The sequence below is a fragment of the Streptodolium elevatio genome (assembly GCF_040649515.1).
Lineage (GTDB): Bacteria > Actinomycetota > Actinomycetes > Streptomycetales > Streptomycetaceae > Yinghuangia > Yinghuangia elevatio.
Genome location: NZ_JBEZFP010000081.1, coordinates 1 through 43,045 on the forward strand (window position 1 = coordinate 1; position 43,045 = coordinate 43,045).

Genomic DNA, 43,045 nt, shown 5'->3' on the forward strand with positions numbered 1-43,045 from the left:
CCATAACTCGATCCTTACACGTAATCGAGTCCCCACTTCACCCGGGGCGGTTCACGTGTATCGAGGATCGGTTGCGCGGCGCCGCCGAGGCAGCGCCGCGCCACAACACCACAACTAGAACCGTCCATAGCCGGCCAAGGCCCAGTGCCACGTCGCGATACAGGTACGAGGCCAACAGAGCGCATCGCGTGCAAAATCGCACCACGCGATCAGAACGGACGGTGGCGCTTAGGGCCGCGCCGCCAACGGCAGCGCGGCCCCGCAAGAGGAAGTCGGCCCAGGCACAACTCTCCTGGCAAGTACACAAGAACGGTCGCGCGCCCGCATGGCGCGGGCGCGCGCGATTCCCCGCCGGACAACGAGCCAAGGAGCACAACGCGGGGTGGAGGGCAGCCCCTCCTGGGCCGATGGTCTGCGGGCGACCCACTCAGAGTGCGCGAATGTCCCGACCTTGTACGCCGGAAAGTTGCGCGGCGCTACTCAGGCAGCCCCGCGCAACGGCTCGCATGAGCGACGGTTGTTCATGACGTCGATTCCAGGGACCGGCCCCAAACTCGCGCGCAAAATCGGACGCGGTTGGCACCGGAGATCATCAACTGGAACGCGACGGCAGTCGGGTTCACATACCGGGTTCTGAGGGCCGTGGTGCGTCGATCCGCGGACGAAATTCCGTACGAACATCGGTGCGCAGGTCATGGAAGGCGTCGAGGTTCGCTCCTGGTGCGAAGGAACGCGATGTGTGGATGCCGACGGTGCCATGGGGCGTCTCGGTCTTGAAGCTGGCCCATTGATCAGATCATGGGCGCAGAACCGTTCCAGCACCGTGAACATCCACCGCAGCTGATCATCGGACAGCGGCCCGGTCGTCCGATCAATCTCCTCCACACGCAGACCCTGTCGCGGGCCTGCCGAGCCCGGTTCGCAGGTCCCGTCCGTCGCCGCCGGCACGAACTGAGGCCACCGATCCCGGCTTCCCCACTGCTCATTCGGCGTTGGGTCGGCATTGCTCGACCAAGTTCCCGACCTTGGCGCGCCGAGTTGTTCACGACGGGTGCTCATGAAGGTCGGCAACGCGCTTCACCAACGCGGTGCAAGACGTCCACGATGCTCGGTTCAGAAAGGCGGTTGGTCGGTGCAGCCGCCATCAGCCCAGTCGATGGGCGGACTAGATTCTGGAAGGAGGCCGTGAGTGCCGTAACCCCAGTCCATGATCGTGTTGCAGGTCATGACGCGTCCGGTGCCATAGTCGGGATGGCCGATGTACGGGCGGACGCTCGTGTCGTGCCGTCACCGCGTGGCGAGTGATACCCGCTCTGGGGAGACATGCTCACGAAGCCGTCGGCCGATCAACGGCATCAGTCGAGGACGGCGCCCATTTCGCGCGCAGGATCGCATCGTGCGACCTGAACCCGTGACGCATGTACGTGTGCGGTACGGGATGTCCGCGGCGCTGTCGAGGCAGCGCCGTGGGACAAAGCCGAAGAACCTAGTCGTAGGTTCACAGACAGAGTGGGTCCGCTCCACACGGTGAGACCGCATCGATCGTGGCGAAACAGTGGCGAGCAGCCGCTTCAGACCATGCAAACGACCCCCACCCAAGGGGCGAGGGCCGTTCCGGTTTCGTGCCGCGCCTAGCCCTTGATCGACTCTGTCAACGCAGACCAGGCGGCAGGCGAGATCGCCAGGTACCCGCGAGCACGCTCCTTGCTGTCGCGCACCCCAACGGAATCGGAAAGCCCCGCAGTCTCCACGCAGTTGCCGCCCTCTGGGCCGGTGTACGTCGACTTGAACCAACGGGGTTCACTGCTACTCACATGCTTGTTCACGTGCTCTCCAGCTTCGAGCGGATCACCTGGATGGTTTCGGCGCCGGACAACGCCTCAGACCGCAACAGGTCAAGCCTGCGCGTGATGTACCGGACCGTGACCGGATCGTAGGACAGCAACCCCTGTCCGTTGGGCTCAACGTACACAACGTCGTCTGCCCCGTAATCGAACTTGAGAAGCGTCGCCGGCCCGCTCAGCATCGAATGCCAGCCCCGTTCCAAAGGGATGATTTGCAGCATCACGTTCGGCAGATCGGCCACGCGCAACAGGTGCTCCAGTTGCCCGGCGAGGACCTTCGGCTCGGTCGGGCTGCGCAACAGGACCGCCTCATCAAGGACGAACAGGAACTGCGGCGCCTCCGGCTTCGTCAACAGCCCCTGTCTACCCATACGAACTGCCAAGTCGTCCTCCACCGTGCGGGTGAGCTTCTGACGAGGTGCCGACTCCAACACCGCCCGCGCGTAGTCCCGGGTCTGCAACAGGCCAGGAACCAATTGCACTTCGTACTCCCAGATCTCCGTGGCCTGCCGCTCCATCTCCTTCAGCTTGTCGAACCACGTCTCATCCGGGGGTTCGACCATTTCGTCGCGAATGGCAACCAGCGCCCCACGCGCGTCAAGAGCATGGTCAGCACCTCGATCGTGTCCCGCGTCGGCATACGCTCCGCCAGCTCGAAGGCGCAGTAGTGTTTGGTGGACACGTGTGCCACTGCGGCCATCTCCGCCTGGGTCTTGCGAGCGAGGTTGCGATACCGGAGCAACTGCTTCCCAAGGAAGCGATGCAGCCAAGTCGTAGGCGTTGCTTGGGTGTTCTGACGACGAGCGACCATGTTCTGTTCCCCCGACGGGACAGGCTGAGGATTTTTGTCCGGCACTCTGTGGCCACATAGCTCCAGTTGCATCCGCCACAGTTCCAGCGTTCCCAAGGTAAGCCAGCGGGTGTTCGCTAGGTAGCAGATTGCACACCCTGAGTAAGGGGGAGTTCCGGCCATGCCGATCAGACGTCGTACCCGCGACATGACGATCCGCGTCTACACCGTCCATCCCGACGGCACCACCACCGAGCTCATTCCGCTCCACGTCGCAGCCCGGTCCGAACTCACCTACCTGAGAGGCGAACTCGCCGACGCCGTCCGCATCGACAACCCGGCCGGACGGACGCTCCGTGCGAACTGACGTCCTCGCCCCGCCCCGCAGCAACAACCCACACCACGCCAGAAGGGATTCCAAAATGGGCACTCGCGGTAAGCCGAACACCAACGAGGAACGCGGCAACGAGAGCGACGGCCAGTCACCAACCATCGGCGGTGGCAACACCGGCACCCGACGCAAGCCCAAGGAAGACGACAAGTGAAAGTCGACAACACGTCGCTGCGGCTGCTGGGGAGGGACCGCACACCGTTCCTCCCCGGCAAGCTGTGGGTGGCCGAACAGGAGATCCTCGTCGATCAGGCCGACGATCCCGACGGGTGGCTCGAAGCCGCCCACTCAGACACGTCCCTGGTCACGCAGTGGGACGACGGTGCCGGCAATCCAGGCGGGCTCCCCACGTGTTCGGCGTCCATGCCCAGCCTCGTCGAGAAGATGCTCGATGCCTGCGACTTGCACCCCGGGCAGCGGATCCTGGAAATCGGCGCAGGCACCGGATTCACCGCCGCCCTGCTCAAGGACCGTGTGGGGCCGTCGGGGCGCGTAGTGAGCATCGAGGTGGACCCAAGCCTTGCTGCCACAGCCAGGAAGCGCCTCAAGGATGCCGGTGTCGACGCCGAAGTCATCGCTGCGGACGGTCTGAAGCCATCCGTGCTCGACGGTCCCTTCGATCGGATCCATGTCACCTGCGCCATCCGCGGCCCGGTACCCGCCGCCTGGATCCGGCTGTGCCCCACCGGAAAGATCATGATGCCGTGGACTCCGACGTTCACCCACGCCGCCGATTACGTCACCACGCTCGACGTACACGACGGCATCGCCATGGGCAGGTTCCGCTATCCCGTGGCGTTCATGAAGGCCCGCTCACAGCGGCGTACGCCCTGGTCCGAGTGGCCGGAAGGGGGTGAAACGCGCGCGTACGAGTCTCGGCTCTCGCCGGGCGAACTCGGGGCCCCGCTCGGGAACGCGGGAGAGTTCGTCGTCGGACTGCTCCTGCCGGGCATGGAGCACTACACGACCGGCGTCCACCCGTCCGACGGGGAACGGGTGTTGTGGCTGCGCCACGGCGACCGGTTCGCGTCACTGGGGTTCGGCGCCGGGATCAGTGTCAACGTGGCAGGCGACGACGGGCTTGTCTCGGACTACATCGCCGCGGTCGAGTGGTGGATGAACCACGGGTGGCCCGACCCGGGGGGCTTCGGCCTGATGGTGCGTGCACGGGACGACTGCTCGCACGCCACCACGGCGGTGTGGCACGCGACACCCGGGGTCCTGGTGTCCGCCAGGTCGCACTGACCTTGGACTTTCGCCCGGCACCTGACTTGTGTTCGGGAACACAAGAATCGACCGATCCAGGCCGTGAAGTTCTGGGCCGATATCGAGGACCTGCCAGGGGACTTCGTCCCGTCGACCCGGTACGCGCTCGACCGCTACCTGGCGGGTGAGCCGACAGAAATGACCGTGGAGGGTTGGGACGGTCCCGCATGAGTGTTCCGGTGCCGTTGAGTGACGCTGAGATCGGGGAGCGGTTGGCGTCGTTGCGGGCCGAAGGGTACGTACCGCTGGGCCACACCCGCCCCTGGGACACCGCGCCCGTCTATCTGATGATGGTCCGCAACCAGCCGAAGCAGGCCTAGTCGCCGTCGCCCGCGGTCGGGATGCGGGCGGCGATGCCGTTGACCAGAACATCCAGGGTGAAGGCGAACTGGGCGTCCGAGGGCGTGGGTTCGAGTTCGCCGAGGCGGCCCAGGTATGGGAGTTCGAGGTCCGCTTCCGGCTGCAGCCAGGGCGGCGGGAACTGCCCCAAGACCGCCGGGTCGAGGTCGGGCGGCGGGCGGTCGTACGGCCCGTCCTGCAACTCCACGAACCCCACGACCGCCCGAATCGTCTCCATGCACGCGCGGTACGCGTCCCCGAGCGGCAGCCCGACCCCCGCAAAGAACCCGATCAGCGCGTCCACGTTCCGCAGCATCGTGGGGTGCCGGGCCATCGTGACGTTCTCGCGCAGCGCCAACGTGGTCATGCCCGGATGGCGCCGGTAGTGCGCGCGGAGGTCGTCGCAGTACGCGCGCAAGCTGCCTCGCCAGGCCTCCGGTGCGGCGTCCAGCTCCGGCGGACACCAGTCGGCCTCGAACAGCTCAACGGCCAGGGTGATCAGGTCGCGCCGATCCTCGACGTAGTTGTAGACCGCGCGGGGTGACACGCCCAGGTCGGCCGCGAGCGAGCGCATCGTCAGTTCGGCCGGCCCGCGGCGGCCCAGGAACTCCAGTGCGGCGCGCCCGACCGACTCGCGCGTGAGCGTGCTGCGGCCCTTGCGGTGGGTCGGCCGCCGCCGGGCCGGGGTGTCGCTGCTCATCGGGGCACGAGGCTAGCAGCGCTTGAACTTCACACATGTTGACTTTAGGCCGCGGCATCGCCACAGTTGCGCGGGTAAGGCTTGCCTCACCTCGTCAGGAGCCGCCCATGCCTCGGGGCCGTTTCGCCATGGACCTCTCCCCGCTGCGCGACAGCCGCGACTTCCGGCTGCTGTTCGCCGGGTTCCTCGGCGCGTTGATCGGCACGCTCATGACCAGCGTCGCCGTGGCATGGCAGGTGTACGACCTCACCGGATCCGCCGCACAGGTCGGCCTCGTCAGCCTCGCCCGCGCGCTCCCCCTGGTGGTCGGCGTCCTGGTCGGCGGCGTTCTCGCCGACCGCTTCGACCGGCGGCTGCTGATGCTCGCCACCCGCCTCCCGCTGACCCTCGTCGCGGTCGCGCTGATGGTCAACGCGCTGCTGCCCGAGCCGCACCTGTGGCCCATCTACGTGGCCACCGGCCTGACCGGCTTGTTCGCGGGTCTCGGCGGACCCGCCATGCTGGCGGCCATCCCCTCCCTCGCCGGCACCGAACGCCTCGCCGCCGCCGGCGCCCTGACCGCCTCCTCCGCCCAGTTCGCGGCCCTGCTCGGCCCGGCCCTCGGCGGCGTTCTGGTCGCGGGCCCGGGCCTGGCCGCCTGCTTCGCGATCGACGCGGCCGGCTTCCTGGTGTTCTCGCTGGCCCTGCTGTTCGTCCGCCCACTGCCGCCCACCGCCCCCGAGACCGCCAAAGGCGTCCGGCAGGCCTTCGCCGCCGTGGCGGTCGGCATGCGCTACGTACGGGGCCACCGCCTCATCGTCGGCCTGCTGCTCATCGACGCCGCCGCGATGGTCTTCACCATGCCGCAGGCGCTCTACCCGGTGCTCGCCGACCAGCAGTTCGACGGCGGCCCCGGCGTGGTCGGCCTGCTGTACGCCGCACCCGCGCTCGGCGCCCTCGTCGGCGCGGCAACCAGCGGCTGGACGGGCCGCGCCGGCGGCCACGCCCTCATCGGCGCGGTCCTCCTGTGGGGCCTGTCGCTGACCGGCTTCGGCCTGACCTCTCTGCTGCCACTCGCGCTGGTCCTGCTGGCCCTCGCCGGGCTGGGCGACCTGATCTCCGAAACCCTGCGCTCGGCACTCCTCCAGCACGGCACACCCGACGAACTCCGCGGACGCGTCAGCAGCCTGTGGATGGTCCAGGCGTCGGTCTCGCCCGCCCTGGGCAACGCCGGACTCGGCTTCCTCGCCGAACTGACCAGTGCGCGCACCGCGGTGGTCACCGGCGGGCTGGTCTGCGTGGTGTCCACGCTCGCGGTCGCCGCCGCGTTCCCGGCGCTGCGCCGCGCGAGCCTGGCGGCGCCGGACGACCGGCTGCCCGGGCCTCGCCGCACCGACGACCAGGGCGTACCGGCTCGGCAGGCAGAGCGGAGCGGTCCGCCGCCGCGCTGAGGAGATCCGTACGTCAGCACCGAAGTCCGGCCGAAACTGCGTGGACTGCGCCCCGAACGGTGCCGGACAATAGGAGGCATGCCGACAGATCTCGATATCCGCGGCTCGGTTGTGCCCGCGGCCGAGCTGTCCTGGCGTTTCTCCCGGTCGTCCGGGCCCGGCGGGCAATCGGTCAACACGACGGACAGCCGTGCCGAGGTGTCGTTCGACCTGGCCGCGACGTCCGCGCTGCCCGAGCCGTTGAAGGCGCGGGCCCTGCGGAACCTCGCCGACCGGCTGGTCGACGGCGTGCTCACGGTGGCCGCCTCGGAGCAGCGGTCGCAGTTGATGAACCGGCAGGCGGCGCGGCGCCGGCTCGCCGAGCTGCTGGTCGAGGCCACCGCCCCGCCCCCGCCGCCGCGTCGGCCGACACGCCCGAGTCGCGGCTCGAAGGAACGCCGTCTTGCGGGCAAGGCGCATCGCAGCGAGGTCAAACGGCTGCGCCGCACGCCGGGCGGCGACTAGGCCGTGTCCGAGGGACGACCCGGCAGGCTCGCGTACGCCGACCGCCCCTCTTCGTAACGTCGGCCGCACCCGTCCACCACGGTCCGCGGCTCCACCAAATGGGCGGCCTGGCTGCGGTCTGACTGCGTGTTAAATGTCGCATTAGTCCAATTTTCTGGCGACAATCAGGCATGGCCAGCACCTCGGGTTCCTCGGACACGCCTGACACGCCTGACACGCCTGACGCACCGAAAGCGCCCGACTCCCCCACCGCGCCGAGTGCATCGAACGCGCCGGAGGCACCGCGCTCCCCTGATGCGCCCGGCACCCCGGACCCGGCAGCCGGCGAGCGGGAAGCCGCGGCAGGCACACCCAAGGCGCCCTCGGCCGAGAAGCCACTCTCCGACGACGAGCGCGCCGAACTGGACCGACTGCGGAAGCGTACGTCCGGACGCGTGAAGCGCCGCGTCCGCACCGCCGGGTCGGTGGTCGTGCTCACGCTCGCGTGCCTGCTGGCACTGCTCTCCGTGGTCGCCGTCTGGGCCGACGACGTCATCGAGGACACCGACACCTACGTCGCGACGGTCGCCCCGCTCGCCCACGACCCGGCCGTCCAGAACGCCGTCACCAACCGCATCACCACCGCACTGAGCAGCCGCATCGACATGGACCAGGTCACCGACGCGCTCGCGGACACGCTGTCGGACAACGGCCTCCCCTCGGGCATCGCCGACCAGTTGCGCCGCCTGTCCGGGCCGCTGGAGAGCGGCGTGGAGAGTTTCGTACGCGACCAGGTCGAGGCCGTCGTGCAGAGCGACGCCTTCGCGGACCTGTGGACCACCGCGAACCGCGACGCGCACGCCGCGATGGTCAAGGCCCTCACCGGCCAGGGCAACGACGCGATCAACATCGACGGCGGCACCGTGACGCTGCAGCTCGGACCGATCATCGCGCAGGCCCAACAGCGCCTGGTGGACCGCGGGTTCAGCCTCGCCGAGGCCATCCCCGAGGTGGACAAGTCGATCGTGCTCGTGCAGTCCGACCAACTCGACGAGGTCCGGACGTACGTCCGCATCCTGCACGCAGTCGGCTGGTGGCTCCCCCTCATCGCCCTCGCCGTCGCAGCGCTCGGCCTGTGGATCGCCCCGAACAGCCGCCGCGCGTTCATCGGCCTCGGGTTCGGCGTGCTCGCCGCGATGCTGCTGCTCGTGCTGGCCCTGCTGATCGGCCGCCGCATCTACCTGGACCGGCTGCCCTCCAACGTCGAACAGGACGCCGCGAAGGCGGTGTTCGACGCGCTGGTCAAGTTCCTCCGCCACTCGGCCTGGACCTTGGCGGTCATCGGCGCCGTCACCGCCCTCACCGCGTTCCTGTTCGGTCCGTCCCGCCCCGCCCGGACGATCCGCCGCGGTCTCACCGCAGGCCTCGGCGCCGCCGGACGCACCGCCTCCGACGCGGGGGTACGCACCGGCGCGGCCGGGTCGTGGATCGCCGGCCACCGCCACCCGCTCTACCTCGGCGTCATCGCCCTCGGCGGCCTGTGGCTCTTCCTGTGGAACGACCCGACGGTGGGATCGGTCCTGCTGGTCGCGGTGCTGGTCGCGCTCGTGCTGGCCGTCCTGGAGACCGTCTCCGCCGCATCCGCCGCAGAGACCGCGGCGACGACAGCGACAGCAAAGGACGACGAGGACAAGGCTCCGCGCCCCGACGGCGGCGGCGCGACCACCTGGGAAGCCGAGGACACCAAGTCGCGTACGCCCGGCGGCCGCACACCCTGACGCCCTGACGCTCTGACGCCCTGACGCCGTGACGCCGTGACGCCGTGCAGGCTCCCGCCCAAGCTCCGCCCAAACTCCGCCCGAATCCCGCCCAAATCCCGTCTGCTTCTCGCCCGGATCCCCCCTGAAGCCCGCCCGGTCCCCGCCGAACTCCCGCGGGCGAGCCCGGCTGCACGCCCGTCCGCACTCCCGCACATCCGCCTGCCCACCCGTCACGATGTGTTCACACCTGGACACGGCACGGCGTCGGCCATCAATATGCAGATACGGGCAAACCTGACCGGCAAAACATCATGTCCGATGTCATTCCGGATCACAGGCGGAAAACCATGGATGCTTCATCACGGGGCGCTCCACACTGGCCATCCAAGCCACTCCGCACATTTGAGGATCCAGGGATGCGCCATCCCTCAGTGGACGCGTGCCGCCCCCCGGCGTTGACTTCCCGTCAGCCCGCCGCCCGGCCGCGCACCATCCCCCGCCCCCTTCCGTCCGCACCCCAGGGGAACCGCCACAGGCATCGCACCTCGTACGCCACACACACTCCCGGCAGCCTCGCCGCACCGCTCGCCCCCACCCCGCGGCGCCCTCGGCCACCCGGTCCGAACCACGTCAGAGAGCACGACCACTGCCGACCACGGGGCCGCACATGACTGTGCCAGGACGGCCCGGCTCGCGCCGGGCCGCACATCGTGAGAGCGCCGAGGCGCGCGTACGCCGGTCCCTGGAGACCGCCGTGGGCGGCGGCCCCGCGGATCTCGGCCCCACACCCGCGGACCCCGGCTCCGGGTACGGCTCCGGACACTCCCCCGGCCCCGTGCTGGTCCGCTGGACACTGCCGCCGGTGGTCGCCGCGGTACCCGAGGTACGGCACCGCCTGCGCGATGTCTTACGGGGTTGGCGTATTCACCACGACCTCGAGGACACCCTCTTACTCGTCGCGACCGAACTCGTGTCCAACGCCGTCCGACACGCTGCGGTTTTGACCGAGCGGGTACGTGTCACGCTGGCCCTCACCCAGGGCCGGATCAGACTCGACGTCACCGACGACCACCCGTTTCGGCCCCGCGCGCTCATGGACACCGACGAGGAGTCCGAGGACGGCCGCGGCCTGCTGATCGTGAAACTCACCGTCGCCGAGGCGCACGGCGTCATCGACGTCCTGCCGTCCGCCGGGGGCAAGACGATCCGGGTACGCGTCCCCCTGCTCAGAGCAACCCGCTGAACCCCGTGCCGCCGGTCAGGCGGCGGGCACCACGCGCAACGGTACGCTTTCCAGCGTCCGCGAGACATGGCCGAGCCGCCGCCGCGGTTCGCCCGCGAGTTCGATGCGCTCGACCTTCCCCACCAACGCCACCAGCAGCGCTTTCGCCTCCAACCGAGCGAGCGCCTGCCCCGCGCAGCTGTGCGTGCCCGAGCCGAATGCCAGGTGGTCCACGGGATTGCGCCCCACGTCGAAGCGGTCCGGGTCCGCCCACTTGCGCCCGTCGCGGTTCGCCGAGCCGAACAAGAGCATCGCCCGCGCGCCCTCCGGCACCTTGGCACCGTCGACCTCGGTGTCCCGGGTCACCGTGCGGAAGAACGCCTGAACCGGCGCGTCGTACCGGAGCACCTCCTCGAACGCCCCCGGGATCAGCGCCGGGTTCGCGCGCAACGCGGCCCACTGGTCCGGGTGTTCGGCGAGCAGGAGCAGCAGCTGCGCGAGCGCGTCCGAGGTCGTGCCCATCCCGGACACCAGGAACGTCATGACCACCGACAGCGCCTCGACGTCGTTGACCTCGCCGCGGTCCGCCGCCTCGTAGACCTTGGCGCCCATGCCGTCCGGGTCCAGGTTCTCGCGCGTCACCACCTCGCCGACGTAGCGCACGAGTTCGTCGAGCAGCGGCAGCGACGCGTCGGCGCGCTCGCCGGCCGGGCCGAAGTTGTCGAAGACCGCGGCCGACCACTGCGGCAGCCGCTCGCGGCCCTGCACCGGCAGCCCGACCAGGTCCCCGAGGATCTCCACCGGAAAGGTGCGCCCCCAGTCGGCGACCGCGTCGAAGGACCCGCGCTCCACCAGGTCCTTGACCAGGTCCTCGGCCCGTACCCGGATCATGTCGCCGAGGCGCGGCAGGTGGCGCGGGCCCAACTGGGCGCCCATCAGCCGCCGGTAGCGGTCGTGGTCGGGCGGGTCGACGCTGCTGGGCAGCCCGGCCTCGACCGGGTCGTCCTGCACGCGCAGGCCGATGCCGCCGCGCGACGAGAAGGTGGCGGAGTCGCGCAGCGCCTCGCGCACATCCGCGTACCGGCCGATCGCCCACACGTCGTGGAGCGGTACGTGCACCGCGGCCCCCGCGTCGCGTACGCGCGACCACGCCGGATAGGGGTCCGCCAGCACCTCGTCCGCGAACGGGTCGAACCCGGGGTCGAGCGCGGGACCCGGGGTCGCCGGGACGGGCTGCGCACTCACACGTACCTTCTTCCTCGGCCCTGCACCGGCCGTCGACGCGCCGGCCGGCCCGCGGGACGGCGGGGCCGGAAACGCTGGGAGCAAGGTAGTGCCATTCGCCGGGCACCAGAAGACCCATACCGGACGTAATGCCCGGTTGGGCCAAGGGAGTCCGCAGGCACGGGTGCGGGCGCGGGCGTGGTGGTCCGCGTGTCGGACCGCCGACCCCGCGAGGTCAGCGGAAGGCGTCCAATCCCGTCAGCGCCTTGCCGATCACGAGCGTGTGCATCTCGGACGTGCCCTCGTAGGTCAGCACCGACTCCAGGTTCGTGACATGCCGCATGACCGGGTACTCCAGCGAAATGCCGTTGGCCCCAAGGATCGTGCGCGCGGTCCGGCAGATCTCGATCGCCTCGCGCACATTGTTGAGCTTGCCGAAGCTGACCTGTTCGGGCCGCAGCGTGCCGGCGTCCTTGCGGCGGCCCAGGTGCAGCGCGAGCAGCAGTCCCTTGTGCAGTTCGAGGGCCATGTCGGCGAACTTGGCCTGGGTGAGCTGGAATCCGGCGATCGGCCTGCCGAACTGCTCGCGGCCGCCCGCGTACCCGAGGGCGGTCTCCAGGCAGGTCCGGGCCGCCCCGATCGAGCCCCACACGATCCCGTAGCGCGCCTCGCCCAGACAGGTCAGCGGCCCGCGCATGCCGACGACGCCCGGCAGCACCGCCGCTTCGGGCAACCGCACGTCGTCGAGCACCAGTTCGCTGGTGACCGAGGCGCGCAACGACATCTTGTGGCGGATCTCCGGCGCCGAGAACCCCGGGGTGTCGGTCGGCACGACGAACCCGCGTACGCCCTCGTCCGTCTGCGCCCACACCACGGCGACCGCGGCGACCGAGCCGTTGGTGATCCACATCTTCCGGCCGTTCAGGACCCAGTCGCCGCCGTCGCGCTTGGCCCGGGTGCGCATCGACGCCGGATCGGACCCGATGTCCGGCTCGGTGAGTCCGAAGCAGCCGATCGCCTCGCCCGCGGCCATGCGCGGCAGCCACTCGTCCTTCTGCTCCTCGGAGCCGAACCGGTGGATCGCGAACATCGCGAGGGAGCCCTGCACCGACACGAGCGACCGCAGTCCCGAGTCGCAGGCCTCGAACTCCAGGCAGGCCAGCCCATACTGGACGGCCGACGCACCCGCGCAGCCGTAGCCCTCCAGGTGCATGCCGAAGGCCCCGATGCGGCCCAGTTCGACGGCCAGCTCGCGGACGACCGGCAGCTCGCCGCTCTCGAACCACTCGGCGACATGCGGCGTCACGCGCTCGGCGCAGAACCGCCGCACGGTGTCGCGTACGGCCAACTCCTCGGCGTCGAACAAGTCGTCGATGCCCAGTGGGTCCCGCGGATCGAACGGCGCACGCGCCATGACTGCCTCCCGGTCGATGGACGAAGGCGCGACGCGGCCGCGCTTCCTGCGCCTCCCTTGCTACCACTCGGTAAGCGCGTGTGTCTGCCCGCCGGGCCGCCCACGAATCCCCTGGCCCCGAGGGGGTGCCCGCGCGGCGGCCTATCGGACCGCGCCCGCCTCCGGGACCGGGTCGTGGCCGCCCGGGTGGCTGCGGTTGCAGCGGGAGAGCCGGCGCAGCGTCATCCGGCCGCCGCGCCAGGCGCCGTGGCGCTGCAAGGAGGTCGCGGCGTACGTCGAGCAACTCGGCGTGTAGCGGCACACCGGCGCCGCCCGGCGCGGACTGACGTTGCGGCGGTACCAGCGCACCGCACGGAACATCGTGCGCGCGGCCCGGCCGTTCGGCAGCACGCTGTCGACCGTCGACAGCGGCTTCGCGGGCGTGTCCGGGCGTACCGGGCGCTTCCCGACCAGGGCGCGCAGGACCGACCACAGCGCGACGAACGGCAGCGTGAGCACCATCACGATCAGGCAGCCGTCGCATCCGCAGCCGTCGCCCCCGCCTCCGCTGCCACCACCGCGACCGCCTCCGCCACCACCGCGTCCGCCGCCGCCGCCCGGCATGCAGCCGCAACCGTCCTTGCCCCCGCCGCCACCGCCCTGGCCGCTGCCGCCGCTACCGGTGTTGGGCACCGGGTCACCCGAAGGCCCGTTGTCGTACGGCCGGTCGCCCCCGGCACCGTCGCGGCCCCCGCCACGACCGCCCCCGCTGCCGCCGCCACCGCCGGACATCTCACTGAACGCGTCGACGATCTCGCTGTCACCGTCGTCGTTGCACGGGTTCTGGCACGGATTCCGCAACGGCTCGCGGCAGTCCCGCCGGTGCTGCACCGGCTGCTGACCGCCCGGACCGAACGGGTTGCCCCCATGGGGTCCCCCGCCGTACGGGTTGTTCGGATTCGCGTGAGACACGCCTTGCCTCCCCGAGTGTGGTTCTCCGTGCAGATCGCGACCGGGCAGGTCCCATCCAACCCGGTAACCCACCAGAGTTCGCAAGTGGCCGTTCCGGTTCCCGCAGGCGGCCGGGCAGGCACGGCACCGCCGCGGACACGGCAGAGCGGCGGCGGACACGTCCGTCCGCCGCCGCTCACCCCCGTGTTCCGCTACGCCGGGCCGCCCGCCTCGCCGCCTACTTCTTCGGCGACGGGTTGCGGCGCATCTCCTTGTGGATCACCTTCCACTGCCGCGCCCGCTCCGCCCGCAGGCGGTAGTCGGTACGCGAGGCGATCCAGTCCGCCTCGCGCCGCAGCTTCTGGTAGCTCTCCAGGCGGCGGTGCGGCAGCGCCCCGGTCTCCACGGCCTCCAGAACCGCGCACCCGGGCTCGGCGACGTGGCCGCAGTCCGCGAAGCGGCACTCCTCGGCGAACGCCTCCACATCGGAGAACGCCATGTCGAGGCCGTCGTTGACGTCGAACAGGCCGATACCGCGCAGCCCGGGGGTGTCGACGAGAACGCCCCCGCCCGGCAACGGGATCAGCTCGCGCCACGTCGTGGTGTGCCGGCCCTTGCCGTCCTGGCGTACCTCGCCGGTCGCCAGTCCGGCGCCGGTGAGGGCGTTGGCGAGAGTGGACTTGCCCGCGCCCGAGGTGCCGATGAGCGCGAGCGTCTGCCCCGCCGCGATGGCACCGAGGACCTCGACGCCCTCGCCGGTGACGGCGCTGACCACGATCACGTCCGCGCCGGGCGCGGCCGCCTCGACGTCCGCCCGGACGTCGTCCGCGTCGTCGACCGTGTCGGCCTTGGTGAGGACCACGACCGGCCGGGCGCCGGAGTCCCACGCGACCGTCAGGAGGCGTTCGATGCGGCCCAGGTCGGGTTCGATGTCGAGCGGGACGACGATGAGCACGGCGTCGACGTTCACCGCCAGCACCTGGCCCTCGGAACGCCCCGACGCCGACGACCTGGTCAACGCGGTACGCCGGTCGAGCAGCGCCTCGATGACCGGCTCGTCGTTCGGGGTGCCGACGACGGCGACGGCCGCCCAGTCGCCTGTGCACGGCAGCGGCCCGGAACCGTGGGCGGCCCGCAGCGTGCCGTGGCCGGTGACGATGTCGCACGTCGAGCGGTCGACGCGCGAGACGCGCCCGGCCACCAGACCGCGGTCGGTGTACGGCGCGAACTCGGCCGCACGGTCGGCGTCCAGCCCGAGCGCGGCGAGGACGCCCGGCGTCTCCGGGGAGCCGGAGAACGGGTGGGAGGACTGGTCGGAGAATCGGTCGGAGAACTGGTCGAACTGCGAGAACTGGGAGAGCCCGGAAGGCTCGGAGAACTCGGAAGACAAGAGAGAAGGACCCTTCGATGCGGGTCCCTGATGAAGCCGACGCGGCTGGTTGGCAGCGCTAGGCGGCGGCCGGGACCCGGAGGAATGAGACGGATGCGGGAGGGCCGTCGACACCGACAGCCGTCATCCAGGTGACGTGTGCCATCACGGTCTCCACCTCCTCTTCGTCTCGTCCTCGACAGGTCCAGGGCCCGTGGGCCTCACCGAGTATACGACAGCCGCCCCCCACGAGGCAGTCCCGTTGCGCCGATGGCCGACCGGCCTCGCAGTTGTCCTCGGCTCGCAGTTGCCCTCTGCTCACCGGGGGTCGTTGCGGAAGTGCTCGTCCGGCGGACCCGATGTGGGCCGTACCGGCGGCCACAGCTGCTCGTCCAGCGAAAGCCCCGGCGGAGTCTGCCCGGTCGGCATCTGCACCGGGGGCGAACCGGCGTCCAGCCGGCGTGTCCCGTTGCGGCCCTCGGGCCGGTTGCCGCGCGGGGGCGCGTAGTTGGCCCAGCGCTCCGGGAACTCCGCGGGCGGCTCGCCGTCGTCCGCGCCCGGATCGGGGGCGATCAGGTCCACGGTGTCGTCGTTGGCGGACGGGTCCCAGTCCTCCGGCAGACCGCGGTGCCGACCGGCCCGGCGTACGGTCGCCATCGCGCTGGCGATCTCCGCCGCCGCGCGCTCCTTCTCCGCCTCGGCACGCGCCTGCGCGGTCTCGTGGCTCGGCCAGACCTGGTCGATCGCGGCGTTCATGGCGGCGCCGATGAGGATCGCCATCGCCGCGAAGTACATCCACACCAGGACCGCGACGGGTGCGGCGAGCGAGCCGTAGACGCTGGGTCCGTCGACCGTGGTCGCCAGGTACACGCGCAGCAGGAAGCTGCCGAGGATGCACAGCAGCAGGGCGACGAGCGCACCCGGGATGTCCTCGCGCCACGGGGTCCGGACCGGGACGGACACGTGGTAGAGCGTGGTGAGGAAGCAGACCGACAGGATGACGAGCACCGGCCAGTACAGGATGTGGACCGTGCCCGCGAAGTGCGGGAACGCCTTGACCACCAGCTCCGGCCCGGCCAGCAGCAGCGGGATCAGGAACATGCCGAGCACCAGGCCGACGACGTACAGGCTGAAGGACAGCAGGCGGGTCTTGACGATGCCGCGCTTGCCGGACAGGCCGTACATGATCGTGATCGTGTCGACGTACACGTTGAGCGCGCGCGAGCCGGACCACAGGGCGATGACGAAGCCGACCGAGATGATGTCCGCGCGGCCCGACGAGAAGACGTCGTTGACGAGCGGGACGACGACTTGGTCGACGCTCTTCTGCGACAGCACGCTGCCGCTGCCGTCGATGATGTCCTCTTTGAGGCCGTCGATGGTGTCCTGGCCGATGGCGCCCTGCAGGTAGCCGATGGTCCCGGCGAGGCCGAGCAGCAGCGGGGGCAGCGACAGCAGCATGAAGAAGCCGGCCTCCGCGGCCAGGCCGGTGACCCGGTTCTCGTAACACGAGATGAACGTCTCGCGGACTATCCGCCAGAGTGCGCTCCGCAACCGGATGCGGCCGGGACCGCGGACCGGCGACCGTTCTTTCTTGTCCGCTGCCACGGTTCTAAAGTATCGGGAATGGGCCGTCCTACCCACGTGGTCGCCAACCAGCCGCCCCCGCTGACCGGATATGACGTCTTCGGTTCGGATCGGGTACTGGTCGAGGCCGTACGCAGGCATGCACCGTCCGCCGATGTGGAACGCCTGCACGATTTGGGCGTTCTCGCAGGATCAGAGACCGCGCAGGAGTGGGGCCGGCAGGCCAACACGGTCACTCCCGTGCTGCACACCCACGACCGCTACGGGAACCGGGTCGACGAGGTGGAGTTCCACCCGGCCTGGCACTCGCTGATGCGCACCGCCGTCGGTTTCGGGCTGGCCGGCACCGCGTGGTCCGACCCCGGACCGGAGGCCCACGTGTGGCGGGCCGCCGGCTTCATGACGTGGAGCCAGGCGGAGGGCGGCCACGGCTGCCCGGTGTCGATGACGTACGCCGCCGTCCCGGCGCTGCGCACCGACCCCGCGCTGGCCGCCGAATGGGAGCCGCGCCTCACCTCGACCGTGTACGGGGACCAGCTCCTGCTGCCGCCCGGCACCAAGCCGGGCTGCCTGGCCGGCATGGGCATGACCGAGAAGCAGGGCGGGACCGACGTCCGGGCCAACACCACCGAGGCGGTGCCGCTGGCCGCCGAGGGCGAGTACGAGCTGACCGGGCACAAGTGGTTCTGCTCGGCGCCGATGTGCGACGTGTTCCTGGTGCTCGCGCAGGCTCCCGGCGGGCTGACGTGCTTCCTGGTGCCGCGCGTCCTGCCGGACGGCACCCGCAACGTGTTCCTGCTCCAGCGGCTCAAGGACAAGCTCGGCAACCGCTCGAACGCCTCGTCCGAGGTGGAGTTCGAGCGCACCTGGGCGCGGCGGCTGGGCGACGAGGGCCGCGGCGTGCGCACGATCATCGACATGGTCGCGGCGACGCGGCTGGACTGCACGATCGGCTCGGCGGCGCTGATGCGGCGCGCGGTCGCGGAGGCGACGCACCACGCCGCGTACCGGCACGTGGGCGGCCGGGCGCTGATCGACCAGCCGCTGATGACGAACGTGCTGGCCGACCTGGCGGTGGAGTCCGAGGCGACGACGCTGATGGCGATGCGGCTCGCGGCGGCGTACCGCGCGGAGGACGCGCAGCAGCAGGCGCTGTTCCGCATCGCGGTCGCGGTGTCCAAGTACTGGACGACCAAGCGCGGCATCGCGGTGGCGGCCGAGGCCATGGAGTGCCTGGGCGGCAACGGCTATGTCGAGGAAAGCGGCATGCCGCGCATATATAAGGAAGCGCCCGTCAACGCGATCTGGGAGGGCTCCGGGAACGTCCAGGCGCTGGACGTGCTGCGGGCACTGCGCCGGGCGCCCGAGTGCCTGGACGCCTTCCTGCGCGAGGTGGGCGAGGCGCGCGGCGCGGACCACCGGTTCGACGCGGCGGTCAAGGACTCCCTGGTCGAGCTGTCGGACCTGGACGACATGGAGGTGCGGGCGCGGCGGCTGATCGAGCGCATGGCGCTGTTGTTCTCGGGGTCGTTGGTGCTGCGCTGGTCGCCGCCCGAGGTGGCCGACGCGTTCTGTGCGGGGCGGTTGGGCGGTGAGGGCGGTCTGATGTTCGGGACGCTGCCGCGCGGTGTCGAGGTGCGCCAGATCGTGGACCGGGCCCGGCCGCACCCGGTCGGCGGCTGACCCGGAAGGCCGGCCGGTTCCCGCGCGGCGTCAGCGTGCCGGGACGATGACGCCGGTCAGACGGCTGATCACGCGGGCCGCGGTGAGCAGGTCCGCGGCGGGCAGGTCGGCGACGGTGGCTTCCCAGTGCTTGCGGAAGCCGGTGTCGAGTTCGTCGAGGGCGCGCAGTCCGGCGGGGGTGAGGCGGGCGACGGTCCCGCCCCGCCCGCGCCCGGGGCGCACGCCCTCGACCAGGCCCTCGCGCCCGAGGGCCTCCAGGAGTCCGCTGACGTGGGCGAGCGGCATGCCGACCACGCTCGCCAGGGTCGCGGGGTCCAGGTCCAGTTCGTCGGCCAGCGTGACGAGGATGCGGTGCCGCTGCACCTGCGGCGAGTCAGATCCGGCGGTACGCGCGAGGCGGTCGGCGCGGACCGCGGACAGGAAGCCGTTCAGGGCGTACCGCAGGGTCTCGACCGAGGTCTCGCGGTGGTCGCGCTCGTCGCCGCGCGCACTGTCATCGCGGTCGTCATGTCGACATTCAGGCCGGTCGAGCAGGTCTCCGGACACGTCAATCAGCTCCTTAGCGCCTCCGGTACCGTAACCAAACACTCCGCATTGGCAACTCCGGGCACCTGTCAATCGTGGCAAATCACCCATCGTCCCAAATAATGAGACTCACTGTCCATATTTTGGGATGAGCGCTCGAATCGCGGACGAAGATGGACGACATGACGACTCCATGCCAACCTTTCCGCATGTCTCGCGCCGGAATCGCCCTCGTTGGTCGACTGCATGTCGACCTCGGACGCATGTCCAGCGCGTTCTGTATGCCGGTCTGACGACCACCGCCCGCTCCACTCACTGCCGGGCGCGGTCGTACCGGCAGCCTGCGTCCATGCGCCGAAACGGTGCGGAGCGGGACCGCCGCGTGCGGCGCGCGTCCACCTGACACCCCGTCAAAGGACGCTGATGGCCACCTCCTCCTCGGCCGCCGGACCCCGCAAGACCTCCCGCCATCGCGGCGAGGGCCAGTGGGCGCTCGGCCACCGCGAGCCGCTCAACGCAAATGAGCAGTTCAAGAAGGACGACGACGGTCTGAACGTCCGCGCCCGGATCGAGAACGTCTACGCGCACCGCGGCTTCGACTCCATCGACGGCAGCGACCTGCGCGGCCGCATGCGCTGGTGGGGCCTGTACACGCAGCGCAAGCCCGGGATCGACGGCGGCAAGACCGGTGTGCTGGAGCCGCACGAGCTCGACGACGAGTACTTCATGCTGCGCGTGCGCATCGACGGCGGGCGCCTCAGCCTCGCCCAACTGCGCGCGGTCGCCGAGGTCTCCGAGCGCTACGCCCGGGGCACCGCCGACATCACCGACCGGCAGAACGTCCAGTACCACTGGATCCGCATCGAGGACGTCCCGGCGATCTGGAACATCCTCGAAGGCGTCGGCCTGTCGACCACCGAGGCGTGCGGCGACACCCCGCGCGTCGTCCTCGGCTCCCCGGTCGCCGGCATCTCCGAGGAGGAGATCATCGACGGCACGTGGGCCGTCGACGAGATCAACCGCCGCTACATCGGCAAGCCCGAGTACTCCAACCTGCCGCGCAAGTTCAAGTCGGCGATCTCCGGCTCGCCGCTGCTGGACGTGGCGCACGAGATCAACGACATCTCGTTCGTGGGCGTCGAACACCCCGAGCACGGCCCGGGCTTCGACCTGTGGGTCGGCGGCGGGCTCTCGACGAACCCCAAGCTCGCGGTACGCCTCGGCACCTGGGTGCCGCTGGAGGAGGTCCCGGACGTCTGGGAAGGCGTCATCGGCATCTTCCGCGACTACGGCTACCGCCGCCTGCGCAACCGCGCGCGTCTGAAGTTCCTGGTCGCCGACTGGGGGCCGGAGAAGTTCCGCCAGGTCCTCGAGGACGAGTACCTCGAGCGCAAGCTGGTCGACGGCCCCGCGCCCGCCCAGCCCAGCGGCGTGTGGCGCGACCACGTCGGTGTGCACCGCCAGACCGACGGCAACTTCTACGTCGGCTTCGCCCCGCGCGTCGGCCGCGTCGACGGCGCCACGCTCGGCAAGATCGCCGACCTGGCCGAGGCGCACGGCTCGGACCGGGTACGCACCACCGTCGAGCAGAAGATGCTCGTCCTCGACGTCGCCGAGGACAAGGTCGCCTCGCTCGTCGACGGCCTGGAGGCCCTCGGCCTGCGCGTCAAGCCCAGCCCGTTCCGGCGCGGCACGATGGCCTGCACCGGCATCGAGTTCTGCAAGCTCGCGATCGTCGAGACCAAGGGCCGCGGCCAGACCCTCATCGAGGAACTGGAGCAGCGCCTCCCGGAGTTCGACCAGCCGCTCACCATCAACATCAACGGTTGCCCCAACGCCTGCGCGCGCATCCAGGTCGCCGACATCGGCCTCAAGGGCCAGTTGGTCCTGGACGACGACGGCAACCAGGTCGAGGGCTACCAGGTCCACCTTGGCGGCAGCCTCGGATTCGACCCCGGCTTCGGGCGCAAGGTCCGCGGCCTCAAGGTGACCGCGGCCGGACTGCCCGACTACGTCGAGCGCGTCGTCCGCAGGTTCGAGGAACAGCGCACGGACGGCGAGCGTTTCGCCCAGTGGGCCGCGCGCGCCACGGAGGCGGATCTCTCGTGACGGAACGCGCGGCGCCCTTCTACTGCCCGTACTGCGGCGACGAGGATCTGCGGCCCCACGAAGAGGGCCACGGAGCCTGGCTCTGCGGGGCGTGCCGCCGCGCGTTCACCCTGAAGTACCTCGGCCTGGTCTTCCAGGAGGCCCCGGCCTCCGCGGCCGCACCCGCCGATGGCACCGCCGCCGGCCCGATACCGAATTCAGCGAAGGAGGGGCAGTGACCGCGACCCACACGGACGAGGCGTTGGAGCAGCTCGCCCTGACCGCCGCACGCGAACTCGAGGACGCCACCGCCGAGGAGATCCTCGCCTGGGCCTCGGAGACCTTCGGTCCCCGCTGGTGCGTCACCTCGTCCATGGAGGACGCGGTCCTCGCCCACCTCGCCTCGCGCGTGCAGCCGGGCATCGACGTCGTCTTCCTGGACACCGGCTACCACTTCGTCGAGACGATCGGCACACGCGACGCGGTCGCCGCCGTCTACCCCGTCAACGTCATCACCCTGACGCCGCGCCAGACCGTCGCGGAGCAGGACGCCGAGTACGGTCCCAAGCTGCACGACCGCGACCCCGACCGGTGCTGCGCACTGCGCAAGGTCGCACCGCTGCAGACCAGCCTGGACGGTTACGACGCGTGGGCGACCGGCCTGCGCCGCGACGACTCCCCGGAGCGCGCGGACACGCCGGTAGTCGGCTGGGACGCCAAGAAGCGCAAGGTCAAGATCTCCCCGATCGCGCGCTGGAACCAGGACCAGGTCGACGCGTACATCCTCGAACACGGCGTCCTCACCAACCCGTTGCTGATGGACGGGTACGCCTCGATCGGCTGCGAGCCCTGCACGCGCCGCGTGGCACCCGGCGAGGACCCACGGGCGGGCCGCTGGGCCGGCCGCGCCAAGACCGAGTGCGGGATCCACTGATGCGCGGCCCCCGCACCGACCACCCGACGACCTGCCCTAACCCCTGCTCCACCCCCTGGAGGCGGAAGTGACAACCGCGGTCGAACTCTCCGCGCCCGGCGCGCTCAGCCACCTCGACGCCCTCGAAGCCGAGGCCGTGCACATCTTCCGCGAGGTCGCGGGCGAGTTCGAGCGGCCGGTGATCCTCTTCTCCGGCGGCAAGGACTCGATCGTCATGCTGCACCTGGCCCGCAAGGCGTTCTGGCCGGCGCAGATCCCGTTCGCGCTGCTGCACGTCGACACGGGCCACAACTTCCCCGAGGTCATCGAGTACCGCGACCGCACGGTGGCCGAGCACGGGCTGCGCCTGTACGTGGGCCACGTCCAGGAGTTCATCGACAACGGCCGCCTCAGCGAGCGCCCCGACGGGACGCGCAACCCGCTGCAGACGGTGCCGCTGCTCGACGCGATCGAGAAGAACCGCTTCGACGCCGTCTTCGGCGGCGGACGCCGCGACGAGGAGAAGGCGCGCGCCAAGGAGCGGGTGTTCTCGCTGCGCGACGAGTTCGGCCAGTGGGACCCGCGCCGCCAGCGCCCCGAGCTGTGGAACCTCTACAACGGCCGGCACCGCGTCGGCGAGCACGTCCGCGTCTTCCCGCTGTCCAACTGGACCGAGCTGGACGTGTGGCAGTACATCGAGCGCGAGGAGATCCCGCTCCCGGAGATCTACTTCTCCCACGAGCGCGACGTGTTCCTGCGCAACGGCATGTGGCTCGCCCCGGGCGAGTGGGGCGGCCCGAAGGACGGCGAGACGGTCGAGCGCCGCGTCGTGCGCTACCGCACCGTCGGCGACATGAGCTGTACCGGAGCCGTGGACTCCCCGGCCGCCACGGTGGCCGAGGTGATCGCCGAGATCGCGGTGAGCCGACTGACCGAACGGGGTGCCACGCGCGCGGACGACAAGCTGTCCGAGGCCGCGATGGAAGACCGCAAGCGCGAGGGATATTTCTAAGATGACCAGCCAGAACTCCGGTACGGCCGCCGCGGAGGACACCGTGGACGCGCCCGTCGGCCTGCTGCGCCTGGCCACCGCCGGGTCGGTCGACGACGGCAAGTCCACGCTGGTCGGCCGCCTGCTGCACGATTCCAAGTCGGTGCTCTCCGACCAGTTGGAGGCCGTCGAGCGGGTCAGCCGGGACCGCGGCATGGAGGAGGCCGACCTCGCCCTCCTCACCGACGGGCTGCGCGCCGAGCGCGAGCAGGGCATCACGATCGACGTGGCGTACCGCTACTTCGCCACCGCCAAGCGCCGGTTCATCCTCGCCGACACCCCGGGGCACGTGCAGTACACGCGCAACATGGTGACCGGCGCGTCGACGGCGGAACTCGCCGTCGTGCTGGTGGACGCCCGCAATGGCGTGGTGGAGCAGACGCGCCGGCACGCCGCGGTGGCGGCGCTGCTGCGCGTACCGCACGTGGTCCTCGCCGTGAACAAGATGGACCTGGTCGACTACGACGAGGCGGTCTTCGCCTCGGTCGCCAACGAATTCACCGCGTTCGCCCGCGAGTTGGGCGTGCCGGACGTCGCCACGATCCCGGTCTCGGCGCTGCGCGGCGACAACGTGGTGGACCCGTCGGCGCACATGGACTGGTACGGCGGCCCGACCCTCCTGGAGTTCCTGGAGACCGTCGGGACCGGCGGCCAAGAGGAGCAGGGACCGGCCCGCTTCCCGGTGCAGTTCGTGCTGCGCCCGCAGAGCGACGACGAGTTCCGCGACTACCGCGGCTACGCGGGCCAGGTCGCGTCCGGCGTGTTCCGCACCGGCGACCCCGTCGTGGTGCTGCCGTCCGGCTCGCGCTCCACGATCGAGGGCATCGACCGGCTCGGCGCGACCGTCGACCGCGCGCAGGCGGGCGAGTCGGTCACCATCCGCCTGTCGACGGACGTCGACGTCTCGCGCGGCGACCTGATCGCCCCGGCCGAGGACGCGCCGGTCGCCACGCAGGACATCGAGGCCACGGTGTGCCACGTCGCGGACAAGCCGCTGCGGCCCGGCGACCGCGTACTGCTCAAGCACACGACCCGCACGGTCAAGGCGATCGTGAAGGAGATCCCCTACCGCGTCGACATCCAGACGCTCGAACAGCAGCCCTCCCCGGGCGAGTTGCACCCGAACGACATCGCCCACGTGGTGCTGCGCACGGCTCAGCCGCTCGCGCTCGACCCGTACGCGGGCGGCCGCCGCACGGGTTCCTTCCTGCTCATCGACGAGGCGGACGGCTCGACCCTGACGGCCGGCATGGCCGGTCCGGCGTTCGTGGACTCCGGTCGGCGCGGCGACGCGGACCCCGCTGCGGAGCGATGTCTCTAGCCGATCCCGCCCCGGGATCCGGCAGACGTCCGTAGCTCACGTCCCCTTCACGCCCACCGACTTCCGTGCCCCTGCACGGTCACCCAGGGAAGGTCCCTCATGCCTGCTGCCCGTCTCCAACGCCGCAGATCGGTACGAACCGCGATAGCCGTCGCAATCGTCCCCGTGTTCGCCCTGCTGTCCGCCTGCGGCTACGGCTCGGACGACGACAAGAAGACCGACCCCGCGGCCGCCCAGCAGTCCCCGGGCGCCTCCACCGCGGCCAAGTCCAACTCGGCCTCCGAGTTGCGCCTCGGCTTCTTCGCGAACGTCACGCACGCCACGCCGCTGGTCGGTCTCAAGGAGGGCTTCTACGCCAAGGAGCTCGGTAACACCAAGATCACCCCGACGGTCTTCAACGCCGGCCCCGCGGCCATCGAGGCGCTGAAGGGCGGCTCGCTGGACGCCACGTACATCGGCCCGAACCCGTCGATCTCCGGCTTCACCTCGACCAACGGCGAGCTGCTGCGCATCGTCGCGGGCACCACGTCCGGCGGCGCCTCGCTGGTCGTGAAGGCAGGCATCAACGGCCCGGCCGACCTCAAGGGCAAGAAGATCGCCTCGCCGCAGCTCGGCGGCACGCAGGACGTCGCGGTCCGCGCCTGGCTCGCGTCCAACGGCCTCAAGACCGACACGCGGGGCGGCGGCGACGTGAGCATCGTGCCGACCGACAACGCCCAGACCCTCGCGCTGTTCAAGAGCGGCGAGCTGGACGGCGGCTGGCTGCCCGAGCCGTGGGCGACCCGCCTCGTGCAGGAGGCCGGCGGCAAGGTGCTGGTCGACGAGCGCACGCTGTGGCCGGAAGGCAAGTTCGTCACCACGAACCTGATCGTCCGCAAGGACTTCCTGGACAAGCACCCCGACACCGTCGAGGCGCTGCTGCGCGGCCAGCTGGCCACCACCGAGTGGATCAATGCGAACGCGGACAAGGCGAAGGCGTCCGTCAACGCGCAGCTCCTGGAGTACACCAAGAAGGAACTGCCGCAGGCCGTCATCGACGCCGCCTGGCCGAACATCGAGGTCACCAACGACCCGCTTGCCGCGTCGCTGCTGAAGCTCAAGGACGACGGCGTCAAGGTCGGCGTGACCAAGGATGCCGACATCAACGGCATCTACGACCTGGCGATCCTCAACAAGCTCCTGACGGCGAGCGGCAAGCCCGCTGTCGCCGACGCGGGCCTCGGCACCAAGAAGTAGCGGGCCGCGGGGGCGGGCTCTGGCCGGCCCGTCCCCGCCCCGGGTTCCGAACAGCGGCGAAAACCACCGGGAAGGGTGGACGCGATGTCCCAGACAGTGCACGAGCAGCCGGTCACGGCCGACTCCCCCGCGCCCGGCGCGAGCGGCACCGGGGGCACCGACGCGTACGCCGTCCGCCTGTCCAAGGTGTCCAAGGTCTTCGGCCGCGCGGACGGTCCGCCGGTGCTCGACAACATCGATCTGACCGTGGCACCCGGGGAGTTCGTCTGCCTCCTCGGTGCCTCGGGCTGCGGCAAGTCGACGCTCCTCAACCTCGTCGCGGACCTGGACAAGCCCACGGCGGGCACCATCGACGTGCGCGGTGGCCGCCCGGCGCTGATGTTCCAGGAGCACGCGCTGTTCCCGTGGCTCAAGGCCGGCAAGAACGTCGAGCTCGCGCTGAAGCTGCGCGGCGTGCCGCGCGAGCAGCGGCGCGAGGAGGCGCAGAAGCTGCTCGCGCTGGTGCGCCTGGAGACGGCGTACGACAAGCGCGTGCACGAACTCTCCGGCGGCATGCGGCAGCGCGTCGCGCTGGCCCGCGCCCTTGCGCAGTCGGGCGACGTGCTGCTGATGGACGAGCCGTTCGCGGCGCTGGACGCCATCACGCGCGACGTGCTGCACGACGAGCTCACCCGCATCTGGGCCGCCGGGCAGTCGGGCGACTCCGTCGCGGGCGGCCGCTCCGTCATCTTCGTCACGCACAACGTGCGCGAGGCGGTACGCCTGGCGCAGCGCGTCGTCCTGATGTCCTCCCGCCCCGGGCGCATCGCCCGCGAGTGGACCATCGACATCCCGCAGCCCCGGCGCATCGAGTCGCCGGACGTCTCGGCGCTGTCGATCGAGATCACCGAAGAGCTCCGAGGGGAGATCCGCCGCCATGGCAAGCACTGACCTGACGAAGTCGGTCGGGGAGGAAGCGCGCCCCGGCCCCGCGACCTCGGACGACGTGGCCGGCCTGGAGGCGGGCCTCGACGCGCTGGAGACGTACGAGAAGGACCGCACCCCGCTGTGGCGCACCGCGCTCGGCAAGGTCGGCCCGCCGATCCTGGCCATCGCGTTCCTGCTGCTCGTGTGGCAGATCGCCTACTGGGCCGAGGTCAAGCCGCGCTACGCGCTGCCGAGTCCCAAGGACGTCTGGGACGCCTTCATGGTGCAGTGGAACGCCGGGGAGGTGCACTCGATCCTGTGGGTGAGCCTCAAGCGCGCGTTCCTCGGGTTCCTGATGGCCATCGCGATCGGCACGCCGCTCGGCCTGCTGGTGGCCCGGGTGCGCTGGATCCGGGCGGCGATCGGCCCGCTGCTGTCCGGCCTCCAGTCGCTGCCTTCGGTCGCCTGGGTCCCCCCGGCGGTCATCTGGTTCGGCCTCAACAACAGCGCGATCTACGCGGTCGTGCTGCTGGGCGCGGTGCCGTCGATCGCGCAGGGCATCATCTCGGGCGTCGACCAGGTGCCGCCGCTGTTCATCCGGGCGGGCCGGGTGCTCGGCGCGACCGGGCTGCTGGGCGTGTGGCACGTGCTGCTCCCCGCGTCGCTGCCCGGCTACCTCGCGGGGCTCAAGCAGGGCTGGGCGTTCAGCTGGCGCTCGCTGATGGCCGCCGAGCTGATCGCGGCGTCCCCGGACCTCGGGTACGGCCTCGGGCAGTTGATGAACCAGGGCCGGGATCTGGGCGACATGCCGATGATGCTCACGGCCGTGTTCCTGATCCTGCTGGTCGGCATCGGCATCGAGTTGCTGTTCTTCTCTCCGCTGGAGAAGCTCGTGCTGCGTCAGCGGGGTCTGCTGGTCGGCAAGTAGGCCCGCTCCCCGGGACCGACGCCTGCGGACCACGCACGCCAACCACGAATCACGGACCACGGACCACGAACCACGAACCACCGACCACCGACCACCGACCACCGACCACCGACCACCGACCACCGACCACCGACCACGAACGAGACGCAGGACATGAACCGCACCACCGCCACCGCCGCACCGGCGCTGCTCGCGATCGCGCACGGCAGCCGGGACGCGCGCCACGCCGCGACCGTCGAGGCTCTGGTGGCGCGCGTCCGGCGGGCGCGTCCCGGGGTGCGCGTGGCGGCGGCATACCTGGACCACTGCGGTCCGCGGGTGCCGGAGGCGCTCGCGGACCTGGCGGCGGAGGGCGTACGCGAGGCGGTCGCGGTGCCGCTGCTGCTGTCGTCGGCGTACCACGCGAAGCACGATGTGCCGGCCATGCTCGCGGCGGGACGGCAACTGCGCCTCGACGTGCGGGCCGCGGCACCGCTGGGGCCGCACCCACTGCTGGTCGCGGCGATGGAGCGGCGGTTGCGCGAGGCGGGCGTCCGGACCGGTGACGAGGCCTGCGGCGTGGTGCTCGCGTCGGCGGGGTCGACGGATGCGCAGGCCAACGCCGCGCTCACCGAACTCGCGCGCGGCTGGCGGCGTTCCGGGTGGGGTTCGGTGGTGACCGCGTTCGCGTCCGCGGTGAGCCCGGAGGTGGGCGAAGCGGTACGCGACCTGCGCCGTACCGGCTTCGACCGCATAGTGGTGGCCTCCTACATGCTGGCCCCCGGACACCTCCCCGACCGCATCGTCCGCCAGGCCCGCGAGGCCGGGGCCGACGTGGTCACCGGCACGGTCGGCGACACGCCCGAGGCCGGCGCGCTGGCGTTGGCGCGGTACGACGAGACCGTGCGGCCCGCCCTCGACCGCTCGGCGTAGCGGCTCCGGGCCGACCCACGCTGCCCGCCCGCAGTCGTCCGGCGGCACGCCCCCATACGTAGGCGTACGGAATGGTCGGATCGCTCCCGAGTTGTCCCGGAACCGCGCGATCCGGATGTTGCCGCCACGGCAAGTGCACTGGTCGGCCCCGGTGTTGCGGTCGCGTCACGGTCCCGCCGCCGGGCCAGCCAGAACCCGCAAGTGCGGCGGAGGACACCACGCACGGCAGTACCATCTTCCGGTGATCGACACAGCGGCGGTGGAGCGGACGGTTCTCGCGCGCGCCTGCAACACGGCCGGGATCGACCCCGGCGCGGCCGACGCGGCCGAGTTGCTGGCCTACGGCGAGAACGCGGTCTTCGCGCTGCCCTGCGTCGGCGTCGTGGCACGCATCGCGCGCGGTGCGCACCTTCTCGAGCGCGCCCGGCGCGAGATGGCGGTGGCCCGCTGGCTCGCCGAGGAGGACTTCCCGACGGTGCGTCCCGCGGTCCAGGTGGCCGCGGAGCCGCTGGTGGTGTCGGAACGGCCGGTGACGTTCTGGGAGCTGCTGCCGCCGGCCGACCGGGAGCCGGACGTACGCGACCTCGCGAAGCTGCTCAAGCGCCTGCACGCGCTGCCGGAGCCGCCGTTCGCGCTGCCGCCGCGCGAGCCGCTCGCGCTCGTCGAGACCTGGCTCGACTCGGCCGACGCCGCGGTGCACCTGGACGACCGGCGGTTCCTGCTGTCCCGCCGGGATGAACTGGCCGAGGCGTACGCCCGCGTGGTGCCCGCCTTGCCGCCCGGCGTCATCCACGGCGACGCGCTGCTGCGCAACGTCGGCGTGCACGGCGGCCGGGCGATGCTGCTCGACCTCGAGAACGTCGCGCACGACCTGCGCGAACTCGACCTCATGCTGATCCCGATGGCGGCCGTGCGCTACGGCCTCCCGGAGGGCGAGGCGGAACGCTTCGCGAAGAAGTACGGCTTCGACGTGACCGGGTGGGACGGCTACCCGGTGCTGCGCGCCGTGCGCGAGCTGGCCGCCACGGCGTGGGTCGCGCAGCACGTGCCGGGCAATCCGTCCGCGGAGGAGGAGTTCGAGCACCGTGTGCGCTGCCTGCGCACCGGCGACACGACCTCCCGCTGGCACGCGTTCTGACCCGTCGCGCCCCGCGCCTTCGGGCGTCGCGGGATTTTCGCTGGACACGGGTGCGGGGCGGGCCGAGCATGAGCGGATGCTGACCACGCTGATCGCCTTCCTCGGCGCCTGCATCGTCGTCGCCGCCGCGCCGGGCCCGAGCACGATGCTCATCATCAAGGAGTCGCTGCGCTCCAAGCGGGCGGGCTTCCTCACCGTGCTCGGCAACGAGACGGGCGTGTTCGTGTGGGGCGTGGTGGCGGCATTCGGGCTGACCGCGCTGCTGGCGGCTTCCGAGGTGGCCTACGACGTCATGCGGATCGTCGGCGCGGGTGTGCTCATCCTGTTCGGCGTGCAGACGCTGCGGGCCGCGTGGCGGCGCAAGGGCGGGGCCGCGGAAGGGGACGGGGACGAGGCGGCGGCGCGGTCGGGCTGGGCGTCGTACCGCATGGGCCTGGTGGTCAACCTCGCGAACCCCAAGGCGGCGATCTTCGCGATGTCGTTCCTGCCGCAGTTCGTACCGTCCGACGCCCCGCAACTGCCCACGATGGTCGCCCTCGCCGCGCTGTGGGCGGTCTTCGAGATCGGCTACTACGGCCTGTACGTGTGGTTCGTCGTGCGCATGAAGGGCGTCATCTCGCGCGCGGGCGTGCGCAAGCGCCTGGAGCAGGTCTCCGGCGGCGTACTGCTGTTGCTGGGCGTGCGCATGGCCGTGGAGAGCTGACCGGCGTCAGGCGGCCGACGGTCACCGGGCGGGATGTCTGCCCTTGGGCATGAGCTTCGCTTCCCGCGCGGTGCGGTCGGCCAGTTCGGAGCCCGGTTCATCGCCCAGGGTCTCCCGCATCACGGAGACAATCCACGTGGGCACGCCAGGCCTCGCAAGGACACCGCCGAACCGGGCGTCGCCCGCGAACCACAGGTGCTCGCCGTCGGCTCGGTCGCCGAAGACGTCGTCGCCGAGATCCGGCACGGCCATGCGTACGGTGCGGCCGTCGGTGCTCTCCAGATCGGCGAACAGCGTGCCTTCCTCTGCGTCGACGGCCCAGCGCGCCGGCCACGCCTGCCAGGTGTACGCGTTCAGGACGCGGCTCAAGTGGCGGTCCTCCGCCCCGGACGCGGCAATGACCACGACCCCGGCCAGGACCACGATTACGAGCACGCCGCCGACGACGGCCATCACACCGGACCACAGCGCCGCGGCCACGAAGGCCCCGGCGGCCAGCGCGGCGAACACCGCCGTGCAGCCGAAGGAGAACGAACGTCCGGACCGGCGCGAGGAGTTGAGCTTCTCCCGCACACCCGGATGGCGGATGGCCGGCTCCGACGACACCTCGATGCCGTACGGGACACCTGTCATGACCGCACCCCCGGTTTCCGGCGCGGAGCCGGTGATCGACGCGCCGTGGTGCGCAGTACCTTACTGCCGACCGCCGCGTCGGTCTCACGACTCGGACCGGCTGATGCGTCGACACCACATGGTCGCCTAGGATGGTGCCCATGCATCGGAGGACCCTGACCCGGCGACGCGCGGTGGACTTCTGCCGCGTGTGCAGCTGCGTGTGTCCGGCTTGCTGACGTTCCGTCACCCCTGAGCCGTCCGACCCTCCGTTTCCCGAGCTTCCGCCTGTCGCCGCCGTACCGCGGCCGGGCTTCCGATCCACGCCGACCGAACAGCCGCACCGCGGAAGGTACGCGCGCCCCTGCGCGCGCCGCCGCGACGTGCGCTCGAACGGCGTACCCGAAGGGACATCGACCCATGACGCACGCCGTCTCCGCCGCCCGGACCAGCTACCCGACCGCCGCCTACCCGGCCCCCGCCTATCCGGCCGCCGCGCACCCGGCCGCGAATCCGGCAGTCCACCCCGCAGTCCACCCTGCCGCTCACCCGGCCGCTCGGCCCGCGGCTCACCTGTCCGCCGCGGCCCCGGTGGTCGCGCTCCCGACACGCACGCTGCACGCCGTACCCGACTACACCGAAGTCGCCGACATCGTCCTGGAGGACGACGGCCTCCGCCTCGACCTGTCGGGGCGGACCGCCACGGTCGACGACCGCGTGCTCCAGCTCACGTACCTCGAATTCGGGCTGCTGGCGCACCTGTTGGGTAACCCGCGGCGCGTGTTCACGCGGCGTCAGCTGATGGACGCGGTGTGGGGCTACCCGGACTCGGGTGAGGGGCGCACCGTCGACGTCCACGTCGCGCGCCTGCGGCGCAAGGTCGGCGGACGGCACAAGCGCCGCCTGTCCACCGTGCACCGCGTGGGGTACAAGTACCTGCCCTCCGTGTGACGTTCGCGCAACCGACGCGGGGAGGTCGGCGGGCGCGGCGTCACGCGGTGCGCTTGCCGGCCTCCCACAACTGGTCGAACTCCTCCTGGAACAAGGTGAACAGCCCGCGCCGGGGGTCGACCGCGTCGTTCCCCGAGCGCATCACGAAGGACGGCGACTCGACGCCGCGCGAGCGCCGCAGGTACGGCTGCACGACCGCGGCGTCCCCGTCGACCAGATAGGCGTTGAAGCGCGGCGTCTCCTCGTAGAGCCGGATCTCGATGCGGCCCGGCTCGGCGAGCTTCGCCCGGATCTTGCGGGCGTGCAGGATGTTGAGCGTGGTCAGCCGCGACAGTATCCCGCGCTTGACCCCTTCGTCCTTCTCGCGCTGGCGCATCGCGTCGCCCGCGGGGTTGAGGAACAGCAGCCGCATGTGGCATCCGGCCGCGGCCAGCCGGTGCAGTTCGCGCCCCGAGTAGTTCTGGCACAACAGGTTGAGCGAGACGCCCATGGCGTCGATCGCAGTCGCCTCGCCCACCAGGTCGGCGAAGGGCAACTTCCGTTGCAGCGACGAACGGTCGGGGAAGACCGCGACCAAGTCGCCGTAGCGGCCCGAGAACAGCTCCTCTACCGCGTCGAGCGCGAGGCGTTCGCCGGCGTGGCGGCCGAGGCGGCCGTCGAGTTCGGCGAGCACGCGGGTGCAGGCGCGCTCGACCTGCCGCAGCACGTCCGGTGACAGGACGCGGTTGCGGGCCACGATGTGGCGGCCGATCTCGACCTCCTCCAGGGCCCGTTCGAGCGAGCGGCGGTCCGTGAGGTAGGGCGCGAAGCACCACCAGTTGCGCACCAGCAGCTCGCGCAGCTGCGGCAGCGTCAGGAACGCCACGAGGTCGTCGTCGGCGGGGTCCACGATGTAGCCCCGGCGGCGGCTCATCTCGCGTACCGCCTCGGCGCGTTCGACCCATTCGCTCTGCGTGGGGCCGGCCGCGGCGACGACCCACGCGCCGTCGTCGTACGCGGCGGTCTCGACGGTCCCGTAGACCGGTTGCAGGACCTCCCGGACCACCGCGCGCAGGCGCTGCTCGACGAGGTTGAGGTAGACGTACGCCCGGCCCGCCCGACGGGCCCGCATCAGCGCGTCGCTCCAGTCGTCCTCGGCCCATGACAGGTCGCCGGGGTCGGCGGGGTCGGGGACGGCCGGACCGGGGCCCTCGGGCGGCGGCGGGCCGCTGCCGTCCAGCAGCGGGAGCAGACCGTCGTCCGCGGCGCTGCGCGGCGACGGGAAGGGCACGCGCGAACCGTTGCCCTGGCCGGGGCGGCTGCCGCCCGGGTCGCCGGCGCCGCCGCCCGTCGCGGCCCCGGGGCCCACGTCGACCGCCCGGGCCGTGCGGCCGGTGCCGCCGACCGGTTTGCCGGGGCCCTCCGGGGTGTTCTCGCCGGTTTTGGCGCCGCTGTCGGACCCGCCGCCGGGCACGGGGTCCTCGGGCACCGTCGGGTCCGGCAGGTCGTCCGCCGGGCCGTGCGGCCTGTCCGCTCCCTCCCGCCCGGAGTCCGGCAGGTCGTCCGGCTCCGGGGCAGGCGGGTTCGGGCCCAGGTCGGTCATCAGCGTCCCCAATCGCATGGTCGGTCCAGCCCACCCGCCGCGCCGCGCCCGAGCCGGCGCGGACCTCGCGGCAAGGCGATCACCCGGAACCGGTCGAGCGTACTTCAGGCGCACGGGCCGACCCGCCGTATACGCGCGTCAACGGTACGCGCAGTTACGGCAGTCCGGGCTGCGCCCAGTGGACTTAATCCGCGCGACACGGCCTTGCCACAGCGCATCAAAACAATGATTGTTGGTCTCCCTCGGCAATCATTGCCAACAGTCCACGGACCGGTAGGAAACCGGTGAGGGTGCTCCCTCAACTCGCGTCTTCGGCATGCCCGGACAGAACCAAGGGCGGCCTGCGTGCGTATGTAAGTTCAGGAAACCGTGGCACCAGGAGGTCGCCATGATCGCCACACCCAGCGGGACTGCCCACATGACGGGCATCGACGAAGAGTTCGACAGGTACCGGCACGTTGTCGCCGAGATCTTCGACTGCCACCACCGCACCAACGATCCGGCCGGCGGTCCGGACACCTGCACCTGTGGTTCGGCTTGGCCGTGCCCCCAGGAGATGCTGGCCGCCGAACTGCTCGACTGGATCTGACGACCGTTCGACCGGGGCCGGGAACCGTCGGCAGCCACCCATCCGGGGGAAGGCTGCCCGCCATGCGCGCGCCGACCGGGCAAGGTACGCGAGGATACCTCTGCCCACGCTCGCGCGGCGGTGGTCCACCCGCCCCCGGTCCACCGACGTCCGCTCGAGCCCTCCGACTCGACACGACAGGTTCCCCATGCAGGTCTGGCCTGGACGCTCATATCCGCTGGGCGCCACCTACGACGGCGCCGGCACGAACTTCGCGGTCTTCTCGGAGGCCGCCGAGCGCGTGTGGTTGTGCCTGATCGACGAGGACGGCACCGAGAACCGGGTCGAACTGCGAGAGGCCGACGCCTTCGTCCGGCACGCGTACCTGCCCGGCGTACAGCCGGGACAGCGGTACGGCTACCGCGTGGAAGGCCCCTTCTCGCCCGTCGACGGCAACCGCTGCAACCCCCACAAGTTCCTGCTGGACCCCTACGCCAAAGCGGTGTCCGGCGAAGTGAAGTGGCACGAGGCCGTGTACGGCTACTCGTTCGACCATCCGGACCTGCCCAACGAGGGCGACTCCGGCCCGTACATGATGACCTCGGTCGTCGTGAACCCCTACTTCGACTGGGGCAACGACCGGCCGCCGCGCATCGAGTACCACGACACGGTGATCTACGAGGCGCACGTCAAGGGCCTCACACAACTGCACCCGGGGCTGCCCGAGGAGATCCGCGGGACGTACGCGGCACTGGGCCATCCGGTGATCATCGACCATCTGCAGGACCTGGGCGTCACCGCCATCGAGCTGATGCCGGTGCACCAGTTCGTGCACGACCACCGCCTCACCCGTCTGGGGATGCGGAACTACTGGGGTTACAACACCATCGGCTTCTTCGCGCCGCACAACGCGTACTCCTCGACGGGAGAGCGCGGGCAGCAGGTTCAGGAGTTCCGGTCGATGGTCAAGGCCCTGCACGCCGCGGGCATCGAGGTCATCCTCGACGTCGTCTACAACCACACGGCCGAGGGCAACCACCTGGGCCCGACGATGTCCTTCCGGGGCCTGGACAACCAGTCCTACTACCGGCTCGCCGACGACAAGCGCTACTACCTCGACACCACGGGCACCGGCAACTCGCTGCTGATGCGCAGCCCGCACGTGCTGCAGCTCATCATGGACTCGCTGCGCTACTGGGTCACCGACATGCACGTCGACGGCTTCCGCTTCGACCTGGCCGCCACACTCGCGCGGCAGTTCCACGAGGTCGACCGGCTGTCGTCGTTCTTCGACGTCGTGCAGCAGGACCCCGTCGTGTCGCAGGTCAAGCTGATCGCCGAGCCCTGGGACCTGGGCGAGGGCGGCTACCAGATCGGCAACTTCCCGCCGCTGTGGACCGAGTGGAACGGCAAGTACCGCGACACGGTGCGGGACTTCTGGCGCGGCGAGGAGCGTACCCTCGCCGAACTGGGCTCGCGGTTGACCGGCTCGTCCGACCTGTACCAGGACGACGGCCGCCGGCCGATCGCCTCCATCAACTTCGTGACGTGCCACGACGGCTTCACGATGCGCGACCTGGTGTCGTACAACGACAAGCACAACGAGGCGAACGCCGAGGACAACCGGGACGGCGAGAGCTACAACCGGTCGTGGAACTGCGGCGTCGAGGGCGAGACGGACGACGCGGCGGTGCTGTCGCTGCGGGCTCGGCAGCAGCGCAACATGATGGCGACGCTGCTGCTGTCGCAGGGCGTGCCGATGATCTCGCACGGCGACGAGTTCGGGCGCACCCAGGGCGGCAACAACAACGCGTACTGCCAGGACAGCGAACTGGCGTGGGTGCACTGGCCGGACAAGGGCGACCGCGACGAGCCGCCGGGCGACATGCACGCGTTCACCCGGATGCTGACCCGGCTGCGGCACGAGCACCCGGTGTTCCGGCGCCGCCGCTTCTTCCACGGACGCCCGGTACAGGGCACACACGACGACCTGTCGGACATCGCGTGGTTCACCCCTTCGGGTGATGAGATGACGGACGCCGACTGGCGCGACGCGACCGCCAAGTCGCTGGCGGTCTTCTTGAACGGCCAGGCCATCAGCGAGCCCGACCCGCGCGGCCAGCCGATCTCCGACGACTCGTTCCTGCTGCTGCTCAACGCGTCGCACGAGGACCTGTCGTTCCACATCCCGCTGAACCACGGGACGGAGTGGAAGGTGCTCATCGACACCGCCGACGCGGGCTGCGCGCAGCGCGACCCCAAGGACCTGCCGACGGTGCGGGCGGGCGAGCAGTGGCCCGTCCCGGCACGCACCATGGCGGTACTCCAGCGCCCGCAGTCATAGCGGAGGCGGTCGCTCTCGGGGCGGTCGGCCACGGAGGTGGCCGACCGCGGACTTCCGGGCGGCCGCGGACTTCGAGCGGCCGTGGTTGGGCGGCCGCGGTAGGGGCGGCCGTGGAGGCGGACTACTCCCCCGAGGTCCAGTAGCGGTCCGCCTCCGCGCGCCTGTCGGTCTCCTCGGCACGGCGCCTCTGCTGGGCGCGCCGGGCGTCGGCGGCCGCGAGACGCGACCTCGCCTCCGCCCGGTACTTCGCCATCTTGGCGGCCGTCCTGGCGTTCTCGGCGGCGCGGGCCGCCTTCTCCTCGGGCGCCTCTACCGCCTCCGTCCAGGCACGGAAGACGTGGTCCCGACGCACCCTCTCGCGCTCCCGTCGCCGCGCTTGCCAGGAGGCCCGGACGGACATGAGGAATCCGATCACTCCGCAATCGTGCGGAATGCCGCGGAAAGATCACAACCCCCTGTGATCACCGGCTACTTCGCGCCGTCGAGGATCTCCTCGAAGCCGTACTGCGTGTGCGGCCCGAAGATGATCTGCTCCAGGAACCCGACGCCCTCGCGGTCGCCGATACGGGCCTTCACGATGTGGTGCACGTGCTGCGCGGTCGGGTCGCGGGGATCGGCCTCGTCGAGCTTCCACGTCTCGCGGCCGACCGTGCCCTCGCCCTTCCACGTGCCGTGCGCCCATCCGGGCGAGGTGTAGCCGAGCCCCTTCATCATGATGTGGCGCAGCGGCTCCAGCACCAGGGTCTCGGTGCTCCCGTCCGGCATGCGTACGTCGAACTCGGCGTGCGAGATCCGGCGCGTGCCGGATGTGAACGTCAGGCGGTCGCCCAGCGGTTCGGCGCGGACGACGTCGTCGTGGCCGACGATCTGCGGCACCGGGTCGGCGACCGGGATCACGAAGGCGTCGCCTCGCCAGATCTCGCCGCCCGGCCGCTGGAAGTAGCCGAGTGTGCGGCAGGAGTCCTCGAAGTGGATCGGGGCCCAGAGCCATGCGTTGGGCGTGCTGGGGGCGGGCTTGCCCTGCGGCTGCTGCCCGACGGGGCGTACGCCCCACGAGCGGTCGCGTACGCCGATGACGTCGTCGTGCGCCAGCTCGGTGGTCTCGCCGTCCACGGTGACCTGCCCGGCCCACGTGCCGAACTGCAGGAATCGGCACATGTCGACCATCACGCGGCCCACTCCGTCGTGCATGACGGTGTGGTCCTCCTCCAGCGCACCGACCCGGGCCCGCCACTCCAGGTCGGCGGTGATGCCGGTCTCGTTGTCGGCCACGGTGATCGCCAGCCGGCGCATCGGCTCGACGACGCGCAGGCGGAACGGGCCGACCGAGGTCACCGCGGGGTCGGCGGGGGCGCTGCCGGAGACGTGGAAGGCGTCCTGGACGCCGCCGCGCGAGATGGAGAGGTGGGCGTCGGCCACGCCGAGATTGGCGTACCGGCCGAAGGCGGCCTCGACCATGAACCGCCCGCCGCGGTCGGCCGCGCCGAACCAGTAGCGCCCGTATGCGTTGCGGTCGCTGGTGGCCGGGACCGCGACGGGCAGCGGCGTCTGGTGGACGGGGTAGTCGTCGAAGCTGGTGAGCACGGTCGGACCTCCGGTTCTCGGCGCGGAACACGGAGATTGTTAACTGGGGCAAACAAAAAGAACAGGCTCAGAGGAGCCCTGTCGTCACCAGTTTCCCGAACGGGGACGGCAAATCAACCAGGTCACCGTAGGAGTAGCGACGGACGTGCTTGTAGGCCCGTTCCGCAGGATCCGGACCATGGTGCAGGAAGATCGCGCGGTCTTGACGATCCACGATCAGATAGACCTCGACACCGGCCGCAGCATAGGTGGCGAGCTTGGCCTTGAACTCGAGCACGCGTGTGCCTGGCGACGTCACCTCGACCACGAGCAGGACCATGGACAGCGGGAAGTAGTTGTCATGGGCCCGGGCCCACGCGATATCCAAATCTGTGTGCTCGCGCCTCTGCACGAACACGTCGGGGATCACCCGGGGCCGCAGGTCGTCGTCGTCGGCTCCGGAGGCGAACTCCTTCATCACGCCGACACGCCCGACGCCCATGGCGCGAAGCCGATCCTCCAGGAGTTCCATGTCGGACCGGTGCTCCGGGGCGGCAGGCGGTGTCACGTAGATCTCCCCGTCGACGGACTCCACGCGGAATCCGACCGGGACAGCTCCCGCAACATCGGCCATGACGTCGAACAGGCGTACCACTTCCGGCTCCGCAATCATCATGGGCCCCTTTCCGGCGGCTACCTCCCGCTTACGAGGCTACCTTTCGTGGGATTGGGCCATGTGGGTGACGAGGGGGATAGTCAGGCAGATGGGCTAATGCGGCGTGTCGTTGCCGGTGTCGGGGCACTCGGTCTGCATGACGCCTCCTGTGGTCCCCACCGGGACGTACCGCCTCCAGCTCCAGCCCGGATTCGGCTTCGCCGAGGCCGCCGACGCGGTGCCTTACCTGGCCTCGCTGGGCGTGTCCCACCTCTATCTGTCGCCGATCCTGCGTGCGGTCCCCGGCTCCGGGCACGGGTACGACGTGATCGACCACAGCCGGGTCTCCCCCGAACTGGGCGGCGAGCGGGGCTTCCGGGTGCTGGCCGCCGAGGCGCGGGAGCACGGGCTCGGGATCGTGGTCGACATCGTGCCCAACCACATGGCGGTGCCCGCGCCCGAGTCGCTGAACCGGCAGTTCTGGTCGGTTCTGGAGCGCGGGCGCGAGTCGGCGTACGCCGACTGGTTCGACATCGACTGGGACGCGGGCGGCGGCCGGATACTGCTGCCGGTACTGGGCGCCCCGCTTGACCGGGCGCTCGCCGACATAGGGGTCGAGGACGGTGTGGTCCGCTACCACGACCACGCCTTCCCGCTGCGGCACGGCACCGAGGACCTGTCGCTGCGCGAGGCCCTGGACGCCCAGCACTACCGGCTCGCCGACTGGCACGAGGGCGATCTGCGCGGCAACTACCGGCGCTTCTTCACGGTCACGTCGCTGATAGGGCTCCGGCAGGAGGACGAGGCGGTGTTCGCCGCGACCCACGCGGTGATCCTGCGCCTGGTCCGCGAGGGACTGGTGCAGGGACTGCGCGTCGACCACCCCGACGGGCTCGCGGACCCGCGCGGCTACCTGCGGCGGCTGCGTGAGGCGACCTCGCCCGACACGTGGATCGTGGTCGAGAAGATCCTGAACGGCGAGGAACGGCTGCCGGACGACTGGGACTGCGCGGGCACGACCGGGTACGACGCGCTGCGCCGCGTCGACGGGGTGTTCACCGACCCCGACGGGGCGGAGGCGCTGCGCGCGCTGCACCACGACATGACGGGCGCCTCGGAGCCGGGGTTCGCCCCTGTGGCGCGGGCCGGGAAGCTGGAGGTGCTGCGCAGCGGCCTCGCCACCGAAGTGGCGCGCCTCGAACGCGTCTTGGAGCACATCGGCGTACACGACCCGGATCGGGGCGACGCACTGCGCGAGTTGCTGGCGTCGGTGCCTGCCTACCGGCCGTACGTCGTGGCCGGGGAGCCCGCGCCGGCGGAGGCCGCGAGCCTGCTCGGGGAGGCGCTGACCGGCGTGCCGGGCCGCCTCGCGGCGACGGCGCGGCGGATCGCGGACGCCGCGCTCGGGCACGACCCGGAGTTCGCCGTACGTTTCGCCCAGGTGGCCTCGGCGGTCGCCGCGAAGGGGGTCGAGGACCGCGCGTTCTACCGCTGGTACGTGCTGAGTTCGTGCAACGAGGTGGGCGGCGAGCCGGACGAAGTGGGCCTCGGGACCGAAGGCTTCCACGCCTACGCGCGGTCGATGCACGCCTCACGGCCGGACACCATGACCGCGCTGTCGACGCACGACACCAAGCGCAGCGAGGACGTGCGGGCTCGGCTCGCGGTGCTGGCGGAGATCCCGGACGAGTGGGAGGCGGCCGTACGCGGGTGGGAGAAGGCGGCGCAGCGGCACCGCTCGGGTCCCGGGCCGGACCGGTACGACACGTACCTGTTCTGGCAGACGCTGGTGGGGGCGTGGCCGATCGACCCCGATCGGATGAAGGCGTACCTGCGCAAGGCGATGCGCGAGGCGGACCGCTCGACGTCGTGGACGACCCCCGACACGCCGTATGAGCAGGCCACGGACGCTTTCGTGGACGGGGTTCTGAACGACCGGGAACTTCGGTCTTCCGTACAGGAGTTCGTCGAACGTCTGGCCGATTCCGCCCGCACGGTCGCGCTGGGGGTGAAACTGGTGCAGCTGACGATGCCGGGTGTACCGGACGTGTACCAGGGAGGTGAGGCGGTCTTGCGGACCCTCGTGGATCCGGACAACCGTGCGCCGGTGGACTTCGGGGCGGCGGCGACGCGGCTGGCCCATCTGGACACCGGCGGCACACCGCGCGACCTCGACGACGAGAAGGCACTCGTGACCTCGGCGGCGCTGCGGTGGCGGCGGCGCGATCCGGCGGCGTTCGGCGGCGAGGGCAGGTACGCGGCGGTGCACGTACGCGGCGAGGCGGCCGCGCACGTGCTGGGCATGCGCCGCGGCTTCACGGTCGCGCTCGCGACGAGGCTCCCGGTCGGCCTCGCGGCGCGCGGCGGGTGGGGCGACACCTGCCTCGACCTGTGGAAGGGCACGTGGACGGACCTGCTGACCGGGCGCCGGGTCGCACGCGACGCGCCACTGGCCGAGGTGTTCGCACGCCTGCCGGTGGCGCTACTGGAGGACGGGGCACATTGACTCAGCTGTACACACACGGGAACACACGCCGAGGCGCGCATCGCCGCACACCCTGCGACGGGCAGTCCGATGCGCACTCCGATGCGCACTCCGATGCGCAGTGCGGTACGCAGTGGGGTGCGCGTCGCCAAGGGCGGTGCGACACGGCCTGGAACACGCGGGATTCGGGTGGGGGTGAAGGGCGATGACGCAGTTCTCGGTGTGGGCGCCGGCCGCGTCCAGTGTGGAGCTGGTGGCCGGCGGAGCCCGCCGTGCGATGCGGCACGGCGGCGGTCCGGGTTGGTGGCGTATCGACGTCCCCGCGCTCGGGCACGGCGACGACTACGCCTTCTCGGTCGACGGCGGACAGGCGCTGCCGGACCCGCGTTCGGCGTGGCAGCCGGGCGGCCCCGACGAGCCGTCGCGGGTCTACGACCACGACCGGTTCGAGTGGACGGACCAGGCGTGGCGCGGCCGGGCGCTGCCGGGCGGCGTCGTCTACGAGCTGCACATCGGGACGTTCACCGACGCGGGGACGTTCGACGCCGCCGCGGACCGCCTGGGCCACCTCGTCGACCTCGGCGTCACGCACGTCGAGGTGATGCCGGTCGCGGCGTTCCCTGGCCGGCACGGGTGGGGCTACGACGGCGTGTGCCTATGGGCGGCGCACGAGCCGTACGGCGGCCCGGACGGGCTCAAACGCTTCGTCGACGCCGCCCACGCGCACGGCCTCGCGGTGATCCTGGACGTCGTGCACAACCACCTCGGGCCGTCCGGCAACTACCTGCCGCGCTTCGGCCCCTACTTCACCGACCGCTACCACACGCCGTGGGGCAGCGCGGTCAACCTCGACGGCCCGGGGTCGGACGAGGTACGCGCCTTCCTGTGGTCGAGTGCGCTCGCCTGGCTGCGCGACTTCCACATCGACGGCCTGCGGCTGGACGCGGTGCACGAACTGGAGGACCGTCGCGCGGTGCCGTTCCTGGAGGAACTCTCGGATGCCGTCGACCGGTTGGGGGTCGCCCTGGGCAAGCCGCTGTTCCTGGTCGCCGAGTCGGACCTCAACGATCCGCGCATGGTCACGCCCCGTGAGAACGGCGGGCTCGGCGTCCACGCGCAGTGGAGCGACGACTTCCATCACGCGCTGCACGCCCTGCTGACCGGCGAACGCCAGGGCTATTACGTGGACTTCGGCTCGATGGGCACGCTGGCCAAGACGTTGCGCCGGGTGTGGCTGCACGACGGCGGATGGTCGACGTTCCGGGAGCGGCACCACGGCCGTCCGCTCGACCCCTCGCGCATGCCGGGGCACCGGTTCATGGGGTACCTCCAGGACCACGACCAGGTGGGCAACAGGGCGGTCGGTGAACGAATTTCGGCCCTGCTGCCGCCGGGGCTGCTGGCCGCCGCGGCGGCGCTGGTGCTCACGTCGCCGTTCACGCCCATGCTCTTCATGGGCGAGGAGTGGGGCGCGTCGACGCCGTGGCAGTACTTCACCGACCACACAGACCCGGTGCTCGCCGAGGCGGTGCGCCGGGGCCGCCGCGCCGAGTTCGCCGCGCACGGGTGGGACGCCGGGCAGGTGCCCGACCCGCAGTCGCCGGACACCGTGCGCGACTCGCGGCTCGACTGGTCGGAGCCGTACCGCGAGCCGCACTCGGCACTGCTCGCGTGGTATCGCGACCTGATCCGGCTGCGCCGCACGCATGCGGAGCTCGCGGATCCCGATCTGCGGGCCGTGCACCTGACGTACGACGAGGCGGCGGGCTGGATGATGCTGCACCGCGGCGCGTTCCGGACCGCGGTGAACCTGGCCGAGGAGGAGGCGACGCTGCCGGTGGGGACCGGCGGCGCCGAGGTGGCGGCGGCGTGGGACGGTGCCCGGGTCGAGCGCGGCCTGGCCGGCACGACGCTGACCCTCGCCCCGCGTTCGGCAGCCGTGGTGCGGCTGACGGACTGACCGTCGTGTCCCGCCGACCGGACTGACGGGGTCGTCGGGCTCGTCGGGCTCATCAGCCCTGTCGGACCCGTCGAGCCCGTCAGGCCGTCGGGACGACGGCCGTGCGGTGGCCCGGTGCGCGCGTGTGCTTCGTACGCGACCTGTGAGGCGTCCGCGCAGGCGTTGGTGACGG

The 43,045-nt window shown here is 71.0% G+C and carries 41 protein-coding genes; 27 read left to right on the forward strand and 14 right to left on the reverse strand.

Features of this window, described 5'->3' with window-relative positions:
* Positions 1–1,631: 1,631 nt before the first annotated feature.
* Together AB0C36_RS27025 and AB0C36_RS27030 are read right to left on the reverse strand one after the other, a co-directional pair.
* Positions 1,632–1,826 (reverse strand): DUF397 domain-containing protein, encoded by a 195-nt coding sequence (locus AB0C36_RS27025; RefSeq protein WP_358358644.1) that lies wholly within the window; start codon positions 1,824–1,826, stop codon positions 1,632–1,634.
* Positions 1,823–2,407 (reverse strand): DUF5753 domain-containing protein, encoded by a 585-nt coding sequence (locus tag AB0C36_RS27030; protein WP_358358646.1) that lies wholly within the window; start codon positions 2,405–2,407, stop codon positions 1,823–1,825. Before AB0C36_RS27030 ends, AB0C36_RS27025 begins: the two co-directional genes overlap by 4 nt.
* Before the next feature lie 408 nt (positions 2,408–2,815).
* Between AB0C36_RS27030 and AB0C36_RS27035 the strand changes: the two genes are divergently transcribed.
* From AB0C36_RS27035 to AB0C36_RS27055, 5 genes are all read left to right on the forward strand, one after another.
* Entirely contained in the window at positions 2,816–3,001 is a 186-nt protein-coding gene (locus AB0C36_RS27035) for a hypothetical protein (protein ID WP_358358649.1), read from the forward strand.
* Between the two features lie 55 nt (positions 3,002–3,056).
* Entirely contained in the window at positions 3,057–3,179 is a 123-nt protein-coding gene (locus AB0C36_RS27040; RefSeq protein ID WP_358358651.1) for a hypothetical protein, read from the forward strand.
* Positions 3,176–4,270, forward strand: a complete 1,095-nt coding sequence (locus tag AB0C36_RS27045; protein ID WP_358358654.1) for a methyltransferase domain-containing protein — start codon at positions 3,176–3,178, stop codon at positions 4,268–4,270. Before AB0C36_RS27040 ends, AB0C36_RS27045 begins: the two co-directional genes overlap by 4 nt.
* Before the next feature lie 63 nt (positions 4,271–4,333).
* Positions 4,334–4,462 carry an NUDIX hydrolase gene (locus AB0C36_RS27050; protein ID WP_358358657.1) on the forward strand — a complete coding sequence of 43 codons (129 nt, stop codon included), beginning with the start codon at positions 4,334–4,336 and terminating at the stop codon, positions 4,460–4,462.
* Positions 4,463–4,476: 14 nt separating this feature from the next.
* Positions 4,477–4,611, forward strand: coding sequence for a hypothetical protein (locus tag AB0C36_RS27055; protein ID WP_358358660.1), 135 nt, complete (start codon positions 4,477–4,479; stop codon positions 4,609–4,611).
* Here AB0C36_RS27055 and AB0C36_RS27060 read toward each other — a convergent pair.
* Entirely contained in the window at positions 4,608–5,330 is a 723-nt protein-coding gene (locus AB0C36_RS27060) for a TetR/AcrR family transcriptional regulator (RefSeq protein ID WP_358358663.1), read from the reverse strand. The two genes, AB0C36_RS27055 and AB0C36_RS27060, sit on opposite strands and share 4 nt — an antisense overlap.
* 107 nt (positions 5,331–5,437) lie before the next feature.
* On the opposite strand from AB0C36_RS27060, the gene AB0C36_RS27065 reads away from it, so the two are divergent.
* The 4 genes from AB0C36_RS27065 to AB0C36_RS27080 all read left to right on the forward strand — a co-directional run bounded on the left by AB0C36_RS27065 (position 5,438) and on the right by AB0C36_RS27080 (position 10,246).
* The gene (locus AB0C36_RS27065) at positions 5,438–6,760 is read left to right on the forward strand and encodes an MFS transporter (RefSeq protein ID WP_358358666.1); all 1,323 of its coding nucleotides are present in this window, start codon (positions 5,438–5,440) and stop codon (positions 6,758–6,760) included.
* 78 nt (positions 6,761–6,838) lie between these two features.
* On the forward strand, positions 6,839–7,264 hold the full coding sequence (gene arfB, locus AB0C36_RS27070; RefSeq protein WP_358358669.1) for an alternative ribosome rescue aminoacyl-tRNA hydrolase ArfB: 426 nt from the start codon (positions 6,839–6,841) through the stop codon (positions 7,262–7,264).
* 170 nt (positions 7,265–7,434) lie between these two features.
* Complete coding sequence (locus AB0C36_RS27075; RefSeq protein WP_358358671.1) at positions 7,435–9,021, forward strand: hypothetical protein; 1,587 nt, start codon at positions 7,435–7,437, stop codon at positions 9,019–9,021.
* 649 nt (positions 9,022–9,670) lie between these two features.
* Positions 9,671–10,246 (forward strand): ATP-binding protein, encoded by a 576-nt coding sequence (locus AB0C36_RS27080; protein ID WP_358358673.1) that lies wholly within the window; start codon positions 9,671–9,673, stop codon positions 10,244–10,246.
* A gap of 15 nt (positions 10,247–10,261) precedes the next feature.
* On the opposite strand, the gene AB0C36_RS27085 is transcribed toward AB0C36_RS27080, so the two are convergent.
* From AB0C36_RS27085 to AB0C36_RS27105, 5 genes are all read right to left on the reverse strand, one after another.
* A complete protein-coding gene (locus AB0C36_RS27085; protein ID WP_358358674.1) occupies positions 10,262–11,470 on the reverse strand; it encodes a cytochrome P450 in 1,209 nt (402 codons plus the stop codon).
* A gap of 214 nt (positions 11,471–11,684) precedes the next feature.
* Positions 11,685–12,863 carry an acyl-CoA dehydrogenase family protein gene (locus AB0C36_RS27090; protein WP_358358676.1) on the reverse strand — a complete coding sequence of 393 codons (1,179 nt, stop codon included), beginning with the start codon at positions 12,861–12,863 and terminating at the stop codon, positions 11,685–11,687.
* Between the two features lie 141 nt (positions 12,864–13,004).
* Entirely contained in the window at positions 13,005–13,814 is an 810-nt protein-coding gene (gene yidD, locus AB0C36_RS27095) for a membrane protein insertion efficiency factor YidD (protein ID WP_358358678.1), read from the reverse strand.
* A 217-nt stretch (positions 13,815–14,031) separates the two neighbouring features.
* The gene (rsgA, locus tag AB0C36_RS27100; protein WP_358358680.1) at positions 14,032–15,183 is read right to left on the reverse strand and encodes a ribosome small subunit-dependent GTPase A; all 1,152 of its coding nucleotides are present in this window, start codon (positions 15,181–15,183) and stop codon (positions 14,032–14,034) included.
* Between the two features lie 297 nt (positions 15,184–15,480).
* Complete coding sequence (locus tag AB0C36_RS27105; RefSeq protein ID WP_358358682.1) at positions 15,481–16,770, reverse strand: YihY/virulence factor BrkB family protein; 1,290 nt, start codon at positions 16,768–16,770, stop codon at positions 15,481–15,483.
* Positions 16,771–16,788: 18 nt separating this feature from the next.
* Between AB0C36_RS27105 and AB0C36_RS27110 the strand changes: the two genes are divergently transcribed.
* Positions 16,789–18,432 carry an acyl-CoA dehydrogenase family protein gene (locus AB0C36_RS27110; protein WP_358358685.1) on the forward strand — a complete coding sequence of 548 codons (1,644 nt, stop codon included), beginning with the start codon at positions 16,789–16,791 and terminating at the stop codon, positions 18,430–18,432.
* Positions 18,433–18,462: 30 nt separating this feature from the next.
* Here AB0C36_RS27110 and AB0C36_RS27115 read toward each other — a convergent pair whose 3' ends face one another.
* A complete protein-coding gene (locus tag AB0C36_RS27115) occupies positions 18,463–18,978 on the reverse strand; it encodes a winged helix DNA-binding protein (protein WP_358358687.1) in 516 nt (171 codons plus the stop codon).
* A 188-nt stretch (positions 18,979–19,166) separates the two neighbouring features.
* Here AB0C36_RS27115 and AB0C36_RS27120 point away from each other — a divergent pair, with 188 nt between their 5' ends.
* The 12 genes from AB0C36_RS27120 to AB0C36_RS27175 all read left to right on the forward strand — a co-directional run bounded on the left by AB0C36_RS27120 (position 19,167) and on the right by AB0C36_RS27175 (position 30,153).
* Positions 19,167–19,250, forward strand: coding sequence for a putative leader peptide (locus AB0C36_RS27120; RefSeq protein WP_358358745.1), 84 nt, complete (start codon positions 19,167–19,169; stop codon positions 19,248–19,250).
* Between the two features lie 130 nt (positions 19,251–19,380).
* A complete protein-coding gene (locus AB0C36_RS27125) occupies positions 19,381–21,066 on the forward strand; it encodes a nitrite/sulfite reductase (protein ID WP_358358690.1) in 1,686 nt (561 codons plus the stop codon).
* Positions 21,063–21,284 carry a hypothetical protein gene (locus AB0C36_RS27130; RefSeq protein WP_358358692.1) on the forward strand — a complete coding sequence of 74 codons (222 nt, stop codon included), beginning with the start codon at positions 21,063–21,065 and terminating at the stop codon, positions 21,282–21,284. The genes AB0C36_RS27125 and AB0C36_RS27130 overlap by 4 nt, the downstream gene beginning before the upstream one ends.
* Positions 21,281–21,979, forward strand: coding sequence for a phosphoadenylyl-sulfate reductase (locus AB0C36_RS27135; RefSeq protein ID WP_358358695.1), 699 nt, complete (start codon positions 21,281–21,283; stop codon positions 21,977–21,979). Before AB0C36_RS27130 ends, AB0C36_RS27135 begins: the two co-directional genes overlap by 4 nt.
* 67 nt (positions 21,980–22,046) lie before the next feature.
* Positions 22,047–22,970 carry a sulfate adenylyltransferase subunit CysD gene (gene cysD / locus AB0C36_RS27140; protein ID WP_358358698.1) on the forward strand — a complete coding sequence of 308 codons (924 nt, stop codon included), beginning with the start codon at positions 22,047–22,049 and terminating at the stop codon, positions 22,968–22,970.
* A gap of 1 nt (position 22,971) precedes the next feature.
* On the forward strand, positions 22,972–24,330 hold the full coding sequence (locus AB0C36_RS27145; RefSeq protein ID WP_358358701.1) for a sulfate adenylyltransferase subunit 1: 1,359 nt from the start codon (positions 22,972–22,974) through the stop codon (positions 24,328–24,330).
* A 99-nt stretch (positions 24,331–24,429) separates the two neighbouring features.
* The gene (locus AB0C36_RS27150; protein WP_358358703.1) at positions 24,430–25,566 is read left to right on the forward strand and encodes an ABC transporter substrate-binding protein; all 1,137 of its coding nucleotides are present in this window, start codon (positions 24,430–24,432) and stop codon (positions 25,564–25,566) included.
* Positions 25,567–25,650: 84 nt separating this feature from the next.
* Positions 25,651–26,496, forward strand: a complete 846-nt coding sequence (locus tag AB0C36_RS27155; RefSeq protein WP_358358705.1) for an ABC transporter ATP-binding protein — start codon at positions 25,651–25,653, stop codon at positions 26,494–26,496.
* Positions 26,483–27,400, forward strand: coding sequence for an ABC transporter permease (locus AB0C36_RS27160; protein WP_358358707.1), 918 nt, complete (start codon positions 26,483–26,485; stop codon positions 27,398–27,400). The genes AB0C36_RS27155 and AB0C36_RS27160 overlap by 14 nt, the downstream gene beginning before the upstream one ends.
* Before the next feature lie 153 nt (positions 27,401–27,553).
* Positions 27,554–28,312: a sirohydrochlorin chelatase gene (locus AB0C36_RS27165; RefSeq protein WP_358358709.1), complete on the forward strand. Its 759-nt coding sequence runs from the start codon at positions 27,554–27,556 to the stop codon at positions 28,310–28,312.
* 241 nt (positions 28,313–28,553) lie between these two features.
* Positions 28,554–29,450 (forward strand): phosphotransferase enzyme family protein, encoded by an 897-nt coding sequence (locus tag AB0C36_RS27170; RefSeq protein ID WP_358358712.1) that lies wholly within the window; start codon positions 28,554–28,556, stop codon positions 29,448–29,450.
* A gap of 76 nt (positions 29,451–29,526) precedes the next feature.
* Positions 29,527–30,153, forward strand: a complete 627-nt coding sequence (locus AB0C36_RS27175; protein WP_358358714.1) for a LysE family translocator — start codon at positions 29,527–29,529, stop codon at positions 30,151–30,153.
* 21 nt (positions 30,154–30,174) lie between these two features.
* Here AB0C36_RS27175 and AB0C36_RS27180 read toward each other — a convergent pair whose 3' ends face one another.
* Positions 30,175–30,786 carry a hypothetical protein gene (locus tag AB0C36_RS27180; RefSeq protein ID WP_358358717.1) on the reverse strand — a complete coding sequence of 204 codons (612 nt, stop codon included), beginning with the start codon at positions 30,784–30,786 and terminating at the stop codon, positions 30,175–30,177.
* A gap of 399 nt (positions 30,787–31,185) precedes the next feature.
* Between AB0C36_RS27180 and AB0C36_RS27185 the strand changes: the two genes are divergently transcribed.
* Positions 31,186–31,716 (forward strand): winged helix-turn-helix domain-containing protein, encoded by a 531-nt coding sequence (locus tag AB0C36_RS27185; RefSeq protein WP_358358720.1) that lies wholly within the window; start codon positions 31,186–31,188, stop codon positions 31,714–31,716.
* Positions 31,717–31,756: 40 nt separating this feature from the next.
* Here AB0C36_RS27185 and AB0C36_RS27190 read toward each other — a convergent pair whose 3' ends face one another.
* Positions 31,757–33,316, reverse strand: a complete 1,560-nt coding sequence (locus AB0C36_RS27190) for a DUF5919 domain-containing protein (RefSeq protein ID WP_358358723.1) — start codon at positions 33,314–33,316, stop codon at positions 31,757–31,759.
* Between the two features lie 370 nt (positions 33,317–33,686).
* Here AB0C36_RS27190 and AB0C36_RS27195 point away from each other — a divergent pair, with 370 nt between their 5' ends.
* Together AB0C36_RS27195 and glgX are read left to right on the forward strand one after the other, a co-directional pair.
* On the forward strand, positions 33,687–33,887 hold the full coding sequence (locus tag AB0C36_RS27195; protein ID WP_358358726.1) for a hypothetical protein: 201 nt from the start codon (positions 33,687–33,689) through the stop codon (positions 33,885–33,887).
* A gap of 187 nt (positions 33,888–34,074) precedes the next feature.
* Positions 34,075–36,210, forward strand: a complete 2,136-nt coding sequence (gene glgX, locus AB0C36_RS27200) for a glycogen debranching protein GlgX (RefSeq protein WP_358358729.1) — start codon at positions 34,075–34,077, stop codon at positions 36,208–36,210.
* A 121-nt stretch (positions 36,211–36,331) separates the two neighbouring features.
* Here glgX and AB0C36_RS27205 read toward each other — a convergent pair whose 3' ends face one another.
* The 3 genes from AB0C36_RS27205 to AB0C36_RS27215 form a co-directional block, all read right to left on the reverse strand.
* Entirely contained in the window at positions 36,332–36,562 is a 231-nt protein-coding gene (locus AB0C36_RS27205) for a hypothetical protein (RefSeq protein WP_358358732.1), read from the reverse strand.
* Positions 36,563–36,678: 116 nt separating this feature from the next.
* Positions 36,679–37,794: an Rv3169 family protein gene (locus AB0C36_RS27210; RefSeq protein ID WP_358358735.1), complete on the reverse strand. Its 1,116-nt coding sequence runs from the start codon at positions 37,792–37,794 to the stop codon at positions 36,679–36,681.
* 67 nt (positions 37,795–37,861) lie between these two features.
* Positions 37,862–38,428: a Uma2 family endonuclease gene (locus AB0C36_RS27215; protein WP_358358737.1), complete on the reverse strand. Its 567-nt coding sequence runs from the start codon at positions 38,426–38,428 to the stop codon at positions 37,862–37,864.
* 157 nt (positions 38,429–38,585) lie between these two features.
* Here AB0C36_RS27215 and treY point away from each other — a divergent pair, with 157 nt between their 5' ends.
* Together treY and treZ are read left to right on the forward strand one after the other, a co-directional pair.
* On the forward strand, positions 38,586–40,934 hold the full coding sequence (gene treY, locus AB0C36_RS27220) for a malto-oligosyltrehalose synthase (RefSeq protein WP_358358740.1): 2,349 nt from the start codon (positions 38,586–38,588) through the stop codon (positions 40,932–40,934).
* A gap of 184 nt (positions 40,935–41,118) precedes the next feature.
* Complete coding sequence (gene treZ / locus AB0C36_RS27225) at positions 41,119–42,873, forward strand: malto-oligosyltrehalose trehalohydrolase (RefSeq protein ID WP_358358742.1); 1,755 nt, start codon at positions 41,119–41,121, stop codon at positions 42,871–42,873.
* Positions 42,874–43,045 lie beyond the last annotated feature (172 nt).

What these genes read in the sequence shown, in the direction of transcription:
- AB0C36_RS27030 (WP_358358646.1), bottom strand. Translation starts at nt 2,407, where the DNA reads ATGGTCGAACCCCCGGATGAGACGTGGTTCGACAAGCTGAAGGAGATG.
- AB0C36_RS27035 (WP_358358649.1), top strand. Translation starts at nt 2,816, where the DNA reads ATGCCGATCAGACGTCGTACCCGCGACATGACGATCCGCGTCTACACC.
- AB0C36_RS27040 (WP_358358651.1), top strand. Translation starts at nt 3,057, where the DNA reads ATGGGCACTCGCGGTAAGCCGAACACCAACGAGGAACGCGGCAACGAG.
- AB0C36_RS27060 (WP_358358663.1), bottom strand. Translation starts at nt 5,330, where the DNA reads ATGAGCAGCGACACCCCGGCCCGGCGGCGGCCGACCCACCGCAAGGGC.
- AB0C36_RS27065 (WP_358358666.1), top strand. Translation starts at nt 5,438, where the DNA reads ATGCCTCGGGGCCGTTTCGCCATGGACCTCTCCCCGCTGCGCGACAGC.
- arfB (WP_358358669.1), top strand. Translation starts at nt 6,839, where the DNA reads ATGCCGACAGATCTCGATATCCGCGGCTCGGTTGTGCCCGCGGCCGAG.
- AB0C36_RS27075 (WP_358358671.1), top strand. Translation starts at nt 7,435, where the DNA reads ATGGCCAGCACCTCGGGTTCCTCGGACACGCCTGACACGCCTGACACG.
- AB0C36_RS27080 (WP_358358673.1), top strand. Translation starts at nt 9,671, where the DNA reads ATGACTGTGCCAGGACGGCCCGGCTCGCGCCGGGCCGCACATCGTGAG.
- AB0C36_RS27090 (WP_358358676.1), bottom strand. Translation starts at nt 12,863, where the DNA reads ATGGCGCGTGCGCCGTTCGATCCGCGGGACCCACTGGGCATCGACGAC.
- AB0C36_RS27110 (WP_358358685.1), top strand. Translation starts at nt 16,789, where the DNA reads ATGGGCCGTCCTACCCACGTGGTCGCCAACCAGCCGCCCCCGCTGACC.
- AB0C36_RS27120 (WP_358358745.1), top strand. Translation starts at nt 19,167, where the DNA reads ATGTCTCGCGCCGGAATCGCCCTCGTTGGTCGACTGCATGTCGACCTC.
- AB0C36_RS27125 (WP_358358690.1), top strand. Translation starts at nt 19,381, where the DNA reads ATGGCCACCTCCTCCTCGGCCGCCGGACCCCGCAAGACCTCCCGCCAT.
- AB0C36_RS27145 (WP_358358701.1), top strand. Translation starts at nt 22,972, where the DNA reads ATGACCAGCCAGAACTCCGGTACGGCCGCCGCGGAGGACACCGTGGAC.
- AB0C36_RS27150 (WP_358358703.1), top strand. Translation starts at nt 24,430, where the DNA reads ATGCCTGCTGCCCGTCTCCAACGCCGCAGATCGGTACGAACCGCGATA.
- AB0C36_RS27155 (WP_358358705.1), top strand. Translation starts at nt 25,651, where the DNA reads ATGTCCCAGACAGTGCACGAGCAGCCGGTCACGGCCGACTCCCCCGCG.
- AB0C36_RS27160 (WP_358358707.1), top strand. Translation starts at nt 26,483, where the DNA reads ATGGCAAGCACTGACCTGACGAAGTCGGTCGGGGAGGAAGCGCGCCCC.
- AB0C36_RS27165 (WP_358358709.1), top strand. Translation starts at nt 27,554, where the DNA reads ATGAACCGCACCACCGCCACCGCCGCACCGGCGCTGCTCGCGATCGCG.
- AB0C36_RS27175 (WP_358358714.1), top strand. Translation starts at nt 29,527, where the DNA reads ATGCTGACCACGCTGATCGCCTTCCTCGGCGCCTGCATCGTCGTCGCC.
- AB0C36_RS27180 (WP_358358717.1), bottom strand. Translation starts at nt 30,786, where the DNA reads ATGACAGGTGTCCCGTACGGCATCGAGGTGTCGTCGGAGCCGGCCATC.
- AB0C36_RS27185 (WP_358358720.1), top strand. Translation starts at nt 31,186, where the DNA reads ATGACGCACGCCGTCTCCGCCGCCCGGACCAGCTACCCGACCGCCGCC.
- AB0C36_RS27190 (WP_358358723.1), bottom strand. Translation starts at nt 33,316, where the DNA reads ATGCGATTGGGGACGCTGATGACCGACCTGGGCCCGAACCCGCCTGCC.
- AB0C36_RS27195 (WP_358358726.1), top strand. Translation starts at nt 33,687, where the DNA reads ATGATCGCCACACCCAGCGGGACTGCCCACATGACGGGCATCGACGAA.
- glgX (WP_358358729.1), top strand. Translation starts at nt 34,075, where the DNA reads ATGCAGGTCTGGCCTGGACGCTCATATCCGCTGGGCGCCACCTACGAC.
- treY (WP_358358740.1), top strand. Translation starts at nt 38,586, where the DNA reads ATGACGCCTCCTGTGGTCCCCACCGGGACGTACCGCCTCCAGCTCCAG.
- treZ (WP_358358742.1), top strand. Translation starts at nt 41,119, where the DNA reads ATGACGCAGTTCTCGGTGTGGGCGCCGGCCGCGTCCAGTGTGGAGCTG.